The sequence below is a fragment of the Rhodocytophaga aerolata genome, from assembly GCF_030503435.1.
Lineage (GTDB): Bacteria > Bacteroidota > Bacteroidia > Cytophagales > 172606-1 > Rhodocytophaga > Rhodocytophaga aerolata.
In genome coordinates this window covers 57,672-102,742 of the sequence record NZ_JAUKPO010000026.1, presented here as the reverse complement: position 1 = coordinate 102,742, position 45,071 = coordinate 57,672, and the positions used below count along the sequence as shown (strand labels likewise).

The window sequence follows — 45,071 nt, the reverse complement described above, 5'->3', positions numbered from 1 at the left end:
TCAAACTGCAAGCTGGGGATCAACCTGCGGAACTCATTCGGGTAGTTAAAAAATAAGCTATTGGAAAGCATACTAGATAAAGAAAGTTAAATTCATTTATCTGCCAGAATGAATGAATTATAAATAAAACAATATGGAAAGAACCTAAGATTGAGTCTTAGGTTCTTTCTTTTTAAGTTGAAAAAAAGAGATAGGCAGATAATTTTTATTAAGTGTATGTTAAAAAAAGGCCAAATCATGATTTGAAATTGTAGAGTTTTTTTGCTTGCATTTTCAAGAAGACTATAAACATAAGTTGAGCTTTCTATAGTAGTAAATAACAGTCGAATCTAAGCTCTATATGACTTATCGTTACTATTGCTCTTGCACTAAATACCTAATTTTAGGTATTGACAAAGTCAATAGGAATGGTTAACTAGCTTTAACAAACTCACCTAAAATATAACTACCATGAAAAATATTCGGCTCAAGTACAAACAATTGAAAGACTGGACTTGGTTAGTCATCTCTGCTATTGGAGGTGGAAACTTATAAGATTCGTTAAGTTTAGCATATTTGCTTCTTGTATCTAACTTGATATTGATGGTATTGGCAAAACACTCCACCTTAGGTTGATCATTTTATTAATTTACATGGTATCAGTGCTATTATTAGGCCTACCGGAAATATATTTTCTTCTACCTCTACGAAGAAAAATAAAGCGTATAGTTATACAGGCTGAAATAATTTTAGACTTAAGCGCAGCATTCTGGATACTTTGGGAAAGGGAGGAAGATAAGGACCACCAAGCAGGATTTTTGAAGGATCTTATACTAGACTGGCCTAAGTAGATTATTGTAAGAACCAAACTACTATTTATCAGATATAGTATACTAACTCTTTAGGTGGGTAACCAACAATTAATTCCGCCCTTATAGGTGAGTCTTAATAGGTGTCTACTGAACTAACATAAATTGATAACCTATCAAATCGAATATACTCAGTTGATTTGATGATCATCTTTTACCTCAAATCACTGTAAATTTTGAATAGATTAGTTGCCTTTACCCCAAGTTGCACTAAATAGTATTCATACAGTTATATTGCTTACTAATCCAAGACAGGGCTAGAACCAAAAAGCATTTCTTCAATAGCTATAATCAAGCGATGTTCGTCCTCTCTATCTGCTGGCATTCCGAATGTCTTATTTGGGAGTGTGGGTTTATAAGAACGATTTAACAAATTCCAGTTCTCGCTGGTACCTAAACCTTTGTTCAGACTGATGAAAATCTTGTTTTGTTTATAGGTCAATAAAATACCCTCTTTAGTTGAATTATAAGTTGTCTGGATATCGATATTTGAACCAATGATCAAACTGTATAGATTAGAAAAAGAGCTGATAAATTTGTTTAATAACTCTCTGCCTCCCATAGCAAGATTATTGTCTTGCTTCATTTGTCTTTCTTCTGATCTTTTGAAATCTTCGCGTAATTCTTTTGCAGAATGCTGAAGGGGAGTTATATTTTCCATATTTTTTATTAGGTAAGGGTCATATTCATTTAGGTGTTCATTCTGAACATACGATGAATTCTATAAATTTTCTAGCTCACAAGGCGCAACTCTATACTTTTTTAAACTACACGGCAGAAAATCAACTATAGTAAAATACTGCTAGGAATCCTACGACATGTGAAAGCTTTTCAGACTTTTCGTAGCTACAATTAAGGTCAGTGCTTATATAAATTTATCCTAGGAGGTATCAGCTGAAAGAATACTTATATTACCTTCAACGTTGTAATGATATAATAGGTTTGTGCCTTTACTGTGGGATTCGTCAAAAAGGTAGGATGAAACAAAACAGAGACAGGTGTGTTACCCATTAGTTGCCTTTATAAATAAGTGTGAATCCGGCTGTAAATACTAGTTCCGGAATAGTTTGTAAGGCTTCTATAGTATAGTAGCTAGAAAATAAAATTAAAGACAAGTAAAGTCATCTCCTGATAGACTATTATTAAGACCTATCTCAAAACATAGAGTGAATATCACTTGTAGCTTGTTATTGATATAATAAAAATAACCCCCATCGAGCACATACGCCAGATGGGGGTATATTCAAGCCTAGGTTGTATATTAGGTAGCCGAAGCTGCCGGAGCCGAAGGTTGATTCTGATTTTCGATATTTACTTTCATCTGATATTGCTCAACCGCTAAATTAAACTCATCAGCACATTGCGAAATACTGCCTATGGCCGCATCAACGGCTTTTTCTAAATCGGCATCAGGTTGATCAAATAACTCGATTTGAATAGAGGCTATTTTTTGGATCAAGGCAATCTTGCTGTTCTGCACGTCTTGTAATTTAACTAAAACGTGATTCATCACATCTACTTTTGTTTTTTCCATAATTCAAAGTTGAGATTGGCAAAATAGGTTAGAAACTGCCAAGTGGGTTTGAAACGCTATATACGAGTTCGCTCAACCAAAGGTTATAAAACACCCTTAGTAATGGTAGTAGCTAAATTAATTTTCTGACCATGGCTTATTTTTACTATTCAACTTATAGATAACACAAGGAAGCGTTTCAAAGGTTTTATGAGTACATTAGTTGAATGCATTTCTAAATTCCACCGGACTGTGATTTGTTTTCTTCTTGAATAATTTGCTAAATGATTGTGGATGCTCAAAACCCAGTTCATAGGCAATTTCGCTTACTGATAAATTTGTCGTGCTCAAACGTTCTTTCGCGTAATCAATCAGATGGTTTTGTATGTGTTGCTGGGTGTTTTGTTTGGTATACATTCGTAATAAACTTCCCAGATAGTTGGCAGAAATATTCAGTTGCTCTGCCATGTATGTGACTGTTGGAATACCCTTCTCTAGTACCTGGCCACTCTTGAAATACCGGACCAATATTTCTTCGAATCTTTCCAGCAATTCGGAGTTAGATTTTTTCCGGGTGATAAACTGCCGTGCATAAAAGCGTTCTGAATAAATGAGCAGCCTTTCAAGTTGCGCTACAATCAACTCCTGACTAAATTTATCGATATTGGATTGGTATTCTTCTTTAATGTTTTGAAGAATAGCTACAATCACCTTTTCTTCTTTGTCTGATAGAAAAAGGGCTTCATTTACAGCATACTGAAAAAAGTCATAGGATTTTATTTTCTTTGCCAGGGGGGTGTTCCACAAAAAATCCGGATGAATCAGTAATAGCCACCCGGTGGGCTCAACTTTAGCATCTTGGTTAATTTCTACTTTCAAGAATTGGAGTGGAGAAACAAAGCTTAGTACGCCGGAATCAAAATCATAAGGCTGTTGCCCATAATTGAATTTAGCATTAACATTCCGCTTCAAGCCAATCGAATAAAAGTTCTGAATCCATTTCAATTCATTATCATTTACCGGATAAGAAACTTTGCTGTAATCAATCAGGCTGATCAATGGATGGTCAGGTTTGGGAAGATGGCAGAAATGGTGAAATTCCGCTATAGAATTAAAACGAAAAGCCTTTTCCATTAATTTATATTTTTATAGAAATAGTAGTGGTATGTGGTGGCAGAAGTGACTATGGTCTCCTGGCCTTAAACGAATGTTAAAACTTGCATGAACTGGTATCTCTATTTTCTTTCACCTTTGCTCATGCAAGTTTTAACTAGGCTAATTTATTCAATTATCGTTCTTTGTAAAAAATCATTCCAGCATGATAGAGTATTCCATCGCTGAATTCACCGTCAGCCGTAAACCCAGTATCGTCCTTGTAGTCGATGTGGTTCCCTGTCACCGTATAACTCCCCTGATAGGCGCTTTTACGATTTCCCCTGGCTTCATCATACCGGTTATTGGGTAATAATTCATGGCAGATATAACCATCTTTAGTAACCCACATGCCAATATATGCTTTTGTTTGTTCAATTGTTGTTTCCATTTCAGTATTAGTATCTGCTAAAATCCTAAAATTATGCTCTACAATTTTATAATGGTTTCATTGGGTAGATGCTTGCTTTTGTAATGGCTACTTGTTCTCTTCTGCAATAATCAATATTCTATAAGAACGACATGCCATTATGTAGCAGCAATTAAATAGGTGTTTATTATAAAAGACTTAAAAAGATTTTTGAGCGGTAGGCCTGACCACTATTTCATTCACATCTATATCTGTTGGCTGTGAAATGGCATACCCCACTGCTCTGGCAATGGCAGAAGCAGGTAATAAATCTGTTCTGAACTTTTCAATTGCCAATTTTTTTAAATCCGGATCTGAAATACTTTCCGCTAATTCAGATTCCGTTGCTCCGGGCGCTACCAGGGTAACCCTGATATTCCCACTTACTTCCTGGCGTAAGCCCTCGGAAATGGCTCGTACGGCAAATTTAGTCGCACTATAAACCGTTGAGGTTGGCCCTACCCAACGGTCGCCAACCGAAGTGATATTTACAAACTGTCCGCTGTCTTTGGCTTCAAAAATGGGAAGCGCCGCAGCAATACCATGCAATACTCCTTTAATATTTACATCTATCATCCGGTGCCATTCTTCAATTTTGTAACTATTGATCATCGAAAGAGGCATCAATCCAGCATTGTTTACCATTACATCCAGAGTTCCAAATTGCTGCACGGCAAAGTTTGCAAACGCAACTACCTCTTCCGTGTTGGTAACATCCAGCTTTTGATAGACGGCTTGGCCACCACCTGAAGCAATAGACTCCACGATACTTTTTAGCTTATCTACGCGTCTGGCTCCTAATACCACCTTTGCCCCCATTGCTGACAAATGATGTGCAATGGCTTCTCCTATACCGCTACTTGCCCCGGTAATGGCTACTACTTTTCCTTGAATATTTTCCATTTCTTTTGAAAATTTTGTGTGTAACATGATGATACAAAGATGGTTGGGAGATAGGATTATTGGCGTATCCCAATCAACGAATGATGTAGTCAAATCGTGAATATTGATTCTATAACTAAGCTAAACCAGGGGAATTGCCTAGATATCGCCGGATGCTAGCAACCGTACATAAATTGCTTGACTTATATTATCTCAAGCCTTTTCATGTTGCAACATGGCATCTTATAAAGATTAGTAGAATTCCCCATTTAAAAAATTGGCAGAAAAAAATAGGTATTACCTAGAACATGCTAGAGCCACCCGTTATAACTCAAGAAAACAATATTTCTTCTTCCAAAAAGATAAGGCTGGATAGATACCAGGTATTTTTTAAAAATTTATTTAAGAAATCCTTGCAAACTAAAAACAACATCCATACATTTACATCCATCAATATATTATACTGCCTGGAAGATGGATACGAAAGTAGTAGAAAGAATAGCTAAGGCTTTAAGTGATAGAAATCGGTTACTGATTCTTCAGAACATAGCTAAACAAAAATGTGTAGGTTGTACCCAAGTGCAGGATGTTGTTTCGCTGGCTCAGCCTACGCTTTCGCACCATGTAAAAGTACTGGTAGACGCCGGATTGGTAGATACACTCAAAGATGGCCGGAATCTTAATCTGTATTTGAATAAAGAAAAAGTGCAGGAGTTAATTAATTTTTTAACCCAGTTGAATCAGGATTAGTCGCATACACCCAAATCATTCATTGCAAATTCCTCTGACCATGAAACCTTCTATGACCTGTCAGGATTTAGACAGCCTCAAAAAGCATTATTAGCTTTTTTTTACCCAAATACATAGATACATATAAATATATAAATACTCCAATATTTATATACAGGCATTTCTTTGCCTAAAACCTACACATTCCCTTTACTTTTTAACTTCTAAACACATGAACAAATCATCGCACGTTGTAATTTCCGTTGTTGTTGGGTTGGTGATCGCATCACTGCTTATTTTACCCAATGCATTATCCAGTAAAAATACAGAAACCCCAAAAGCTGAGGCTAAACCAGCTGCTGTAGCTGCAAACAAGGTTGCTGTAGATACCTATATTGTCAATGGATCGGTTATAGACGAAACCATTCAAGCGGTAGGCACCATTGCTGCCAAACAAAGTGTAGATATTGTGAGCGAAATTGCCCGCAAAGTCACCAGAATCTTTGTAAAGGAAGGCAGTTATGTACAGCAAGGTGCTTTGCTGTTTAAACTGGATGATGCTGACCTGCTAGCCAGAAAATACAAATTGCAGCAGCAAGAAAAACTGGCATTATTAGATGAATCCCGTTTCCGTGAACTACTCACTACCGAATCTGTCACCCAGCAAGAGTACGATCAGATCTCAACTAACCTGAAGGTGCTGCAAGCAGAAATTGGGGTGTTAGAGGTAGAAATTGCTAAAACAGAATTACGGGCACCTTTCTCCGGAAAGATCGGCTTAACCAAAGTTGATATTGGGGCTTATGTAACGCCAAATACAGTGCTTACTACCTTGCAGGACGTAAGCCAGGTAGAAGTGAACTTCACGGTTCCTGAAAAATATGCAAGCGAAGTAAAAGCAGGGCAACTAGTTCAATTTACTACAGAAAATGCTACACAAACCTTTACCGGTAAAATCATTGCCACCGAACCTAAAACCGATGTAGCCACCCGCAGCCTGGATATATTGGCTGTAAGTGAAAATAATGAAGGCCTACTGGTACCTGGTGTTTCTACTAAAATAGATATCGGGTTGAAGCAGATCCAACAAGGCATCACTATTCCAACGCAAGCCTTAATTCCAACGCCTAAAGGGTATTCACTCTTTGCTATCAAAAATGGCCAGGCTGATTTACGTGAAGTAAAAACCGGCAAACGAACCAAAGGTAATGTGCAAATTCTGGAAGGCGTAAGCATCGGAGATACCGTGATAACTACCAATATCCTCCGCCTTGGGCCAGGTGTGCCGGTGAGTCTGGCAAGTGCTAATTAAGCTGTTTTCATAAAGAATTAGTAGGTATTTATCTGGATAGGTAAATTGATGGGAGAAGTGTATCTGCTTACCTTCTCTCCTCTCACCCACTACGCTACCAGATACATACACGAACAACCATTCCTAAAACCTATCCTCTTTTTTTAACGACATTTTTTATTTACTCTTATGAGTTTATCAGGAATAAGTATTAGCCGGCCTGTATTAGCTGGCGTACTATCAGTGTTAATTGTTTTGTTCGGTATTGTCGGGTACACCTACTTAGGCATCCGCGAATACCCGGTTACCGATTCGCCAATTGTAACTGTAACGACCACTTATCCGGGAGCAAGTCCGGATGTAATTGCCTACCAGATTACCAAACCCCTGGAAGAAGTTATTGGAGAAGCCAATGGTATCCGTACTATTTCCTCGGTTTCCAGGGAAGCGGCCAGTGTGATCACCGTTGAATTTAATCTGGATGTAGACCTGGAAGCGGCGGCCAACGATGTACGCGACAAAGTATCCAAAGCCATCCGGTTATTGCCCGGCGATGTAGACCCACCAGTGGTAGAAAAAGCCAACTCCGGTGATGTCGTAATTTTTATGGCCGTGGAGAGCAAAACCAGAAGCATTCTGGAAGTAAGTAATATCGCCTCTACCGTGATTAAAGAACGTATGCAAACCATTCCTGGTGTAAAGCGGGTGGGAATTGCCGGAGAAAAGAAATATGCCATGCGCCTCCGGATAGACCCCGCTAAACTGGCGGCTTACCAGCTGACTCCCCTGGACATTGAACAAGCCTTGCGCAAAGAAAATGTAGACCTCCCTTCCGGCCGCATTGAAGGCGATCAGAATGAACTGACCGTGCGGACCTTAGGCCGGCTGGTGCAGGAAAAAGATTTTGATAACATGATTATCAAGCAGGAAGGCAACAGCATTATCCGGTTCAGAGACATTGGGTATGCAGAATTAGGCGCGGAAAATGAACGCACGGCCATCCTGAACAGTGGCAAAGGGAATACCCCGGTAGTAGGCGTTTTTGTAGAACCGCAAAGGGGAGCCAATGCCGTAGCCATTGCCGATGAGTTTTACAAACGATTAACCGAACTACGCAAAGAAATACCACAGGAATATGAATTAACCGTTGGAAAAGATTTTACCGAGCCTATCCGTAACTCCATCAGTGAAGTAGAAGAAACCCTGTTTATTGCCTTCGGATTGGTTATTCTGATTTTGTTTATCTTCCTGCGTGACTGGCGGTCTACGATTATCCCGGTGGTAGCCATTCCGGTTTCTATTATCTCGGCATTCTTTATTATGTATGTGGCCGGCTACTCCATTAACGTACTTACCTTGCTGGGACTAGTACTGGCCATTGGTTTGGTGGTGGATGATGCGATTGTAGTGTTGGAAAATATTTTCGCTAAAGTAGAAGGGGGAATGAATCCGGTGCAGGCTGCCTTTACAGGATCTAAAGAAATATACTTTGCCGTTATTTCGACCACCATTACCCTGGCTGCTGTTTTCCTTCCTATCCTTTTTCTGCCTGGAATAACTGGTAAACTATTCCAGGAATTTGCCATTGTTGTGGCGGGTTCTGTGCTGGTATCTGCGTTTGTGGCCCTTACCCTTACACCCATGATGAGTGCCTATTTATTAAAGCCACATACCCAGCCAAACTGGCTTTACCGGAAAACTGAGCCCTTCTTTGTTAGATTAAACAACGGGTATGAGCAATCGCTGAACTGGTTTATGAAACGCCGCTGGCTGGCTTTTGCCGCATTGGCCATCACCATGGGGTTGATTTATATTGTTGGCCGTTTACTTCCCTCCGAACTGGCTCCCTTAGAAGACCGCTCCCAATTGTCACTGGTGGTAATGGCTCCGGAAGGTTCATCGTATGAATACACAGAAAAATACATGAATGAAGTAGCTAAATTCTCTGTTGACTCTACCCAGGGATTATTCCAGAGTTATTCGATTCTTGCCTTAACCTTTGGTCCGCCTGCCCCGGTAAATGTGGCCATACAGAATATTTTTCTGAACAAACCAGAAGAAAGGAACACTACGCAAGCCAATGAATTTATGCGGTATGCCCGCAATGCACAAAACTTCCGCGGAGTGCTGGCATTTCCCTTGCAACCTCCTACCATCGGAAGCCGCTTTGGACAAGCCCAGCCAGTGCAATATGTGTTGCAAGGCACAAACCTGAAAGCCATTACCGATGTGTTGCCTAAATTTATGGAAGAAGCCAGAAAAAGCCAGGTATTGCAATTTGTAGATTCCGATTTAAAAGTTAACAAGCCTGAATTGGTATTGAAAATAGACCGGGATAAAGCGGCAGAATTAGGTATATCTGTGGTAGAAATTGCCCGGAGTCTGCAACTAGCACTCAGCGGCCAGCGCTATGGATATTTTATTTACAAAGACCGTCAGTATGAAGTAATCGGGCAATTACAAAAACAAGACCGGGATAATCCCTACGATTTAAAATCCATCTATGCCCGCACCCGGTCAGGCGCTGTGGTATCGCTGGATAACTTGGTTTCTTTTGAGGAAAGCATTAGTCCGGCCGCAATTTACCGCTACGATCAAGCCATCTCAGCCACGGTGTCAGCTGGCTTGGCTCCGGGTAAAACCATTGGCGATGGGGTAGCCGAAATGAATGCCATAGCTAAAAAGGTGCTGCCGCCGCAAATCAAAACATCGTTAGCTGGTGAATCCAGAGATTTTTCTGAAAGTTCTTCCAGTTTGCTCTTTGCCTTCATCTTCGCCCTGGTGTTAATTTATCTTGTACTGGCTGCCCAGTTTGAGAGCCTGATGGACCCGTTCATCATTCTACTAACCGTACCCATGGCTATGACTGGAGCTTTGATAAGCTTGTACGCCTTCGACCAGACCTTAAACATCTTTAGCCAGATTGGGATTATTACGCTTATTGGGTTAATTACCAAGAACGCCATTCTGATTGTAGAGTTTGCCAATCATAGCAAAGAGCAAGGCTTAACGGTTGTAGAATCTGCCAAGGCTGCGGCTGTTTCCCGCTTCCGTCCTATCCTAATGACTAGCTTAGCTATGATCTTCGGTGCCGTGCCTATCGCTATGACAACCGGCAGCCGGAACTCTCTGGGAATTGTCATTGTAGGCGGCTTGCTGTTCGCTGGGTTCCTCACCTTGTATGTTATTCCAGCGGTTTACTCCTACCTGGCCCGGCCTTACAGAGCAAGAGTGGTTGAAAAGCCAGAGCCTATACACGAAGCGGTTATAGCTTAATTATTCACAGCCGGCAGGATGAAACAAGATTGAACTTCCTACCGGCTACCTACCTCCTAACTTATTACCGATCATGAAATCTATTCGTTTACTTACTATAGGACTATTCCTCTTTACGATGTCCGTTACTTTCTCTGTCCTGGCACAAGAAAGACTACTCAGCTTAGAAGATGCTGTTTCCCTGGCTGTTGAAAAAAACCGTGATCTTCAGGTATCGCGCATGGAAATAAATAAAACAGCGCAGAAAATCCGGGAAGCCAAAGGCTATGCCCTGCCTACCATTGCGGCTTCCGGACAATATCTGCATTACTTACAACGGCAGGTTACCTTTCTTCCCGGAAATTTTGCCGGCCTGGACGATAGTCAGATTGCCACCTTGCGGGTGGGCGGTACAGATGCCTATGTGGGTGGTGTTTCGCTGGTGCAGCCAATATTTCAGGGTGAAATTTTCTCAGGTATCCGCGCAGCCAGATTAGCTGAAAAGCTGAGTACCGAAGACCTGGCTTTGACACAATCTGTAGTAGTGACAGATGTTAAGAAGGCCTATCTGAATGTTCTCATTTCAAATGAGCAATTGAAACTGCAAAAGCAAAGTATTGCCCGCAATGAGCAGGCCCTAAAAGATGCACGTTCGTTACTGGCCCAAGGCAGGGCTTCCAGAATAGATACTTTACGCGCTTACATCACCATAGAGAATCTGCGTCCGGATATTATCCGGCTGACCAATGGAATAGAGATTGCTAAAACTGTCTTAAAAACTACTATTGGCATCCCTGAAAGTGAGCAGATCGAATTAACAGATTCACTCCGGTATGATGGGGTAGTACCTTTCCTAGCCAATGCAACCATACTAGAAGAAGCCCTTGCCTCCCGTCCGGAAGTAGCCCGACTGGTGATTACAGAAAAACTCAATGCCGAACAAATTAACATTGAAAGAGCGGAGTATTTACCTAAATTTTCAGCCATTGGCCTGATACAAACGCAGACACAGGCAAACGATTACCGCTTTGGCGATTATAAGTGGCCGGTTAGTTCCTATGTCGGCTTACAGTTTGCTGTGCCCATATTTTCCGGATTCAGAACAGCGGCGAGAGTTCAACAAGCTAAAGTGACCAAGCTCCAAACAGAGAAAGGTCTGGAAAATGTGCGTGAACTCATTCGGGCAGAAGTAAAAATAGCCTTATCTAAAGTAGAGGAATCCAAACGTAGAATTGAGTCACAGGTACAAACAGTTTCCACCGCCGAGCTAAGTTACCGGATTACCCGAGATCGCTGGAAACAAGGGATTGCTTCACGCTTAGATATGGCGGACGCAGAACTTTCACTTTCTCAGGCCAAATCTAATTACCTGCAGGCAGTGTATGATTATTTAACTGCTTCTGTGGATTTAGATAAAGCCCTTGGCCGGGCTAACTAATTTCCTTTAACCAGCTATAGGAATACGTTGCAGTCTGTCATTAACCTTGTAGAGCACAGGTTTTTTCCATGCTTACATGCGTTAATGATAACTGTAACATGGTTTAGATAGAAGATTACATTACAATGAATATCATGAGTTGATTTGTTTATGCTAAGAAAGCTGTAGGGAGAATAAATTCCCTAATAAGATAGCTTTCTCACCTATATTGCTTTATGCATAGTGATCTTTTTCATCATCTCTTCTGTAGGTGTGCTATCCATAATCTGTTCTATCCGCTTCTGCACATCAATGGCATTCGGGTAGTGCCGTTTTTGTTCTTTCAACTTTTTGCGGATGTAGTTAGTTATATAAGGGTCTACTTCTATAGTGCGCACTTCAAGCAATACGTTGCTATAACAATCACTTAATAGCAGTTGCATAGTATTCTGCTGACTTTGCAGCCATGAATCAAACAAGTCTTCGTGCATGGCATACGCATTCAAACTGATGTCGAAGCGCCATCCTTTGGCAGGAAAGTGGAAGAGCAGGAATGGAATATGGTTGGCTTCATATACACCATACTGCAAGTGGGCATGCTCCCAGGTGTGCATATTATCGGTCTGGTAACTTGGCAACCAATAGATCAGATCTAAAAACTGAGGCGTAAAACTTGCCCGGCATAACTCATAGCCAGGAGGGAAAAAGGATGGCAAGTTCTGGCCAACTGCATATGCCGACATAGTTTTTCGTGGTTAGGGATAAATTTAATACTTTCAGGATTATGGCAGTGCCAAATGACCTGTACTCAAAGAACAGCTAGTATTTTCCATCAATTATTTACAATTTAGATACCGTTTTCATTTATGCAAATAATACAATTCTATAAGTAGCGGCCGGTTATCAGGTGGAACTTCCTTTATCCAATCTGTTGTACGTTTTAGGGCTCGTAAAGATTGCACCATTTTTGCATTTCCAGCAAAAGCCGCCAGTAAATTTTTCCGGGTAAGTAATTGAACAGGCGCATTAGCTGATAAGCTAAAATAGGTAATCACCAGGTCGCTATACTCTCCACCTGAATACGTTTGCTCATAAATTAAGACGCTATCGTGCACAACTACCTGGTAGGTTTGATGATTGTAAAAGCGGTAATCTTTTTTATTTATCCGAAAGCCCCTGAAGCCCATTGGATTAGCTTTAATAAGGGTATCAGGCGTGATAAGGGTAACTTCTCCTTCAAGAGACAGGTTTTTCCACCTGTAATTAGCCTGCCGGTTAGCAAAAGGAAATTCCAAATATCCACACTCGAAATCATGTGCTGAGAGGTAAAGCCCATTCTCCGGAAGGATGGAGTAGGTACTTAACGAATCGCTTGTATGCATTTGCCCACAGCAAATCCTAGCTGAAAGTAAGACCAGTACCATTATAAAATAGATTCTTAACGGACTTGTTTTCATGAGCTATGAAAAGGTTGCCATTGATACATACTCGATTGAATACCTTAGCCAACATACTTCGACAAACAGGTGCAGGGCAAACCTTATGCTACTGAGTATCCCATGTGTTAACCCTACTTAAGCCAATCAAGTCCATCTCAATCCTGAAGGTATACACAAAAGAAATACTAATCCTGGCTAGGCAACATGAGCCACACTTCTAGTTACAAAGGCCAAGTATGCTACAGGAATTAAGAAACATACGTTATTGAATTTTTCCGGTGATTTAGTCTATGCGTTACCTCTTGTAAAATGAACTCAATAGCACTTGGTGGAAAAGGCGAAACACAACTGACATTTATTTCACAAAGCGAATACTTTTCATGGGCTATGTCACTATTAATATGGTTGACAAAAAAGTCAGCATCCCAGATAACAGGCATTAATTCATTGGCAATTTCCAGATTTTTTTGAAGCTGAGGAACCCATGTATTTTCCATGATATCTTTCAGATCACTAAACAAGCCGCAGTTTTGGGTAAAATAGTAGCGTTTACTTGGGGGCAGAAACGTATTAGCCGCCTGGGTTGGTAATTGGTAGAGAGCATTAATTTCCTGGTACCCGAATCCGGCCACTTTATTGCCAGACAAATAACACCTGACCATGCCATTAGCCAGATGATTGTTCCAGGCTTGCTCTATCAGCAATCCATCATTGAGAAAATACGGTTTAAATTGGGTATAGAAATCTTGCCAGGAAAAGGTTTTTGCTTCATTTCCATTCTTAGCGTGGATGACCAGTACCTCCTCCGCTGTTGAACCTTTTACTATTTTGTAAACCCCATTCCCTCCGTTACCCCGGTATTGCTTTAATACCTTTGTTCCTGATTTAACTAATGACTCCCGGAACCGGGCAACAAAATCGTCATAACTTGCATATAATTCTGTTTTGCCTACCCAGCCTATATTTTGTGTTTTATAGAGAACGTCTTTCGTTCCTATTTTTACTATAACTTCTGGATGTGTTGACACAAAACAACCTTTATGAGATACATCCGCAAGCAGTGCATCCAGTTTTCGTCTGTCTTTTCCTTGCTCAATAGGGTTTACCCAAACTAACACGGCATCAAAATTCAGCAGATCTGTATACAGTGTATCTACCCAGCTATCATTATATAAAACGGATTGTACCTCAAACCCTTTTGCTAAAAATGTACTTGCCAGCTCCCTATACTTTTCCTCGGTTAAGGCATTTCTATCCCCATGAGTTTCCCCATAAATGAGGAAGGCAATACTATATGGTTTCATAGGAGTTTGCTTATTAGTTAGTACATGAACAATTTTCTATTAAATAACGTAGTTCTTTCCTAAGGCATCAGGATAGTATAAAATAATGTAACAGTCCTGCCAGGGCGCTTATGCCAATCCAGGGAATCATATCAATCTTGAACCGGTACATGGCTATAAAAGAGAGTATAATCCAGGCCAGACTAAAATAATCTACTACTCCTGCCCGGATGCCCTGAGGAAAGACCACCGCCTGACCAAAATATACTGTCAGATTCAGTACTACGCCTACCACTGCTGCGGTGACAATGCCCAAAATGGATTTTACGTTGGCATTGCTTTGGGTTTTCTCTATAATTGGTGCCCCTACCAGAATAAACAGGAAACAGGGAAGAAAAGTAAAGAAAGTAGTTGTGAGTAACCCCACCGTTCCCATGAGTAAAGATCCATTGAACTGATTAAATCCGGCCATAAATCCCACAAATGCTAATACCATAATCAATGGACCTGGCGTAGTTTCGCCTAACGCTAAGCCATCTATCATTTGCAAATTACTTAACCATTCAAATTTCTCTACGGTTACTTGTGCCACATAGGGAAGTACCGCATAGGCCCCACCAAAAGTAACTAAGGCCGCCTGGGTGAAAAATAAGGAAAGGGTTTTCCAGAAAGCAAAATCTTGCGTCAGGTAGTAAAACAACACAAAAGGAGCCACCCACAGCGCTAGTGCAATAAAAACTTGTTTGATTATGCGTTTTCCGTCAAATCCTGTTCCGGCTACTACACTCTCCGAATTCAGGTAATACTCAGCTTCATTAACTGTCTTTTTGCCTTCTTGCTTTTTTTGAATGAAAAGGGATGGATATACCTTTTGCCCGATAATAGCTACAAGGATAGCCGCCAAAATAATGTAGGGAAAGGGAATGTTAAAGAAGAATATGCCAATAAAACTCAGGGCTGCTATGGCATAATGAAAAGGAGTAAGCAGCGATTTTTTGCCTATCTTAATTAAGGCAAGTATGACAATGGCTACTACGGCAGGCTTTAATCCATAAAATAGCGCCGCTACCCAAGGTATGGTACCAAACGTAACGTAGACGATGCTTAAGCCCAGGAGAATAAAAACAGAGGGCAGCACAAACAATATACCTGCTGCCAAGCCGCCCCGGACTCCATGCAATAGCCAGCCAATATAAGTAGCCAGTTGTTGTGCCTCAGGTCCGGGAAGAAGCATACAATAATTCAGGGCATGCAAGAATTTAGAATCAGACACCCACTTCTTCTGATCCACTATAAACTGGTGCATAATGGCTATTTGCCCAGCAGGGCCTCCAAAGCTGATAAAGCCAAGTTTTAGCCAGAACAATAAGGCTTCTTTAAAACTTGGCTTCGGTATGGCTTTCGTTGTAGACGTGTTCATATTTCTAATATCTAAGTTAGCTGCATAGGCATTACTTCTCTTTTTTTCTTAAATCTATGTTATTGAAAAAGAAGAGGCGGATGGTATGATTATTATTAAACCGGTTTCCGGCCGGTAATTGCTGGAACAGATTCATATAGCCTAGCTGGGCATTTAATGTTTTGCTAAACTGATAGCCAAAGCCTACAAAGAAGCGGTTCTGATCAAAATAATTGTAGGTAATTTGTTTTCCTGCATTGATATGTATCTCATCATTGAACGCAAAGAAAGGGGTACCGGCTTCAATAAAATCTCCTTTTAACGGAATGAATATGCTCAATAAATAACGCAACCGGTAGTTAAAATTATACCCTTCTACTAAGGCATCGTTGGCTACTTTCCGGTTAAAGCGTTGTTCAAACCTTACCCATTGCATCATTTGTAATTTCTTTACCCGGCGTGTCCAGCTGAGCTGCTGCCAGGAACGGTGTTCGGGGCGAATGGTTTGCAGCCCTGCCGCCGGATAATGCGAAATATAGGCATATCCGGCAGTAAGGTTGATATGATGCGGAAGATGAAAAGTAATGCCAGGTCTGATGATAGTCGTACTCCAGCGTTCCAACAGATCGGTACGGCGGGCGTGTAAATCGAGCCATAAAGAAAATTTTTCGGAAAGCCTGGTTTGGTTAAAATACCCAAGCCAGACTTGTCCTTGCTCATGAATTTGCTTTGGTGCGGTTTGCGCGTGCGTCAGATCCGGACTGCACAGCAGTATACTGCCTAAACTAACTATTTTAACTAAACTAGACGTAACGAATATAGAAAGACTTTTCATCGTGTTCATTTATCAAGGAGTACTAGTAAAACCCAAATTATTTGTTGAATAACCCATCTACGGTAATTGCCACATAATATAATCCCCCGATGGTTGGGCCGGCAGCATATTGAATATACCGCTGATTAAATATATTGGACCCTCCTCCTTTAATGGTTGTTTTGTATTGCGGTAAACGGTAAGTGAGCTGGGCATCTATGGTTTGATACGCAGGTACAATACCGTTGGCTAGGGGGCTTTCCCACAGAAAAGCATCTTGCCAGCGCCATACCAGGTTAAATCCCAGATTTTTTACTACTTCCCGGTTTCCAAACGACAGATTGGTCGTCCAGACGGGTGTGTTAAATGCCGTGACAAAAATATCCCGTTCGTCGTTGGTAACGATGTTATTATAGTTCACATTTCCTGAAATGATAAACCGCTGCGCTATATTGTAGGTAATACCCAGGGAGGAACCAAAGTTATTGTACTTATTTTTTGCATTCGTATACACCCGGTAGCGTGTTTGGAGCGCATTCCGGTTAGCAGCCAGCATAGCAATTACTCCCTGATCGGTGCCCACCTGAAGGGTGTTATTGCCGGGTACGGCCACCTCAACCTGACCCAGGAAGCCATCATAGGTGTTGGTATAAGCATCTATATCTATCACCAGTTTATTATCCAGCAATATACTTTTGTAGCCTACTTCATAGGAAATAATCCGTTCGGGACGGGTAGACGAAAGGCTGGTTATTTCCAGCAAATCACGATTTTTTAAGGCTGCTTCATTGGCAGAAAGCCCACCTGTTACATCCCGGTTAACGGCCGCATTGAATGTGTTGACAGAAGAGAGCGTATATGAATTATCCAGATAACCTAAGCCTTCATTGATGTAAGACAACCCTCCTACTCTTCTTACATTCCCATTATTCACATAGGAGATTGCTTCAAAAAGTGCAGGAAAACGGAAGCCATTCTGCACAGAGGCCCGGAAATTATGTTTCTCTTTCAGTGTGTATACGGCGGCAATCCGTGGATTGATTTTAGGATCAAATTCAGGATTATAATCGAGGCGAAGGGAACCATATACCTTTAATTTTTCAGCAAAAAATGTTTTGGTAAGCTGTGCAAAGCCTCCTATTTTTTTGTAGTAAACATTGTTGCCACCTGGCAATGTCCGTTCGTCCAGTGGCCTGGAGAAATCTACAAAGTTGTTGCCATCCGGAATAACCTCGTATATGCGGGCATCGGCGCCTACCAGCAGGTTGGCAAACTTCAATTTATTAGCAAAGTCATATTGTGCATCGGCATGGTACATGCGGCTTTTTTGCTTTAGCCATGCCCCTCCGGTCTCCGGAGCCCCGGCAATTACTTTACCATGATCCCAGTTATTGATTGCCCGGATTGTGTTTTTCAGATTGGCATATTCAGCAGTGCCAGGTTCAGCTCTGCCTGCATCGGCTGCCCCTCTGGCTCGTTGCATAGCTGTGGCTAGGTCTGTTCCCTGGCTAAGTTCATTTTGCAGGGCAGTTTTAAATTTTGCTCCCCATTCACTGTTTGAGCCACCACCACTGATGTCTAAGTTATCGGACATTGGCTTGGCATTGAAAGAATTACCGGTATTCTCCAATGATACGTACGAACGGATAAAATAATTAGTCCCTTTCAGTTCCAGCTTATGGTTCTGCACGACCACATCGTCTAACTGGATCTTATTGCCACGCTGAAACACCCCATCCATCTGCCCAATGCGGTATCCATACGATAATTCTGCTTTTTCTGAAAGCTTGTAGTGTAAGGCTGCATCAAACTTTAGGTTGTCTACTTTAGGGCTGACAATGTCTCTCTCCCAATACCCGGTTCTGCGCACGAGAAATGTCTGGTTTCTACCTCCATACTGCACGCCACTAATTGTAACGGCATTATTATTTTCATCTCCATATTTATTCCAGGCATCGTAGGCCGGATTATTATCTCCCGAAAGTTCCGGAAAATTTGGGTTGGCTGTGTTCAGGGTATTGGGATTTTGGTCGGTAATGGTATTGGAACGCCAGTCAATACCTTGCATGTAGCTGGCGTTAATTTTAAAGGCCCACTTGTTATTAAAAGCTTTGGCGAAGCGGATAGCAGTTTCTGTTAATATACTTGGTTTGTAATCTATGCCATCTACATGATTCATTCCTGTTTTTTGATACAGACTCAATCCTGATATAAAAAGGGGCTTTTAGTAAGCAGGTTTGCCATTCCATTGATCGCATTCATGCCATATAAGGCAGAAGCCGCTCCTGGGGTAATTTCTACACTGGCTATATCTAATTCAGTGGGGCCAATGGCATTACCCAACGGTACTCCCAGGGTGGCTGCCTGCATATCTACGCCATCTACCAGCTGCATAAACCGGAAATTATTGGGAATATTAAATCCGCGTGTATTGGGCACTTTAAAGGTGAGGCTGGAAGTAGTCATCTGCACGCCTTTTACATTTTCCAGAGCATCATAAAACCCAGGGGCAGGGGAATCTTTAATTGCCCGTATATCGAGTTTTTCAATAGCCACCGGTGATTTTAGTATACTTTCCTCCATGCGGGAAGCTGTTACTACTACCTCTTTGCCCAGCATGGTTTGAGTCAGGAGAGCTACCTGGATATTAGAATCTGTACCTTTTACTTCAAATTCCCTTGGCTCGAAACCTACCATGGAAAAAACCATGATGAATGGAAATTTGAGCCTGGTTTTTAAGGTAAAATTTCCTTTTCCATCTGTCACCGTGCCCGAAACTGTTCCTTTGATGAGTACATTTACACCTGTCAGGGGCTCTTTGCTGTCATTGTCTGTAACCTGACCGGAAATAACAATTACATTGTCCTGGGCATTTAAAGGAAGGTGATAGAGTAGTAAAAACAATACAAATAACAGAGGCAGTCGTATAAATTTAATCATAGTGGTTTGGTTAGCGGGAGCCGGTACTCGTAAAACACTCCCAAATGTATGCTTGCAACAATTTATTATAGGGTTCTCACTATTGCTGAAAAGTATGCTTTTCAGATTGTTGAAAAGGTATGATCTTCATTGCCTTCCTATCTATTTTAAACAATACTGTGCAGACATCTACCGATCGCATGGATAAGTAGTCTTTTGCTGACACAATAATACTGGCTCTTGGGGGAGGAAAATAGAACAGAATTTACTCTTTTGTATGCTTTTTACTTTTTGGTAAATTTTTTCTGTAATCGGAAGGATTTTTTCCGGTGTGTTTTTTGAAAATGCGGGTGAAATGGCTTTGGTCAGAAAAACCCGTCAAATAGGCTATCTCAGATAAGGAGTTGGAGGTGGTATGAAGCAGGTCTATGGCTTTTTCGATACGTAAGTTGCGGATGTACTCCCCAAAAGACATATTATTGAAATACTTGGAAAACTCCCGGGACACATACGCCGGATTTACTTGTAAGCCTTCTGAAATCTCTTTCAGACTTAAGCTTAAATTAGTATCTATCTGATCCTGGATGATCTCTTTTAATTCTTTGGCCCAGGAGGGAATTTTAAGGGCTCCTTCCTTCTGCTGCATATAGGTATTGAATACTTGCAGTAACAACTGCTCTGTTGGGTTTAGGGTGTGTTTTTCTTTCTGCAAATATTTAGCCCAGCTATAGAGCGCATCATAAATCAGCATTCCTTGTTCCAGCAATTCATAATCATCGGTATAGTTAAAAGCCAGTCCGGCAGAGATAGCCCACAAACCCGACGACTGGCTTGCCACTGAGTGATCATCTGTATCGGCACCCCGGACAATGGGAGCTATCGCCTGCAAGGCAGGATCGGTGAGTGCGTATTTTTGAAGAAAATAATCAAACGTGCATCGGTCTTCATAGTGGGTAAATTCCACGCCGGGTATATCAAATGGTATAGCTTCCATTTCCTTTGCCTGTTGTAGCACTTCTTTATCAGGCACAAAGATGATTTGAGCCTCTTTATCAATAAACCGTTTGATCAGCCAGGGGCAAGCAATGCGGTCTATCTTCGGGCGTTCGCGGGTAATCCATTTCATATCCTTTTCTACCTATTAATTTTACTGTTGGTATAGATCTACTTTCCAACTCTTTTTGTTTTTTTACCTATAGTAATTCTGTATCATATGGTAAGTAACAGCATCAGAGAGGGTGGTACTATCCAAAATTTTCACTGTTGCTTCCTGTACTTTTAGCATAGTCAACCGGATAATGCAGTTTTCCTCTTGTATACATTCTACACAAGGTGTGTATGCCTGACGGCTTGAGCATAACGGATTGACTAAAGGATCATCAATTATACGGATCACCTGACCAATAGTAATATCTTTTGGACTTTTTAGCAAGCGGTAACCGCCCAATCGTCCCCGGCTACTATACAACAAGCCATTCTTTTTTAATTCTACTAAAATGGCTTCCAAAAATTTTTTAGGAATGTTTTGTCTAGTGGCAATATCAGCAATAATCATAGCTTCTACCGGGTTCTGGGCAAGCAGGATCAAAGCTTTTAAGGCATATTTTGCTTTTTTAGATAACATATTTTTAGATATATAGGTTATAAAAAATGAAGTAATCAACAAATTTAATCTATATTATTCCTATAGAGATTTGGAAATATAAAAAAGTTTTTTTTACCTTTGACGCATCAATGAGAATATTTTTAAAAAAAGGGCTATCTATTTTATAGCTAGCTTCTCAATAACAAGTGGTAACTCTTGTTCCGAATTAGATTGTAGTCATCAGTTAAACAAGACACCTATGAAAAATCCTTCACCAGTTGAGTACGTGTGGTACTACCCAATAGCCGGCAACGACATAGTTCATCAGGCTAAGAAAAGCCAGAGTAAGAGGCGCTGTTGTTGCTAACAAAGCACAGCATTAAACATTCCGATTTCAACTTTCCTATAGTAGCTACCTAAGGTGTATTCCAAAGGGTCGCGTGTCCGAGTGGTCAGGTATGGGTCTGCAAAACCTTCTACAGCGGTTCGATTCCGCTCGCGACCTCTTTTTAAAAGGAATGAAATCAACACCTGATATAAATAGCTTCTGTTTTCAAAAGGCTAATCGCTGAGAATACTGAATAACAGCTTAGCCAACGTGTATAAAACCATAAACCACAACACCTATGAACACTCCTAAAAATACACAGCTTAGTACGTTGCAAGTTTCTGCCAAATGCATCACTAACCTCAAGCATGCACAAGGTCGTTGTTGCTGTTGTCGCTAGCCTTCCTGTCTTGATTTAACCAAACCTGGTCAGATCAACGCATTTACAGGGATGGTAGTGTTTACACAAGCCACCTCCCACCCTAACTTCTTACGCCTGCTATTATAGCAGATTATATAACAGACAAAATAGCTATCTGCCCTTTGGCAGGTGGATAAAATAGTATTGCCTCAAAAGTAGACTTCAACATACAACATGAAATATATTTTACTGATTGCCCTCCTGCTAGGTGGAGTGGGCGTTTATGCACAAGATTCGGTGGTTACCGGAAAGGTCACTGATGCCAAAGGCGAGCCACTGCCTGGGGTGAATGTGGTGTTCAAAAATACCAATTCCGGCACCGTTACGGATATTGATGGAAAATACAGTATCAAAACAGTTCCAGGCGGTACCAGCCTGTACTTTAGCTTTGTTGGCTTTAAAACCCAGGAAGTCGCCATCAACAACCGCTCTGCTATTGATATCTCCCTGGTTAGCGATGATAAACTGCTGGAAGAAATTGTAGTAACCGCCGTAGGCATTGAAAGTAAAACCAAAGCGCTGGGTTACAGTCTGGCAGAAGTAAAAGGTAAAGATATTGTGAATGCCCGTGAACCGAATGTAGTAACGGCCTTAAGCGGAAAAGTGGCCGGTGTGCAGATCGGCAACAGTGGCGGCTCTCCAGGAGGTTCTGCTACTGTACGTATCCGGGGAAACTCTTCTTTATTGGGAAATAACTCTCCTTTGTTTGTACTGGATGGTATTCCTGTAGACAACTCCATTCAGGATATTCTGGGAAACATCACCAATGTAAATTCTCTGGCTACCCCTTCCAACCGGGCCGTAGATATTAACAGTGACGATATTGAATCGGTAACGGTACTGAAAGGTCCTGCGGCAGCGGCTTTATATGGAATCCGGGCAGCTAATGGAGCTGTTATTATTAACACTAAACGGGGCTCTAAACACACCGATCAGCCATTCCATGTATCGTATTCCGGTTCCTTCACGGTAGATGAACTCAACCGTCGGGTACAACCTCAGCAAACGAAGTTCTCCAATGGATTAAATGGCCAATATATAATACCAGGTCAGACTGGTTCCGATGAAAGCTGGGGTGCTTTGCTGGATACACTTACCTATTCAGGCATTCCCAATCAATTCGATAAAAATGGGTTGATTGTCGGGCAGAATGATCCACGTTCCAATGGTATTCCGGTGAACAGGTATAATAATGTAGATAATTTTTATGTAAAAGGAAAAACGCAAAGCCATCACGTAAGTGTATATGGCAATACCGAAAAAGCAGGCTATTACTTCTCTGCCGGACGTTTATACCAGACAGGCGTGATTCCTACTACCGATTTTTACCGGTCTACCTTCCGATTTAACGGCGATTATAACGTAACAGATAAATTCAAAATAGCTGGGGGTATGAACTACATTAATTCCGGAGCCAACAACCGGGCGTTGATGGGTGGCTTCAACACCAACGTGGTACGGGCATTAATCAATACACCGCCAAACTTTGATATTACCAATGGCCTGGACAAACCCTGGAGTAATCCTGAATCCTATCTGTTGCCGCCTACCAATGCCAAACCCTGGGGAGACTCCCGTTCGTATGCCAATGGCCGCGGCTGGGATAGTCCCTACTGGTCACTGAATATGAACCCGCAATACGATGAGGTGAACCGCTTTATCAGTTTTGCAGAGGCTAACTATGAAATACTTCCCTGGCTGAAATCCACCTTCCGCTACGGATTAGACAGCTATACGGATGTACGCAAAGGGGGCTTCAGCCGCGGCACTTCCGGCGTTCCTACTGGTACCATTAACGATGTAAACTATACCCGCCGAGATTATAACACGGATTTTATCCTGACCATTGCCCCAGAGTTAGGCGGTGATCTGAAACTTTCGGTATTGTTGGGGCATAACTTCTACAACTCGTTCCGCAACCAGATCAATACCCGGGGAGATGGTTTAATTGTACCTGGCAACTTCAATATTTCCAATGCGTCTACCTCTACCTCTTTCAACCAGACCCTCCGCCGGCAACTGGTGGCAGGCTATGCCGATGTACGCCTGGATTATAAAAACTGGTTGTTTGTAGAGTTAACCGGACGTAACGAATGGACTTCTACGCTAGCCAAAGGCAAAAACTCCTTCTTCTATCCTTCTATTAATACCAGCTGGGTATTTACAGATGCCTTGGGAATCAACAGTTCATGGTTGTCTCTGGGCAAAGTACGGGCTACCTATGCACAGGTAGGAAATGATGCCGATCCGTATTCGCTGCTAACGTATTACAACAATGCCAATGCATCCGGCTGGATTCAAGGCGGTATTAACTTTCCTTTCAACAACCAGGCTGGCTTAGCCTACTCCAATACCCTGGGCAATCCGAATTTAAAGCCTGAACGGATTTCAACTTGGGAAGTAGGCACCGATCTGCAGTTTCTCAGAAACCGTGTTGGCCTGGAAGCAGTCTATTACAACAACCTAAGCCAGGACCAGATTATACCTGTAGCCATTCCTTCTTCTACCGGATCGCAGTTTAACCTGATTAATGCTGGTGAAATTTCTAACAAAGGCGTAGAGTTAACTCTGCGGGCTACGCCAGTTGAAACTCCCGGCGGCTTCACCTGGGATGCATCAGTAGTCTATTCAAAAAACATCAGCAAAGTGTTGTCTCTGACGGAAGGAATCAATAATGTGAGCCTGGGTGGTATCTGGATGGAAGCCAGAGGCATGGTAGGCAAGCCCTATGGTGTATTTTATGGCATTGATGTAAAGAAGAATGAAAACGGACAAGTGCTGATTGATGATCAGCCAACCCTGGCCAACGGCAATCCTAATTCCAATTATGGTTATCCGGTTGTAAATACCTCTTTCACGGAGATTGGCGATCCTAACCCAAAATTCAATGCAGGTTTACGCAATGAGTTTACTTATAAAAACTTTGCTTTCTCTTTCTTCCTGGACACCCGCTATGGCTTTGATATATTCAATGCCCCACGCCTGCAGATGGTATTCAATGGGGTGGATAAATCTACCGAAAACCGCGGACAAGACTATGTATTTGAAGGGGTAAAAGCCAGTGAAGGCACACCTAATGATGTTTCCGTAAAAATTGGCCAGGCCTGGTACCGCCGCACCTTTGATATTCAGGGCTTATACATTGAGAAAGACCTGTACTGGCTGCGTTTGCGGGATGTAAACTTCACCTATACCTTGCCAGAAAAGTTGATTGCCCCTTTGAAACTTTCCAGAGCCAGCATCACCCTAACAGCCAGAAACTTCCTGTTAGCGACCAACTACACTGGTTCCGATCCGGATCTGGGAACACGCAATGGCCTTAGCAATTTCTCAGGGATTGACTTCTGGACCACGCCCAATACCCGCAGCTACGGAGCCTCTATCAATCTTACTTTCTAATCCAGGATGTGTGAACTGTAAACAATTGAATGTGCTGACAACTGATAACAGCCTTTGTATAAGCCACCTTATAGAATCTTTGGTATGGGGAGCCGGTTTGTGCGGATTCTATACAGGGGCGTTGCAAAGGCGAGGCCCACCCGGCCTTGAAGGCAAAAGCTTTCCATAAAGTGCACCTTCAATGCTTAATACACATAGTAAATTTTATAACCGAATAAAATCATTTAGAAATATGAACAAGAAATTCCTTCCACTCAGGAAATTATATATACTACCGCTCACCTTGTTTGTCCTGTTGCTAAGCTCATGCGATTTGCAGGAAGCTAATGTAAACCCTAATGTACCGGCAGAGGCTCCCTTAAGTGTCGTGCTCACCGGAGCACAGGGCACACTGGCCTATAACCTGGGGCTGGATGCCGGATTATTGTCAGCAACGGTAATGCAGCAGGCTGCAGGTTCCAATGGCGATGCTACCGCTAACGATAACTATACGGCTATTCCCGGCCGCTTCAACGGTATATGGGTGAATTTTTACAGCAATGTACTGAAAGAGTTGAGTATCATTATCGACAAAGGTCAGACTACCAATGCTCCATATTACACAGGTATTGCCAGAGTCTTAACGGCCTTTACCTATGGCACCTTAACAGATACTTTTGGGGATATTCCTTTTAGTAGTGCTTTACAGGGTAGAGAAAATACAGCTCCTACGTACGATTCTCAGCAGCAAGTATACGAAGGTATCCAGACATTACTAGACCAGGCAATTGCTGATCTAAATCAGCCGGCTACTTCCTTTACTACAGCACCTCCAGGAGCAGATGATCTGGTATTTAAAGGAAATGTGCAAAACTGGTTAGCCGTAGCCTGGACACTCAAAGCCCGCTATGCCTTGCATTTGAGTAAACTGGACGCTACTACAGCGGCCACTCAGGCACTGGCGTATTTGTATGAGGGTGGACCAGATGGAAAATACAGAGGAATAACTACCAATGCAGGAGATGCACAGGTGGTTTTTGGGGCCGCCCAGACCAATGCCAATCCTTTTTACCAGCAAAACACCTCCCGTCCGGGTTGGGTAGGCTTGGGCGCTTCGTTTGTCAACTTATTAAACGGCAATGAAGTAACAGCCCCCAGCACCCAGGAGTCTGCCGCTGTAGTTGATCCCCGCAGAGCTTATTTTGCTACACCCTATCAACCCGGAAAATACCGTGGCGGAGTAGCCGGTATTCCAGGTGCCTTCTCCCTGATTGGTCCCTATTATGGCTCTACTACTTCACCGGTGGCTTTCATTACCTATGCAGAAGCTAAGTTGATTGAAGCAGAAGCCCGGCTGATCTTAAATGCATCTGATCCCAAGGCACAAACAGCTTTAACTGAAGCAGTAACTGCCTCTTTCAATAAAGTAGTAAGCAATGCAGCTGATCCAGATGCTATAGCGGAAAAACGGGCTGCATACCTGGCTGCTAAAGCCACTTTAACCGGGGAGTTTGCAATTGATCTAAAAACGATTATCACCCAGAAATACATTGCCTTGTTTCTTCAACCAGAACCCTGGGTAGATTACCGCCGGACCGGATATCCGGAATTACCTCTGGCGGTAAATGCTACCCATAGCCTGAATCCCGGTGGCCAGATTGCCAGGCGCTTTCCTTATCCACAGGATGAACAATCGCTAAACAAGCAATTACCTGGACCATCCAACTACCAGGAACCCCGCTTATGGTGGGACAAACCTTAATTTTTTACTCCTTAATAACAACTATTTGAAAGCGCTACCTATGAGTAAAAATAAATTAATCGTATTCTTTGTATTGCTGGTCAGTCTGAGTTTTGTACAGTCTGTTCCTCAAAAAGAGGCAGAAAAGAAAGCGGCTGCCAAACCTAATTTGATTGTCATTCTGGTAGATGATCTGGGCTTTTCGGATATCGGCTGCTATGGCTCGGAGATCAGTACGCCCAACCTGGATAAGATGGCACAAGGCGGATTGCGCTTAACACAGTTCTACAACACCTCCCGCTGCTGCCCCAGCCGGGCTGCCTTACTTACTGGTTTATATCCGCACCAGGCAGGCGTAGGCAGTATGAATGCAAATCTGGGTACGCCTGCCTATCAGGGCTACCTTAATAAGCAAAGCATAACCATTGCGGAAGGCTTGAAAACCCAGGGCTACTTTACGGCATTGTCTGGCAAGTGGCACATAGGAAACGAGCCGGACCAGTGGCCTTCTGCCCGGGGTTTTGACAGAACGTTCAGCTTAATTGGAGGTACCAGCAACTACTTCTATCCCCATCCTTACAAACTGCGGAAAGATGACTTCTTTATTCTGAATGGAAAGAAACTGGACAATTACCTTACAGAAGCAAAACCGGATGGGTACTATCTGACCAATGAAATTACCGATTATGCCTTGCTTTTTCTGGACGAAGCCAGAGCCGAAAAGAAGCCCTTTTACCTGCATATTACCTTTAATGCTCCACATTTTCCGCTGCAAGCATTACCAGAAGACATAGCCAAGTACCGGGGGAAATATAAAAAAGGCTGGGATGTCATCCGCACAGAACGTTACCGGAAACTATTGAAGCTAGGCGTGATTAAACCAGAGTGGAAACTATCTCCCCGTGATTCACTAGTGCCTGCCTGGAACCAGCTTCGAGCAACAGAGCAAGATGCCTGGGATCTGAAAATGGCGGTATTTGCAGCAATGGTAGACCGGGTAGACCAGAACATTGGCCGTATCCTGGATAAGCTGAAAGAAACCGGTGCCGATCAGCATACGTTGATTTTGTTTATGTCCGATAATGGCGCAAGCCACGAATATGCTTTTCCCTTATGGAAGCAAACAGAAGAAGTGACCAAACAGGTAAAAGACTTGCCGGCTGACAATCGTAATTCCTTTGTTACTTACGAGTATAACTGGGCCAATGTGAGCAATACGCCTTTTCAGTCTTTTAAGCACTGGGAGCACGAAGGAGGCATCAGCAGTCCGTTTATTGCCTATCTGCCAGGAACCATTAAACCAAATTCATTCAACCATCAACCTGCTCATTTAATTGATGTACAAGCCACCTTATTTGACTTAGCAGGCGTGAAATATCCGAAAACTTTCGAAGGCAATACGCTTACACCTGCCCAGGGATTATCTCTGAGGAATGTACTGGAAGGCAAACCCTGGACCGGGCATGAGGTGCTGTACTGGGAACACCAGGGCAACCGGGCAGTACGTCAGGGAAAATGGAAGATTGTATCCAGCTATCCAGAAAACCGCTGGCGCTTATTTGATCTGGAAACAGACCGCACGGAACTAAACGACCTAAGCCAGTCTAATGCGGCCAAACTCCAGGAATTAATTGGCTTGTATGAAAAGTGGGCACCTAAGGCAGGTGTACAAGAATGGTCTACCATCAGCCAGCAGAATAACTAACGCTAACGACAAAGTATGCCAGTACCGATAACAGCCTTCACAAAAGCCGCCTTATATAATCTTCGGGTCAGCATAGGCCCTGTGCGGATTGTATACAGCGGTGCTGTGAATTCAGGGCCTGTCCGGCCCCGGAGGACAAAAGATTGCGGTATGAGAGATGTTCACGGTTGGCTCCGCAATTTTCAAGACATGTTACTAAGAATGGTTTTCCGATGTTGCTGCCCGTGAACTGCATTTCAACTTCATATATAAGAGTAAAACGAGCTTAATGAAAGATATGACAACAGCCTTGACATAAGCTGCCTTATAGAATCTTTGGCATAGGGAGCAGGTTTGTGTGGATTCTATACAGCAGTGTTGGCAAGGCGGGGCCTGTCCGGCCCTGGAGGACAAAAGCTTCCGATAAGAACTACTTTCAACGCTTGTGCTACTACTTCTATCACCTTTAAACATTCTTCCCATGACACATATCCATTCTTCTATACAATCAACTGATATTGCCCAGTATCTGCATTCACATCCCTATGTAAATGGCGCCATTAGCCATAAGAACAATCATTATTTACTGGCCTTGTCCCTGCAACTGGAGGCGATCGATGTGTTTATTAAATCACTCCAAAATAGTAATACCATATTAGCTATACATCAGCCTACTAACTCAAAGGAAGCTACTATTTCCATTCATATAACAGAGGTAGATAGCAGTGTAATTATTGAGGATTTAACCACAGCATTTACTAAAGTATCGCAGTACCTGGAGTATCTGGAAGTGAAGAAAGACTATGCGCCTGGGTATGTACCAGCTCATCTGTCGCAATGGTTAGTAGAAACAAATTCTGCTAAATAATTCCTAAACTTTATCCAACTATCCGCTATATGAAAAAGCGCAACGTTTCTTATAAAACTATAGGGCTGGCTGTATTTCTTCTGACCCTAACCTTATCGGTTTTGCTGACTACCGGCTTTCATTTCAAAGATACTACTGCTGCTAATGAAAGCAACAAATTCCTTCCTCCAACGGCTAAACCGAATATTATTGTAATTCTGGCAGACGATCTGGGCTATAGTGATCTGGCATCGTATGGGAATCCGGTTGTAAAAACACCCAACATTGATGCCTTAGGCAAAGAGGGTGTGCGGTTTACGCAAGCCTATTCCTCTGCGCCTATATGCAGCCCTTCCCGGGCAGGATTGCTGACTGGACGCTACCAGCAACGGTTTGGTTTTGAGTTTCTGGTACCCCAAAGTACCGGCATCAAACCAACGCCGGAGCAACTGCAAAAGTATGCGGCTTTCTCTAAACAAGTAGGCTCATCGCAGGAACCTGGCATTGAGGAAGAAGCCTTTAATAAAATCAGAAAAGGCTTACCTGATTCAGAAATTACACTGGCGCAACTATTAAAGAAGAACGGCTATAAAACAGCGGCTATTGGCAAATGGCATGTGGGGGAAACAGACGGCTTTTATCCGCAACAAAAAGGCTTTGATTACCATTATGGATTTTATAGCGGCCTTAGCTTATATGCAGTGGAGAATGATCCTGCGGTAGTAAACAAACATTTACCCTGGGCCTTAAGTGAATATGCTGCCTGGCACCGCAACGGCTCCAACCGGATTGTCCGTAATAACCAGGATGTGGAGGAAAAGCAGTTCCTGACCGATAAATTTGCCGATGAAGCCATTAGCTACATTGAACAGAACAAAAACAACCCGTTCTTTCTGTATTTGCCATTCAATGCGCCGCATGATCCTTTCCAAGCAAAAAAGAGTGACTTTGACAAATATCCGCAAGTAAGTGATTCTACCAAACGGGTGTACTATGGTATGATCAGCGGCCTGGATAATGCCGTAGGAAGAATCCATAACAAGCTGAAAGAACTGGGCCTGGATAAAAACACCCTAATTGTTTTTACCAGTGATAATGGCGGGGCAACGTATACCAGAGCAACAGATAACGCACCGCTCAAAGGTGGAAAACTATCACATTTTGAAGGCGGCTATAGTGTGCCTTTCTTCATCAAATACCCTGGTAAAGTGCCTGCCGGAAAAGAGTACAACCTGCCGGTAAGTTTACTGGATGTTTTTTCAACTACTGCAGCCGTAGCCGGCGTAAGCCTCCCGGCTGACAAAGAATATGATGGGGTAAATCTGCTTCCTTATTTAAATAACCAGAGTCAGGGCCGTCCGCATGAAACGCTGTTCTGGCGGAGTGGCTATTCCAAAGCCGTCCGCAAAGGAGACTATAAACTGTATATCAATGAACGCAACGGCAAACAGCTTCTTTTTAATCTGGCAAACGACCGTTCAGAAACCAAAGATCTTTGTGGAGAACAACCAGAAAAGGTAAGAGAATTACTGGCTGCTCTGCAAACCTGGGAAAACAAGGTGCAGAAACCCACCTGGCCCAGCCGCAACAATTCTACCATTGAGGTACAGGGAGAAAGATATTATTTCCCAATCTGATACATATAAACCAGGAAAAGTTATGAAATACATTGCAGCCAAAGACACTGTTATCCTATTCAAAAAACTGCTGGTGACACTGGCCCTGTACCTGATTCCGGTTTTGTTTGTGTGGGCTAGCTTAACACTTGTAAAAAAGCTCCGGGGTACTGAACCTGCTTCCACAAAGCCAACGGAGCAACTGCAGGTAGTGGACAACTAATCAAGCAGATCAACATACATCATCTATTTATTTTCACAGCTAAAATATACGCATATGGAATTAGTAAAAGAAATCTTTCAACACCTCAATGGCTGGGGATTAACCGCCATCTTATTCATTGTGGGCATACTTGAATTTTCATTTGGTCTCTATAAAAAATGGAAACTGAACGATAAACTGGTAGACCTGGCCAGTATCCTGTTTGGCAAACTGCTGATGCCGGTGCTAGTATCCTATTTTGCTTTACAACTGCTTCCCAAAGTGGCTCCCGAATATAAAGAAATATTTAACTGGGTGCCCTTCTGGTGGGGTTTCTTCATTATTTGCATTGCCGATGACCTTACCCAATACTGGTATCACCGCCTTCACCACGAAATACCCTGGTTATGGAAGTTCCACCGTACCCATCACTCAGCCCCCTATATGGGCATGGCCATGGCAAGCCGGCAAGGCTTTTTCTATACACTTTTGTTTCCGCAAACCTATGTCACCACTACCCTGGTATTCCTAGGCTTGGGTGTTCCGGCACTGATAGCCAGAGGAGTGAAAGGACTAATCACGATGATGGCACATTCCAGCATCAAGTGGGATAAACCTTTTTACGATAACAAATGGCTGCACCCGATTGCCTGGGTAATGGAAAGAACGATTTCCACCCCAGCCACACACCATGCCCACCATGCCGCCCATGACCGCGATGGTATCGGCCACTACAATGGCAATTATGGCAATATGTTTTTCCTGTGGGATGTGATATTCGGCACTGCAAAAATCACCAGACAATATCCGGAGGAATATGGACTGGAAGAATATCAGGATGATTCCTGGTACTCACAAGTGCTCTATCCGCTAGTAAAGTCCGACAAACCAGGCAGTGAGTTAGCGGAGTAAAGTTACGCTACATAAAGATGAGGCTGTCAGTAGTATTTATAAATGTATTCTCTTAAATTCAATACTTACAACAATAATTAAATGAAAACCGCCTATTACTTGAGTATTCTGTTGTTTTGCTTGTCTGCAGGAGCAGTGGGGTTACTTACTGCTTTTCAGCCCAGACAAACGTCTTCCCGGCAATCTGCTACCAAACCCAATATAGTATTTATTATGGCTGATGACCTGGGCTATGGCGATATTGGGGCTTTTGGGGCAAAAGATATCCGTACACCAAATATTGATGCATTAGCTCAGAAAGGCATCAAATTTACTGAATTTTACTGCCCTTCCCCAGTTTGTAGTCCTACGCGTGCCGGTTTACTGACTGGCCGGTATCCCCGCCGCATGGGAATAGATGGCGTATTTTTTCCGGAAAGTTTTACAGGCATTCCTCAATCAGAGGTTACCATTGCTGAAGCATTAAAAGAACAGGGATACCGCAACAGCATCATTGGAAAATGGCATCTGGGGCATCATTTGCAATATTTACCTTTGCAAAATGGTTTTGATGAATACTTCGGTATCCCTTATAGCAATGACATGATGGGTACGGTATATATGCGTGGAAATGAAGTAGCCGACTATAAAGTAGATCAGCGGTATACTACTAAAGTGTATACTGAAGAAGCGGTCAAATTTATTGAGAAAAATAAAAATAAGCCTTTCTTTCTGTATCTGGCCCACACCATGCCCCATGTGCCCATTTATGCTTCCCCAGAGTTTGAAGGCAAATCGAAAAGAGGTTTATATGGCGATGTAATAGAAGAACTGGACTGGAGTGTAGGACAGGTAGTACAGGCATTAAAGAAAAATGGAATAGAAGAAAATACCCTCGTAGTATTTACCAGTGACAACGGCCCCTGGATGGCTTTTGATGTAGAAGGCGGTTCACCTGGCCCGCTTCGGGAAGGCAAACAAACTACCTTTGAGGGAGGCATGCGGGTACCAACGGTAGCCTACTGGCCTGGAAAAATCAAAGCCGGCACTGTCTACGATAACATAGCTACCCATTTTGATTTCTTTCCTACTTTCCTGAAGCTAGCCGGAGTAACAAATTACCAGTCCAAAAAACCATTAGATGGGGAAGACATCACACCTGTTTTAACAGGCACTGGCCAGCGTAAAGGCGACGAACTGCTGTATTATTTCAATGGCCAGCTACAGGCTTACCGCAAAGGCGACTGGAAAATCAAGTTCCCCTATGCTGGAAATAAAGGAATACTGGGAGTAAAAGATGTAGCGGCCCATGATACGTTGCTGTTTAACCTGAAACAAGATGTAGGGGAGCAACAGAACGTACTGAAGGCCAATCCGGCCAAAGTAAAAGAGTTGCTGGCGGCTTTAGAAAAATACAAAGCAGGAATTGAGCCTGCCCAAAGTCTGGTACAACGCATGCCTGCCGATGAAAGCCATAAACAGAAATACCTGGAACGGAAGGCCAAAATGGCTACTTCCAACGAATAAATTACTAAATTTGATTGTCTGCCACCATTCGTTCATACCTAATGAAACAAGGATTAAAATTTCTCTACCACGTCCTGCCTGCGTATAGTTTGCTTTTACTGGCTGCCTGCCAATCCGGGCAGAAAACAGAAACAGCCGAAGCTGAAAAAAACACAGCCAGTCTTGTAGCAACAACAGCAAATGATACGCTTTCCTGCCACAGTACCATTCCCAGCCGGTTTCCATTACAGCAAACTACTGCTCAAACAGTGTCTGTGGCAAATGATAAGGCTGGGTCGGCAAATGGAGAAGATTCGCCTAAAGGGATGGTGTGGATACCTGCAGGATCGTTTCAGATGGGTGCCGATAGCAAAGATGCCCGTAAGGATGAGTTTCCTAAACATAAAGTATCCGTAGACGGCTTCTGGATGGATGAGCATGAAGTAACCAATGCTCAGTTTGCCGAATTTGTAAAAGCCACTGGCTACCAGACCACCGCCGAACGTAAGCCAGACTGGGAAGAATTGAAAAAACAACTGCCTCCCGGCACACCCAAACCTTCTGAGGATGTACTCGTAGCCAGTTCTCTGGTATTTACGGCACCTTCACAACCAGTAGCCTTAAACAATGTAGCCCAATGGTGGAGCTGGGTAGCCGGTGCTGACTGGCGGCATCCCGAAGGCCCCCATAGCAGCATCAAAGGCAAAGAACAGCATCCGGTGGTACATATCTCCTGGGACGATGCGGTAGCTTATGCCAAATGGGCTGGCAAACGTTTGCCAACAGAAGCAGAATGGGAATGGGCGGCCAGAGGAGGTAAAGAGAATACTGTATATCCGTGGGGCAATGAAGGCGTAGAAGTTGGTAGTTTTAAAGCTAACACCTGGCAAGGGCGTTTCCCGGATCAAAATACGGTAAAAGATCAGTTTTATACGACAGCCCCGGTGAAGACCTTTAAACCCAATAACTTTGGATTATATGATATGGCTGGCAATGTATGGGAATGGTGTAGCGACTATTACCGGGCCGATTACTACCAGACAGTAAATAAACCTGACGGTGTAAAAAATCCCAAAGGTCCTGCCCAGAGCTACGATCCGGAAGAGCCAACGGTGCCCAAACGGGTGCAACGCGGAGGTTCTTACCTGTGTCATGATTCGTATTGCAGTTCTTACCGCAATTCTGCCCGTATGAAATCAAGTCCAGATACCGGACTTTCTCACACAGGATTCAGGTGTGTATACTAAGTGGAGAAAGATTATTAGAACGGCAGCCAAAACTTAGCAAATAGAAAAAACCAGATTTGGGCTACCTTTCAAACTGAATCAACAAGTTATTAAAACTCTCCTGCTACCTATTAGCTTATTCAATGAACAGCCTTTTCTCATATGACTGTTCCTGCAAACTGGCCTACCCTACTCTATAAATGTTGTGAATTTGATTAAGGTAAAATAATAATATAGGTATCCGTCCGGTAAAGTTCACCAGCCCTACCGGACGAATCGCTTACATCCCCAAAATCCAAGCAAAAATTAACGGAGCAACAATGGTGGCATCCGATTCAACGATATACTTCGGTGTGTGAATGTCTAGTTTTCCCCAGGTAATTTTCTCATTGGGTACTGCCCCAGAATAAGAACCATATGAGGTGGTAGAATCTGAAATCTGACAAAAATAGCTCCAGAAGGGCACTTCGTGCATTTCCAAATCCTGATAAAGCATAGGCACCACGCAAATAGGAAAATCACCTGCAATACCCCCGCCAATTTGGAAGAAGCCTATACCTTTCCCTGCCGAATTATGACGATACCAGTCAGCCAGCCAAGCCATATATTCAATGCCGCTTTTCATGGTGCTCGCTTTTATTTCCCCTTTAATAACATACGAAGTAAAAATGTTCCCCATCGTGCTATCTTCCCAGCCAGGCACAACAATAGGTAGATTCTTTTCGGCCGCCGCAATCATCCAGCTATGCTCAACAGGGATTTCGTAATTCTCTTGCATGGCTCCACTCAATAAAAGCTTATACATAAACTCATGTGGAAAATACCGCTCTCCTTTCTGATCAGCGTCTTGCCAGATCTTATGAATATGCTTTTGAATCCGACGAAAAGCTTCCTCTTCAGGAATACAAGTGTCTGTTACCCGGTTGTAGCCTTCTTCTAATAAATCCCACTCATCCTGTGGACTAAGATCCCGGTAATTAGGAATACGTTTATAATGAGAGTGAGCTACCAGGTTCATGATATCTTCTTCAAGATTGGCACCTGTGCAGGAAATAATTGACACTTTGTCCTGACGGATCATCTGCGCCAGAGAAATGCCCAATTCTGCTGTACTCATGGCACCTGCTAAAGTGATCATCATTTTGCCTCCGGCATCCAGGTGTGCTTCATACCCTTTGGCTGCATCTATCAAGGCAGCGGCGTTAAAATGCCGGTAGTTGTGTTCTATAAATTGAGAGACTGGTCCTTTTACTTTGCTCATTTTTTGCTAAATTTTTTTGGCGCAAAGGTAGGACAATTTAAAGCAATAACATTTTACAAATGTTAAAAAATGAAGGAACCCTAGCTAATTTCTGCTCTAATCCTGCTGAGGCTAACCTGCGTAATACCCAGATAAGAAGCAATGTGCCCTAAGGCTACCCGTTGAATGATGTCGGAATGCTCAGCAAGTAATTCTTTGTACCGTTCTAAAGCGGTTTTAAACTGTCTGGCAATAAAGAGTTCTTCTGTTTTGATCAGTTCTTGTTCAGCAAATTTTCGTCCCCAATTGGCCAGGTCAATTTGTTCCAGAAAAAGCTTTTGCAAATGCGCCGCTTTTAGCTCGTAGAGTTCACAATCTTCTAACAATTCTATATTTTCATAGCCTTTCTGATTGTCAACGTAACTTTTCATGGAAATGATGGTATCTCCCTCTTTTCCGAACCAGAATGTTATTTCATGCGCACCCTGCCTGGCAAAGGCTCGCACAATGCCTTTCTTGATAAAATAGATGTTTGTTTCAACTTTATCGGCTCTTAAGAGCAGGTATTTTTTGGGATAGTTAACTTCTACAATACGTTCTTTGAGCACATGTTTGGATGCTTCTGGAAGGAGGTAAATGGAATCAATAATTTGATCAAGGTTCATCTATCCTACAGGCTTATTACTTTGTTTGGTAATCTAGAAAAGACCTACGCAAAGTTGCCCAATCTTGTTGTAATTTTCAGACGAAGTAAAACAGGCTGCAGCAAAATGGCAGATGCTCCTGCTTTTCATTCATGTGAAACCAATTTTAGTCCGACAATGGAACCAATGAGGGTGCATATGAAAAATACCCGCCAAAAGTTAGCCGGATCTTTAAACACGAATATTCCCACCAAGACAGTACCCACAGCCCCAATTCCCGTCCAAACGGCGTAAGCGGTACCCATGGGCAAGGTTTGTATGGTTTTCATAAGTAATCCCATACTGATGATTAGTGAAAGCAGAAAGCCAAATAACCACCCATACATTTCTAGGCCAGATGTTTCTTTAACTTTTCCCAGGCAGGAGGTAAACAGTACTTCAAATAGTCCGGCAACAATTAAGACAATCCAATTTATACCCATAATTTCCTGCAAAGATCACTAATTGTAGAGAGCAAACCTTTTACAAATGATAAAAAATGAAGCAAATTATAAGTTACCCAATTTTTTTTAAAACAATTATTTCCCGGTGCTTGGCCATAAATTGATCATAAAATTCACGTAGGTGCTGGTAGTAATCACAGGGAATAAGGGTAGACTTAAAAGCTACTTTGGTCATCAGCTGGATTACATTATCCTTACAGGAGATTTGGTAACGGAACTCGGCTAAATCTTCCGGAAATTTTATCAGTGTGCTTTGAGGCATCTCTTGCAATTGGTACCCAGGAGGAATTTTCATAGTTAACACATAGGTATAGGTAGCCGGGTAATCGAGTTCGACAGGCAGATACCGCTTTTCGTTATTGAACGGATTTTCATTGAATTCACTCAATAGTACTGGATTGAAATAAATGAAACCGGCTTGATCCTGCGAAGCGGTATCTGCCTGGTAGGTCAACTTTATGAGCAGTGCCTCATCGCAATTATCCATCTGTTGGATCTCTGAACGTATTTGTTTGAACTCCTGATATTGTGTACTTATTTCTTCTTTAGCCAATACCTTCTTTCCTTCCTCTGCATACTTTTGCCGCTTAGCCAATGCTTCATAGCCTTCGTATTTTACAGAAAAATGGTAAACAGGCTTAAGGGGATTGGAGAAATCCACTTCTGCCGATGTGATCTGGCGAGAAAAATTAGCCTGATGGATTTTAACCCATCGTGGGTTTTGCTTGTCTAACACAAAAGCATCTTCATTCAAGTCATTTTTGTCCAGAAGACTATATGGCCGAAACGGATCAGTGGCATCCAGAAATAATTCTTTAGTATCTGCCTGGGCTAAAGCTACTAAGTGATTAAATTGAGAAAGGAGTGGTTTATCAGTAAGGTATACTTTTCCTTGATCGCGTGTACTGAGTAGCGTCGGATGAACGTTTAAACCTGCTTCCCTTAGGAGCAGAATGAGAAATAGATTAATCTCAGCAGTTTGGCCCTGTTTTGTTTCCAGGAATGAATGAAAATTTTGATAAATAAAAAAACTATAACTCTTGTTCCAGCGGAAAGTCGCTTTTACATAATTGTAAATTTTATGTAGCCGCTGAGTTTCTGTTTCATTGCCAGTTAAGATTGTCTTGAGTATGTCCTTTGCTTTGTCTCTTTGACCAAGGTAGGTTAAATGATTGTCACTCTCGAGAGGAACGCCATCTGTTTTATTAAAAATAGCTAACTGGAAGGAAATTTTCTCAGCATAATTCTGGTAATTAGCTACAAAGGGTTCCCTAACGAGCGCATGTAGGTTATCTAGTGACCAGGTTTGTGCATCTAGTTTCTCATATTTTTGAGACAGACGATTTCCCTGAAGCAGAATACGGTATGTGAGGCTTTGGGGCTTTTCTACCCGTAATTCACTATGCATAGTAGGAATATTAGATTGAAAATTCCATCCTGCCAGGGTAAAGAAATTTTTAGAAATGGTTGTATAGCGATATTCAACGATGGTTCCCTCATCTACATTCGGAAAAGTAAAACGCTTTTCCCGCAAACTTGACGAGTGGTTCACGTCAAATATTAGCTTGGCACTCACTTCCTGGCTACTAACCTTGCCTTTTTCATCCAGTTTGAGGGTTTGGGCCCGCAAAAAAGCAATCTTTTCTAAGTTGTCTTTGGCATAATAGGGGATAGAAATAGTAGCTTCCTGTAAACCTTTGCGGGTAAGAATTTTAATACGTTTGTGCCGCTCAATATAGACAGCCTCATAGCCAAAAACAATTCTACCATAATCGCTCAGCACTACAGCACTTGCGGAACTATCAAAAGGACATACTTTTAATTGCCCTTCCTCAGCATTGACTTTCCCCCATTGAAGAGGTGGAGGAGATTGGGCTTGCAACTGAGATGCCACTGTTATAAGCAGGAAAAGATAAACCAGACGCCTAAACTTCGCCACCATTCTCCCGTTAGTAATTAGTCCATCTTCTACAGATCTCTTTAAACTTGTTTGACTGTATATTTTATAAACTACCTCCACTACCATTTGTGTGGTGAATCGAAAGCTTTGTCTAACATCCTTCATTGTAAATGAGTTATTCTTTACTCTTGGTCAAGGTAAGAAATACCTACATCTTCTAAAGTAGGATTTTGAAGAGAACCTTACTTCATAAAATGGCCCGTTCTACGCTCATTTCCCAACTGCATGGAAATTTTACTTGATATTTGAGGTGTACCCAGTTAACGTTTCCAGAAGTACCTGATCTGCTTTCCCTGGGTCAGCCTATCCTACTGTATCGAATCTTAATTGGGCACCTTCTGTACTCTCTGGGATAGGTTTTACCCTTACCTCCTATTTTTTCGGCTCCTGATTGTAATAAGTTATGGAATCTCTACAGCGGCTGCATCTATGTTCTAATAGCATTTTCCTCATTGGCTAATCAAAATTACCTGCAGCTATTTTATGAAAAAACATTTACTGCTTTTTACCCTGTTTGCTCTTCCCTTGCTGGTAGCCGCGCAGAGCCTGACGCATAGCAGCCGGACAAGCTATTACACCTACATTTATCAACTAAGGAATGAGGAGGCAAAAAGAATCTATACGAAAGATTTAGATGTAGTTAACCAAGCGTATTTTCATACGGCCGTAGATTCTTTTCCGACAGGCAAAGACTATCATAGAGACTTACCTTATGGCCACTATTTATTTACCTATGCTGAGGGAGGAGACCTGGTGTATGAATTCAAGCCAATAAGCAACGTTCAGGTACAACTGCTGAATAACAAAGTGGATTTATCTATTCTGGTAACTGATACTTCCGGGCATCCAATTGAAGAAGCCACAATGCATCTACGAAATAAGAAGATTGCTTTTGATAAAAAAGCTGGTGCGTATTTGCAGAAAAGAACAAGCCGGAAAGGATTGCTAAGTATCCACTACCAGGGCTTTACTTCTTATCATCATATTGACACCAAAAATAAACAGCCTTTTTTGAGAAAAGTTAAAAACAGAATTGTTTACACAAAACCTGTTTACTGGGTCTGGAAACCAATCAGAGATGTGGTAAAAACGATCAGGTATGGGTATCCGGAAGGGTGGATTAGAAGAATAGCCGGCATATTCAACCCGGATGAGTTTAGGGAGCATGACACAAAATACCGGGGCTATATGGCATTTAATAAACCGCTGTACATGCCCGGTGATACCGTAAAATTCAAAGCTTTTATCCTAAAAAAACGGGGAACACCTATTCATCCTGATTTGCAGGTAGTGCTCCATACTTCACAAGGCGGTAAAACGCTTACCACCCTTCAGCCTTACCGCAAAGGCGGCTATTTTTATGAGTTTGTTCTGCACGACAGCCTGCAATTACACCTGGACAAAAGGTATGGTATATCCCTAGAGAGAAAAAAATTCCGGTCAGTGATGTATGGCTCTTTTGAGCTGGAAGCCTATGAACTAACCTCCAACTCCTTTAACCTCAGAAGCGACGTAACTACACACCATAGCGGCACACCTGTTTCTCTGTATGCTCAGGGAAAAGATGAAAATGACTTACCAGTTGCAGATGCCACCCTACAACTTACTATTACACCTGAGCAGGTAATCCATTTCAGCGGAAAACAGGCTTTTGTGAAGGATACCCTCTGGCATTACCAGCAGAAACTAGATCCGGTTGGAGAAACAAAAATAGTATTGCCGGACAGTATTTTTCCAGCTGTATCTCTAGACTATAGCCTTCATGCTGTATTCCTTAATTCAAACAATGAACGTCATTACCAGACCTTAAAACTACACTATATCCATTCTCCGCAGGAAATAAATCTTACGCTAGACAAAGATAGTTTACTCGCAACATATCTGGTAGCAGGCAAACCACAGCAAGTAGATGCCCAGCTTTCTACCTGGCTACATGGGCAGGAAAAACCGGAAATTACTATGGTGAAACTTCCGTTCAAGAAAGCCTTAAACCCGTATGCCTTCAATTATGAATGCCGGGTTAAAAGTTTGACAAAAAGTTTTTTTCTTAGGGAAGAAGATCCCCTGTTGCAATGTTACTCCCAACGAACCGCTGATTCCCTTTTTATATCGGTGGACAATCCGCGTAAACTTCCGTTTTACTATACCATATACCGGAAAAACCAGGCAATTGACAGAGGCACTGGCAACACAATGAATTTTGCTTCAAAAGTAACCACACCGGGCAATTACTTTATCTCGCTGCAATACATCTGGTCGGGTGAGGTGCAGGAAAGAGAGTATAGCATACCATTTCAACACAACCAGCTAACTGTTACGGTCAATCAGCCAATGGTAGTAAACCCAGGTCAACAAGCACAGATTAATATTCTGGTGACAGATGCCGAAGGATCGCCAGCAAAGGATGTAGACCTCACGGCCTATGCAGTTACCAGAAAATTTAAAAACGCCTCTGCACCTGAACTTCCGTATATGGGCAAAACCTACAAAAGCCGGAAAGGTCTCCACCAATTTGACCTTGACCACAAATTCTCCAAGGATGCCGTGGCAAACCGCCCGCTTGACTGGCAGTACTGGAATCCGGAGATGGGCCTGGATAGTATAGCTTATTTCCAGTTTCTTTATCCTGAGAAGGGAATTTTTACACAGTATATTTCCACTTCGGATAGCATTTCTCTATTTGCTCCCTTTGTCGTGCAAAATGGCCAATTGCTGCCAGTTTACCTGATCTACCTGGATAACCGGCCTATCTATTACCGGAATGCAGATGTTGAACAGAGATACTCTTTCCGGATAAGTAGCGGCTACCATACCCTGAAATTACGGACCATAGATAAACTTATCTCGATTGATAGTGTACGCATAAAACCGAATAGTAAACTAGTACTGAGTGTAGAGGCAAACGCTGTACATCCGCAAGTGAAAACCGAGGAAATAAAAAAAGAATATAGCCTGCAGGAACAGCAGCTGCTTAACCGCTATGTGATGCATATGGAATATACACCTGGTAAAAATGCTTACCTGAAACAAGGAGAGTTTATTCAACCTATTCCATTCCGCTTGTCAAACTACTACAGCAAAAACACGCTTATTACTGGTGTATTTATGCCCTCCCCTATGCAATATATCTTGAGAGATGGTTTCACCACCTCCTTTACTTTCGAGCCATTATATACCTATGAGTTTTCTGAGCAACTGCTAAAGATGCGCAGCATCAATCCGCAAAATTTTTACAAATACAGACTTCACCCAGATTACAAGGAGATATATCCCAATTTTTCAGAGCAACCTTACCGTCAGACGGAGATTGATTCCTTGTGGGCCTGGCAGAAAGAAGCCCGTATAGCCAGAAAGCACCAATACAGCTACGCTACAACGACCACAAAAGAATTTGGTAAACTCATTCTTCATCAGATGGCTTTGCCAGACAGTGCCGAACAACGCATTAAAGGAGTGCTGCTGTTCCGGAAAGAAGACCCTAACTACTTGCAAGTATATCCGGCTACTTCCAACACGTTTCATCAACTGAATCCTGGGCACTATAAGGTAGTACTGCTGTTGTATTTCAACGAATTTATTGAGACAGATTTCTTTGATGTGCAATTTGGCGGCAGCACCTACCTCACTATTAAGGATCTTCCGGTTCAGTTGCCCACTGAGTTCAGCCGGAAAGCAGCTCACTTATTAGAGGAAGAAGTATTCAGTGTAGCCGAGGAAAAAAAGAACTTGCAGGAAGTAAAAGAAAATTACTACAATACCTACAACATCACTCCTAGCGGTAGCTTTACACACCTAATCACCGGGCAGGTAACAGATTCAAATGGGGAGGCTTTACCAGGCGTAAATGTATTAGTCAAAGGAACCAAGATTGGCACTGTCACCAATATGGATGGCTTTTATCAGCTATATGTCCCCTCAAATGGTGTACTAGTATTCTCCTATATCGGTTTTAGCACAGATGAAATACTCGTTGGCTCCAAAGATGTGATAGACGCACAGCTGCTGGAAGATGTAAAACACTTATCTGAAGTGGTAGTTGTTGGGTATGGTGAACAGCGGAGAGTAAGTTTAACTGGTGCGGTCACAACAGTAGCTCCCCTGCAAGGCCGGGTAGCTGGTGTACAGATATCTGATTCTGTTGATTTGAGGGGTATCTCCTCCTTAGATGCCAACAATACGCCACTCATTCTTATAAATGGGGTACCTTATAATGGTATGCTGGCAGACATTGATCCTGCCTATATTACTAAAACACAAGTACTGAAAGGAGAAGCAGCCAAAGCCTTGTATGGAGAAAGAGCAAGGAATGGAGTGGTTATGATTACTACTTCGTTATTTTCACTATCCACTAAAAACGATACATCATCCAAAAATTTTGAAACAACGGCAGATCTTTCCGGAGCTGCCAGCCTGCGCAATAAGTTTTCCGACTATGCGTATTGGCAACCAAGGTTAAAGACCAACAAACAAGGCAAAGCCGTTTTTAACATTACTTTTCCAGATGACGTTACTACCTGGCGCACCTTTGTACTAGCTATGGATGGACGGAAACGTTCCGGACTTTCCGAAAGTACGATCAAAGCATTTAAGCCTGTAGTAAGTACGCTGGCAGTACCTAGATTTCTAGTAGAAGGAGATAGCAGCCTTGTTATCGGAAAAACCATGAACTATACTTCTGATACTTTGTCGCTTTCTACGGCCTTTATTTTGAATGGGAAAACCGTAAATGCTTCTACTAGCCGGGTGATGCATACGCTGGTTGACTCCTTGCAAATCGGGGCTGCAACTCCTGATTCAGTAGAGGTAAGCTACGTTTCCACACAAACTGGAGGGGAACAAGACGGTGAAAAACGCTATATTCCTGTTTTCCTTAAAGGCACGCCGGAAACAAAGGGTGTATTCGCAAATCTGGATACAGATACTACCCTTACACTCAATTTTGATCCGGCTTTAGGCAAGGTAAACATGTATATCCAGGGAGATATACTACAAGTGCTGTTAGACGAAATAGAAGAAATTAAGCAGTATGAATATGATTGTAACGAACAGGCAGCTTCTAAACTGATCGCCTTACTGCTAGAGAAAAAAATAAGAACCAGCCTAGGTGAATCATTCAAAGGAGAACAAGAAATTTTAAAGCTTATAAACAAATTGCAATCGGCACAACGTAAAGATGGAACCTGGGGCTGGTGGCCAACCTCCTCCCCTACACTCTGGATAAGCTCACATGTAACAGAAGCCTTAGTGATGGCACAAAAATCTGGGTATCAGGTCAGGTTCAATAAACAAGCCTTACAAGATTACCTCATGTTTGAAATGGAAAACGCCAGAGCAAGCGATAAGCTCAGATTCCTGCTTCTGTTGAAAACACTGGAGGTCAAAGTTGATTACCCGAGATCTATGGAATCTCTTTCAAAAGATACTTCTCTTAGTGTACATGACCAACTTCAGCTAATTGAACTGCAACAGCAAACAGCTTTGCCTTATAGTCTGGACTCACTTAATAAATACAAACAAACTACCTTAACAGGCGGTATGTATATTAGCAAAGTATCGGGAAAAGAAGGGCAGCATTTAACAGATAATGCCATCACCAATACAGTGATAGCTTACCGGATTTTGAAAGCCAGCGGTGGCCATGAAAAAGCCTTACAGGCTATACGCAGGTATTTTCTGGAAAGAAAAAACAATGGACACTGGCGTAATACCTATGAATCGGCGTTGATTCTAACAACCATCCTGCCTGATGTGCTGACAAAGGGTAAGCTGCCTGCCTCTACACTTACCTTGCAAGGCGATTTACAAGCAACCATAAGCAATCTTCCTTACCAGGCCGAGTTTACACCAGGTCAGCCGCTCATTCTACAAAAGTCAGGTAAACGTCCGGTATATGTATCTGCCTTTCAGCAATACTGGAATGCACTGCCAGGGCCAGTTGAAAAAGATTTT

General features: G+C 42.4%; 32 protein-coding genes and 1 tRNA gene (1 of these 33 only partly in view). 15 read left to right on the top strand and 18 right to left on the bottom strand.

Annotated features, from left to right (window positions below; all coding sequences use genetic code 11):
* Nucleotides 1-1,089: 1,089 nt before the first annotated feature.
* From Q0590_RS28225 to Q0590_RS28205, 5 genes are all read right to left on the bottom strand, one after another.
* Nucleotides 1,090-1,509: a hypothetical protein gene (locus Q0590_RS28225; RefSeq protein ID WP_302041000.1), complete on the bottom strand. Its 420-nt coding sequence runs from the start codon at nucleotides 1,507-1,509 to the stop codon at nucleotides 1,090-1,092.
* A gap of 600 nt (nucleotides 1,510-2,109) precedes the next feature.
* Complete coding sequence (locus Q0590_RS28220; RefSeq protein ID WP_302040999.1) at nucleotides 2,110-2,382, bottom strand: hypothetical protein; 273 nt, start codon at nucleotides 2,380-2,382, stop codon at nucleotides 2,110-2,112.
* 198 nt (nucleotides 2,383-2,580) lie between these two features.
* Nucleotides 2,581-3,495 carry a helix-turn-helix domain-containing protein gene (locus Q0590_RS28215; protein ID WP_302040998.1) on the bottom strand — a complete coding sequence of 305 codons (915 nt, stop codon included), beginning with the start codon at nucleotides 3,493-3,495 and terminating at the stop codon, nucleotides 2,581-2,583.
* Between the two features lie 154 nt (nucleotides 3,496-3,649).
* The gene (locus tag Q0590_RS28210; RefSeq protein WP_302040997.1) at nucleotides 3,650-3,904 is read right to left on the bottom strand and encodes an Atu4866 domain-containing protein; all 255 of its coding nucleotides are present in this window, start codon (nucleotides 3,902-3,904) and stop codon (nucleotides 3,650-3,652) included.
* Nucleotides 3,905-4,081: 177 nt separating this feature from the next.
* Complete coding sequence (locus Q0590_RS28205) at nucleotides 4,082-4,852, bottom strand: SDR family oxidoreductase (RefSeq protein WP_302040996.1); 771 nt, start codon at nucleotides 4,850-4,852, stop codon at nucleotides 4,082-4,084.
* Between the two features lie 426 nt (nucleotides 4,853-5,278).
* Here Q0590_RS28205 and Q0590_RS28200 point away from each other — a divergent pair, with 426 nt between their 5' ends.
* From Q0590_RS28200 to Q0590_RS28185, 4 genes are all read left to right on the top strand, one after another.
* Nucleotides 5,279-5,554, top strand: a complete 276-nt coding sequence (locus tag Q0590_RS28200; RefSeq protein ID WP_302040995.1) for an ArsR/SmtB family transcription factor — start codon at nucleotides 5,279-5,281, stop codon at nucleotides 5,552-5,554.
* Nucleotides 5,555-5,765: 211 nt separating this feature from the next.
* The gene (locus Q0590_RS28195; RefSeq protein ID WP_302040994.1) at nucleotides 5,766-6,845 is read left to right on the top strand and encodes an efflux RND transporter periplasmic adaptor subunit; all 1,080 of its coding nucleotides are present in this window, start codon (nucleotides 5,766-5,768) and stop codon (nucleotides 6,843-6,845) included.
* Between the two features lie 168 nt (nucleotides 6,846-7,013).
* The gene (locus Q0590_RS28190; protein ID WP_302040993.1) at nucleotides 7,014-10,100 is read left to right on the top strand and encodes an efflux RND transporter permease subunit; all 3,087 of its coding nucleotides are present in this window, start codon (nucleotides 7,014-7,016) and stop codon (nucleotides 10,098-10,100) included.
* Nucleotides 10,101-10,173: 73 nt separating this feature from the next.
* Complete coding sequence (locus Q0590_RS28185) at nucleotides 10,174-11,517, top strand: TolC family protein (protein ID WP_302040992.1); 1,344 nt, start codon at nucleotides 10,174-10,176, stop codon at nucleotides 11,515-11,517.
* A 203-nt stretch (nucleotides 11,518-11,720) separates the two neighbouring features.
* Here the strand turns inward: Q0590_RS28185 and Q0590_RS28180 are convergent, their stop codons facing one another.
* From Q0590_RS28180 to Q0590_RS28140, 9 genes are all read right to left on the bottom strand, one after another.
* Nucleotides 11,721-12,239 (bottom strand): hypothetical protein, encoded by a 519-nt coding sequence (locus Q0590_RS28180; protein WP_302040991.1) that lies wholly within the window; start codon nucleotides 12,237-12,239, stop codon nucleotides 11,721-11,723.
* Between the two features lie 117 nt (nucleotides 12,240-12,356).
* Nucleotides 12,357-12,953 (bottom strand): hypothetical protein, encoded by a 597-nt coding sequence (locus Q0590_RS28175; protein WP_302040990.1) that lies wholly within the window; start codon nucleotides 12,951-12,953, stop codon nucleotides 12,357-12,359.
* 230 nt (nucleotides 12,954-13,183) lie between these two features.
* The gene (locus Q0590_RS28170) at nucleotides 13,184-14,239 is read right to left on the bottom strand and encodes a Cj0069 family protein (protein WP_302040989.1); all 1,056 of its coding nucleotides are present in this window, start codon (nucleotides 14,237-14,239) and stop codon (nucleotides 13,184-13,186) included.
* A 67-nt stretch (nucleotides 14,240-14,306) separates the two neighbouring features.
* Entirely contained in the window at nucleotides 14,307-15,638 is a 1,332-nt protein-coding gene (gene chrA, locus Q0590_RS28165; protein ID WP_302040988.1) for a chromate efflux transporter, read from the bottom strand.
* Nucleotides 15,639-15,669: 31 nt separating this feature from the next.
* A complete protein-coding gene (locus Q0590_RS28160) occupies nucleotides 15,670-16,452 on the bottom strand; it encodes a DUF2490 domain-containing protein (RefSeq protein WP_302040987.1) in 783 nt (260 codons plus the stop codon).
* Between the two features lie 37 nt (nucleotides 16,453-16,489).
* Nucleotides 16,490-18,610 (bottom strand): TonB-dependent receptor domain-containing protein, encoded by a 2,121-nt coding sequence (locus Q0590_RS28155; protein ID WP_302040986.1) that lies wholly within the window; start codon nucleotides 18,608-18,610, stop codon nucleotides 16,490-16,492.
* 20 nt (nucleotides 18,611-18,630) lie between these two features.
* On the bottom strand, nucleotides 18,631-19,371 hold the full coding sequence (locus tag Q0590_RS28150; RefSeq protein ID WP_302040985.1) for a carboxypeptidase-like regulatory domain-containing protein: 741 nt from the start codon (nucleotides 19,369-19,371) through the stop codon (nucleotides 18,631-18,633).
* A 244-nt stretch (nucleotides 19,372-19,615) separates the two neighbouring features.
* Entirely contained in the window at nucleotides 19,616-20,476 is an 861-nt protein-coding gene (locus tag Q0590_RS28145) for a chromate resistance protein ChrB domain-containing protein (RefSeq protein ID WP_302040984.1), read from the bottom strand.
* Between the two features lie 63 nt (nucleotides 20,477-20,539).
* The gene (locus tag Q0590_RS28140; protein WP_302040983.1) at nucleotides 20,540-20,974 is read right to left on the bottom strand and encodes an RrF2 family transcriptional regulator; all 435 of its coding nucleotides are present in this window, start codon (nucleotides 20,972-20,974) and stop codon (nucleotides 20,540-20,542) included.
* Nucleotides 20,975-21,369: 395 nt separating this feature from the next.
* Between Q0590_RS28140 and Q0590_RS28135 the strand changes: the two genes are divergently transcribed.
* From Q0590_RS28135 to Q0590_RS28090, 10 genes are all read left to right on the top strand, one after another.
* A tRNA-Cys gene (locus Q0590_RS28135) sits at nucleotides 21,370-21,440 on the top strand.
* A gap of 418 nt (nucleotides 21,441-21,858) precedes the next feature.
* On the top strand, nucleotides 21,859-25,083 hold the full coding sequence (locus Q0590_RS28130; RefSeq protein WP_302040982.1) for a SusC/RagA family TonB-linked outer membrane protein: 3,225 nt from the start codon (nucleotides 21,859-21,861) through the stop codon (nucleotides 25,081-25,083).
* 232 nt (nucleotides 25,084-25,315) lie between these two features.
* Nucleotides 25,316-26,824 (top strand): SusD/RagB family nutrient-binding outer membrane lipoprotein, encoded by a 1,509-nt coding sequence (locus Q0590_RS28125; protein WP_302040981.1) that lies wholly within the window; start codon nucleotides 25,316-25,318, stop codon nucleotides 26,822-26,824.
* Between the two features lie 40 nt (nucleotides 26,825-26,864).
* Nucleotides 26,865-28,508: an arylsulfatase gene (locus Q0590_RS28120; protein ID WP_302040980.1), complete on the top strand. Its 1,644-nt coding sequence runs from the start codon at nucleotides 26,865-26,867 to the stop codon at nucleotides 28,506-28,508.
* 460 nt (nucleotides 28,509-28,968) lie between these two features.
* Nucleotides 28,969-29,355 (top strand): hypothetical protein, encoded by a 387-nt coding sequence (locus Q0590_RS28115; protein ID WP_302040979.1) that lies wholly within the window; start codon nucleotides 28,969-28,971, stop codon nucleotides 29,353-29,355.
* A gap of 29 nt (nucleotides 29,356-29,384) precedes the next feature.
* A complete protein-coding gene (locus Q0590_RS28110; RefSeq protein ID WP_302040978.1) occupies nucleotides 29,385-30,971 on the top strand; it encodes a sulfatase in 1,587 nt (528 codons plus the stop codon).
* A 22-nt stretch (nucleotides 30,972-30,993) separates the two neighbouring features.
* Entirely contained in the window at nucleotides 30,994-31,173 is a 180-nt protein-coding gene (locus tag Q0590_RS28105) for a hypothetical protein (protein ID WP_302040977.1), read from the top strand.
* A gap of 54 nt (nucleotides 31,174-31,227) precedes the next feature.
* Nucleotides 31,228-32,064: a sterol desaturase family protein gene (locus Q0590_RS28100; protein ID WP_302040976.1), complete on the top strand. Its 837-nt coding sequence runs from the start codon at nucleotides 31,228-31,230 to the stop codon at nucleotides 32,062-32,064.
* 81 nt (nucleotides 32,065-32,145) lie between these two features.
* Complete coding sequence (locus Q0590_RS28095) at nucleotides 32,146-33,570, top strand: sulfatase family protein (RefSeq protein WP_302040975.1); 1,425 nt, start codon at nucleotides 32,146-32,148, stop codon at nucleotides 33,568-33,570.
* Between the two features lie 41 nt (nucleotides 33,571-33,611).
* Complete coding sequence (locus tag Q0590_RS28090) at nucleotides 33,612-34,796, top strand: formylglycine-generating enzyme family protein (protein ID WP_302040974.1); 1,185 nt, start codon at nucleotides 33,612-33,614, stop codon at nucleotides 34,794-34,796.
* Between the two features lie 259 nt (nucleotides 34,797-35,055).
* Here the strand turns inward: Q0590_RS28090 and Q0590_RS28085 are convergent, their stop codons facing one another.
* From Q0590_RS28085 to Q0590_RS28070, 4 genes are all read right to left on the bottom strand, one after another.
* A complete protein-coding gene (locus Q0590_RS28085) occupies nucleotides 35,056-36,036 on the bottom strand; it encodes a deoxyhypusine synthase family protein (protein WP_302040973.1) in 981 nt (326 codons plus the stop codon).
* Nucleotides 36,037-36,116: 80 nt separating this feature from the next.
* Nucleotides 36,117-36,680 carry a Crp/Fnr family transcriptional regulator gene (locus Q0590_RS28080; RefSeq protein ID WP_302040972.1) on the bottom strand — a complete coding sequence of 188 codons (564 nt, stop codon included), beginning with the start codon at nucleotides 36,678-36,680 and terminating at the stop codon, nucleotides 36,117-36,119.
* A gap of 125 nt (nucleotides 36,681-36,805) precedes the next feature.
* Nucleotides 36,806-37,135: a DMT family transporter gene (locus Q0590_RS28075; RefSeq protein ID WP_302041001.1), complete on the bottom strand. Its 330-nt coding sequence runs from the start codon at nucleotides 37,133-37,135 to the stop codon at nucleotides 36,806-36,808.
* A 79-nt stretch (nucleotides 37,136-37,214) separates the two neighbouring features.
* Nucleotides 37,215-39,227: a transglutaminase family protein gene (locus Q0590_RS28070; RefSeq protein ID WP_302040971.1), complete on the bottom strand. Its 2,013-nt coding sequence runs from the start codon at nucleotides 39,225-39,227 to the stop codon at nucleotides 37,215-37,217.
* Nucleotides 39,228-39,605: 378 nt separating this feature from the next.
* Here Q0590_RS28070 and Q0590_RS28065 point away from each other — a divergent pair, with 378 nt between their 5' ends.
* Nucleotides 39,606-45,071, top strand: the 5' portion of a protein-coding gene (locus Q0590_RS28065) for a carboxypeptidase-like regulatory domain-containing protein (RefSeq protein WP_302040970.1). 369 nt of this gene lie beyond the right edge of the window; the window shows 5,466 of its 5,835 coding nt (coding positions 1-5,466); the start codon lies at nucleotides 39,606-39,608; its stop codon lies beyond the right edge, outside the window.

Excerpts from the sequence above, each read along its gene's own strand:
- Q0590_RS28215 (WP_302040998.1), bottom strand. The coding sequence starts at position 3,495 with ATGGAAAAGGCTTTTCGTTTTAATTCTATAGCGGAATTTCACCATTTC.
- Q0590_RS28185 (WP_302040992.1), top strand. The coding sequence starts at position 10,174 with ATGAAATCTATTCGTTTACTTACTATAGGACTATTCCTCTTTACGATG.
- Q0590_RS28200 (WP_302040995.1), top strand. The coding sequence starts at position 5,279 with ATGGATACGAAAGTAGTAGAAAGAATAGCTAAGGCTTTAAGTGATAGA.
- Q0590_RS28130 (WP_302040982.1), top strand. The coding sequence starts at position 21,859 with ATGAAATATATTTTACTGATTGCCCTCCTGCTAGGTGGAGTGGGCGTT.
- Q0590_RS28175 (WP_302040990.1), bottom strand. The coding sequence starts at position 12,953 with ATGAAAACAAGTCCGTTAAGAATCTATTTTATAATGGTACTGGTCTTA.
- Q0590_RS28170 (WP_302040989.1), bottom strand. The coding sequence starts at position 14,239 with ATGAAACCATATAGTATTGCCTTCCTCATTTATGGGGAAACTCATGGG.
- Q0590_RS28070 (WP_302040971.1), bottom strand. The coding sequence starts at position 39,227 with ATGAAGGATGTTAGACAAAGCTTTCGATTCACCACACAAATGGTAGTG.
- Q0590_RS28100 (WP_302040976.1), top strand. The coding sequence starts at position 31,228 with ATGGAATTAGTAAAAGAAATCTTTCAACACCTCAATGGCTGGGGATTA.
- Q0590_RS28190 (WP_302040993.1), top strand. The coding sequence starts at position 7,014 with ATGAGTTTATCAGGAATAAGTATTAGCCGGCCTGTATTAGCTGGCGTA.
- Q0590_RS28080 (WP_302040972.1), bottom strand. The coding sequence starts at position 36,680 with ATGAACCTTGATCAAATTATTGATTCCATTTACCTCCTTCCAGAAGCA.
- Q0590_RS28210 (WP_302040997.1), bottom strand. The coding sequence starts at position 3,904 with ATGGAAACAACAATTGAACAAACAAAAGCATATATTGGCATGTGGGTT.
- Q0590_RS28145 (WP_302040984.1), bottom strand. The coding sequence starts at position 20,476 with ATGAAATGGATTACCCGCGAACGCCCGAAGATAGACCGCATTGCTTGC.
- Q0590_RS28090 (WP_302040974.1), top strand. The coding sequence starts at position 33,612 with ATGAAACAAGGATTAAAATTTCTCTACCACGTCCTGCCTGCGTATAGT.
- Q0590_RS28085 (WP_302040973.1), bottom strand. The coding sequence starts at position 36,036 with ATGAGCAAAGTAAAAGGACCAGTCTCTCAATTTATAGAACACAACTAC.
- Q0590_RS28155 (WP_302040986.1), bottom strand. The coding sequence starts at position 18,610 with ATGAATCATGTAGATGGCATAGATTACAAACCAAGTATATTAACAGAA.
- Q0590_RS28225 (WP_302041000.1), bottom strand. The coding sequence starts at position 1,509 with ATGGAAAATATAACTCCCCTTCAGCATTCTGCAAAAGAATTACGCGAA.
- Q0590_RS28105 (WP_302040977.1), top strand. The coding sequence starts at position 30,994 with ATGAAATACATTGCAGCCAAAGACACTGTTATCCTATTCAAAAAACTG.
- Q0590_RS28095 (WP_302040975.1), top strand. The coding sequence starts at position 32,146 with ATGAAAACCGCCTATTACTTGAGTATTCTGTTGTTTTGCTTGTCTGCA.
- Q0590_RS28180 (WP_302040991.1), bottom strand. The coding sequence starts at position 12,239 with ATGTCGGCATATGCAGTTGGCCAGAACTTGCCATCCTTTTTCCCTCCT.
- chrA (WP_302040988.1), bottom strand. The coding sequence starts at position 15,638 with ATGAACACGTCTACAACGAAAGCCATACCGAAGCCAAGTTTTAAAGAA.
- Q0590_RS28220 (WP_302040999.1), bottom strand. The coding sequence starts at position 2,382 with ATGGAAAAAACAAAAGTAGATGTGATGAATCACGTTTTAGTTAAATTA.
- Q0590_RS28120 (WP_302040980.1), top strand. The coding sequence starts at position 26,865 with ATGAGTAAAAATAAATTAATCGTATTCTTTGTATTGCTGGTCAGTCTG.
- Q0590_RS28195 (WP_302040994.1), top strand. The coding sequence starts at position 5,766 with ATGAACAAATCATCGCACGTTGTAATTTCCGTTGTTGTTGGGTTGGTG.
- Q0590_RS28140 (WP_302040983.1), bottom strand. The coding sequence starts at position 20,974 with ATGTTATCTAAAAAAGCAAAATATGCCTTAAAAGCTTTGATCCTGCTT.
- Q0590_RS28110 (WP_302040978.1), top strand. The coding sequence starts at position 29,385 with ATGAAAAAGCGCAACGTTTCTTATAAAACTATAGGGCTGGCTGTATTT.
- Q0590_RS28150 (WP_302040985.1), bottom strand. The coding sequence starts at position 19,371 with ATGATTAAATTTATACGACTGCCTCTGTTATTTGTATTGTTTTTACTA.
- Q0590_RS28205 (WP_302040996.1), bottom strand. The coding sequence starts at position 4,852 with ATGTTACACACAAAATTTTCAAAAGAAATGGAAAATATTCAAGGAAAA.
- Q0590_RS28115 (WP_302040979.1), top strand. The coding sequence starts at position 28,969 with ATGACACATATCCATTCTTCTATACAATCAACTGATATTGCCCAGTAT.
- Q0590_RS28125 (WP_302040981.1), top strand. The coding sequence starts at position 25,316 with ATGAACAAGAAATTCCTTCCACTCAGGAAATTATATATACTACCGCTC.
- Q0590_RS28160 (WP_302040987.1), bottom strand. The coding sequence starts at position 16,452 with ATGAAAAGTCTTTCTATATTCGTTACGTCTAGTTTAGTTAAAATAGTT.